Annotated in this window: 47 protein-coding genes (2 of these 47 cut by a window edge); 16 read left to right on the top strand and 31 right to left on the bottom strand. The window is 68.4% G+C overall.

Features of this window, described 5'->3' with window-relative positions; genetic code table 11:
• The 3 genes in view from cydD to AC5RVV_RS00480 are tightly spaced (at most 31 nt apart) and all read right to left on the bottom strand, a layout consistent with a single transcriptional unit that may run on beyond the window.
• Positions 1 to 1888: the 5' portion of a thiol reductant ABC exporter subunit CydD gene (gene cydD / locus AC5RVV_RS00490; RefSeq protein WP_493999507.1), read on the bottom strand. It extends 1532 nt beyond the left edge of the window; 1888 of the gene's 3420 nt are visible here — the first part of the coding sequence; its start codon is at positions 1886 to 1888; its stop codon lies beyond the left edge, outside the window.
• A 5-nt stretch (positions 1889 to 1893) separates the two neighbouring features.
• Complete coding sequence (cydB, locus tag AC5RVV_RS00485) at positions 1894 to 2913, bottom strand: cytochrome d ubiquinol oxidase subunit II (protein ID WP_493999506.1); 1020 nt, start codon at positions 2911 to 2913, stop codon at positions 1894 to 1896.
• Positions 2914 to 2944: 31 nt separating this feature from the next.
• Positions 2945 to 4576: a cytochrome ubiquinol oxidase subunit I gene (locus AC5RVV_RS00480; protein WP_493999505.1), complete on the bottom strand. Its 1632-nt coding sequence runs from the start codon at positions 4574 to 4576 to the stop codon at positions 2945 to 2947.
• 188 nt (positions 4577 to 4764) lie between these two features.
• Between AC5RVV_RS00480 and AC5RVV_RS00475 the strand changes: the two genes are divergently transcribed.
• A complete protein-coding gene (locus tag AC5RVV_RS00475; protein WP_493999504.1) occupies positions 4765 to 5154 on the top strand; it encodes a BlaI/MecI/CopY family transcriptional regulator in 390 nt (129 codons plus the stop codon).
• A gap of 5 nt (positions 5155 to 5159) precedes the next feature.
• Positions 5160 to 6131, top strand: coding sequence for a M56 family metallopeptidase (locus AC5RVV_RS00470; protein ID WP_493999503.1), 972 nt, complete (start codon positions 5160 to 5162; stop codon positions 6129 to 6131).
• On the opposite strand, the gene AC5RVV_RS00465 is transcribed toward AC5RVV_RS00470, so the two are convergent.
• A complete protein-coding gene (locus AC5RVV_RS00465; protein ID WP_493999502.1) occupies positions 6128 to 8239 on the bottom strand; it encodes a DNA gyrase/topoisomerase IV subunit B in 2112 nt (703 codons plus the stop codon). The two genes, AC5RVV_RS00470 and AC5RVV_RS00465, sit on opposite strands and share 4 nt — an antisense overlap.
• A 250-nt stretch (positions 8240 to 8489) precedes the next feature.
• On the opposite strand from AC5RVV_RS00465, the gene AC5RVV_RS00460 reads away from it, so the two are divergent.
• A complete protein-coding gene (locus AC5RVV_RS00460) occupies positions 8490 to 8711 on the top strand; it encodes a DUF7455 domain-containing protein (RefSeq protein ID WP_493999501.1) in 222 nt (73 codons plus the stop codon).
• A 281-nt stretch (positions 8712 to 8992) separates the two neighbouring features.
• Here AC5RVV_RS00460 and AC5RVV_RS00455 read toward each other — a convergent pair whose 3' ends face one another.
• The 4 genes from AC5RVV_RS00455 to AC5RVV_RS00440 form a co-directional block, all read right to left on the bottom strand.
• Positions 8993 to 10267, bottom strand: coding sequence for an RNA polymerase sigma factor (locus AC5RVV_RS00455; protein ID WP_493999500.1), 1275 nt, complete (start codon positions 10265 to 10267; stop codon positions 8993 to 8995).
• 250 nt (positions 10268 to 10517) lie between these two features.
• The gene (locus AC5RVV_RS00450) at positions 10518 to 11801 is read right to left on the bottom strand and encodes a DUF4192 family protein (RefSeq protein WP_493999499.1); all 1284 of its coding nucleotides are present in this window, start codon (positions 11799 to 11801) and stop codon (positions 10518 to 10520) included.
• Positions 11802 to 11917: 116 nt separating this feature from the next.
• Positions 11918 to 13273, bottom strand: coding sequence for an MFS transporter (locus tag AC5RVV_RS00445; RefSeq protein ID WP_493999498.1), 1356 nt, complete (start codon positions 13271 to 13273; stop codon positions 11918 to 11920).
• A gap of 33 nt (positions 13274 to 13306) precedes the next feature.
• The gene (locus AC5RVV_RS00440) at positions 13307 to 14245 is read right to left on the bottom strand and encodes a proteasome assembly chaperone family protein (RefSeq protein WP_494001242.1); all 939 of its coding nucleotides are present in this window, start codon (positions 14243 to 14245) and stop codon (positions 13307 to 13309) included.
• A 312-nt stretch (positions 14246 to 14557) separates the two neighbouring features.
• Here AC5RVV_RS00440 and AC5RVV_RS00435 point away from each other — a divergent pair, with 312 nt between their 5' ends.
• The 5 genes from AC5RVV_RS00435 to AC5RVV_RS00415 all read left to right on the top strand — a co-directional run bounded on the left by AC5RVV_RS00435 (position 14558) and on the right by AC5RVV_RS00415 (position 20635).
• Positions 14558 to 16081: a leucyl aminopeptidase gene (locus tag AC5RVV_RS00435; RefSeq protein WP_493999497.1), complete on the top strand. Its 1524-nt coding sequence runs from the start codon at positions 14558 to 14560 to the stop codon at positions 16079 to 16081.
• 181 nt (positions 16082 to 16262) lie between these two features.
• The gene (gene lpdA / locus AC5RVV_RS00430) at positions 16263 to 17645 is read left to right on the top strand and encodes a dihydrolipoyl dehydrogenase (RefSeq protein WP_493999496.1); all 1383 of its coding nucleotides are present in this window, start codon (positions 16263 to 16265) and stop codon (positions 17643 to 17645) included.
• 111 nt (positions 17646 to 17756) lie between these two features.
• The gene (gene sucB / locus AC5RVV_RS00425) at positions 17757 to 19496 is read left to right on the top strand and encodes a 2-oxoglutarate dehydrogenase, E2 component, dihydrolipoamide succinyltransferase (RefSeq protein WP_493999495.1); all 1740 of its coding nucleotides are present in this window, start codon (positions 17757 to 17759) and stop codon (positions 19494 to 19496) included.
• Positions 19497 to 19671: 175 nt separating this feature from the next.
• Positions 19672 to 20031 (top strand): hypothetical protein, encoded by a 360-nt coding sequence (locus tag AC5RVV_RS00420; protein WP_493999494.1) that lies wholly within the window; start codon positions 19672 to 19674, stop codon positions 20029 to 20031.
• A gap of 172 nt (positions 20032 to 20203) precedes the next feature.
• Positions 20204 to 20635 carry an OsmC family peroxiredoxin gene (locus tag AC5RVV_RS00415; RefSeq protein WP_493999493.1) on the top strand — a complete coding sequence of 144 codons (432 nt, stop codon included), beginning with the start codon at positions 20204 to 20206 and terminating at the stop codon, positions 20633 to 20635.
• A 73-nt stretch (positions 20636 to 20708) separates the two neighbouring features.
• On the opposite strand, the gene AC5RVV_RS00410 is transcribed toward AC5RVV_RS00415, so the two are convergent.
• Positions 20709 to 24209 (bottom strand): S41 family peptidase, encoded by a 3501-nt coding sequence (locus AC5RVV_RS00410; RefSeq protein WP_493999492.1) that lies wholly within the window; start codon positions 24207 to 24209, stop codon positions 20709 to 20711.
• Positions 24210 to 24218: 9 nt separating this feature from the next.
• Positions 24219 to 25970: a protein kinase domain-containing protein gene (locus tag AC5RVV_RS00405; protein ID WP_493999491.1), complete on the bottom strand. Its 1752-nt coding sequence runs from the start codon at positions 25968 to 25970 to the stop codon at positions 24219 to 24221.
• Positions 25971 to 26074: 104 nt separating this feature from the next.
• Here AC5RVV_RS00405 and lipB point away from each other — a divergent pair, with 104 nt between their 5' ends.
• The 3 genes from lipB (at position 26075) to AC5RVV_RS00390 (ending at position 28651) form a co-directional block, all read left to right on the top strand.
• Positions 26075 to 26791, top strand: coding sequence for a lipoyl(octanoyl) transferase LipB (gene lipB / locus AC5RVV_RS00400; RefSeq protein WP_493999490.1), 717 nt, complete (start codon positions 26075 to 26077; stop codon positions 26789 to 26791).
• Positions 26788 to 27792, top strand: coding sequence for a lipoyl synthase (gene lipA / locus AC5RVV_RS00395; protein WP_493999489.1), 1005 nt, complete (start codon positions 26788 to 26790; stop codon positions 27790 to 27792). The genes lipB and lipA overlap by 4 nt, the downstream gene beginning before the upstream one ends.
• A 103-nt stretch (positions 27793 to 27895) precedes the next feature.
• Complete coding sequence (locus tag AC5RVV_RS00390; RefSeq protein ID WP_493999488.1) at positions 27896 to 28651, top strand: DUF4191 domain-containing protein; 756 nt, start codon at positions 27896 to 27898, stop codon at positions 28649 to 28651.
• Between the two features lie 158 nt (positions 28652 to 28809).
• Here AC5RVV_RS00390 and AC5RVV_RS00385 read toward each other — a convergent pair whose 3' ends face one another.
• Positions 28810 to 29247, bottom strand: a complete 438-nt coding sequence (locus tag AC5RVV_RS00385) for an RDD family protein (RefSeq protein WP_493999487.1) — start codon at positions 29245 to 29247, stop codon at positions 28810 to 28812.
• 232 nt (positions 29248 to 29479) lie between these two features.
• On the opposite strand from AC5RVV_RS00385, the gene glnA reads away from it, so the two are divergent.
• Positions 29480 to 30904 carry a type I glutamate--ammonia ligase gene (gene glnA / locus AC5RVV_RS00380; RefSeq protein WP_493967363.1) on the top strand — a complete coding sequence of 475 codons (1425 nt, stop codon included), beginning with the start codon at positions 29480 to 29482 and terminating at the stop codon, positions 30902 to 30904.
• Between the two features lie 1145 nt (positions 30905 to 32049).
• Positions 32050 to 32247: a hypothetical protein gene (locus tag AC5RVV_RS00375; protein ID WP_493999486.1), complete on the top strand. Its 198-nt coding sequence runs from the start codon at positions 32050 to 32052 to the stop codon at positions 32245 to 32247.
• Positions 32248 to 32317: 70 nt separating this feature from the next.
• Here the strand turns inward: AC5RVV_RS00375 and AC5RVV_RS00370 are convergent, their stop codons facing one another.
• From AC5RVV_RS00370 to AC5RVV_RS00350, 5 genes are all read right to left on the bottom strand, one after another.
• Positions 32318 to 32650 (bottom strand): cupin domain-containing protein, encoded by a 333-nt coding sequence (locus tag AC5RVV_RS00370; protein WP_493977940.1) that lies wholly within the window; start codon positions 32648 to 32650, stop codon positions 32318 to 32320.
• Between the two features lie 139 nt (positions 32651 to 32789).
• Positions 32790 to 33518 (bottom strand): amino acid ABC transporter ATP-binding protein, encoded by a 729-nt coding sequence (locus AC5RVV_RS00365; RefSeq protein WP_493999485.1) that lies wholly within the window; start codon positions 33516 to 33518, stop codon positions 32790 to 32792.
• Positions 33515 to 34981 (bottom strand): amino acid ABC transporter substrate-binding protein/permease, encoded by a 1467-nt coding sequence (locus tag AC5RVV_RS00360; protein WP_493999484.1) that lies wholly within the window; start codon positions 34979 to 34981, stop codon positions 33515 to 33517. Before AC5RVV_RS00360 ends, AC5RVV_RS00365 begins: the two co-directional genes overlap by 4 nt.
• A 117-nt stretch (positions 34982 to 35098) precedes the next feature.
• Entirely contained in the window at positions 35099 to 38116 is a 3018-nt protein-coding gene (locus AC5RVV_RS00355; protein ID WP_493999483.1) for a bifunctional [glutamine synthetase] adenylyltransferase/[glutamine synthetase]-adenylyl-L-tyrosine phosphorylase, read from the bottom strand.
• Between the two features lie 9 nt (positions 38117 to 38125).
• The gene (locus AC5RVV_RS00350) at positions 38126 to 39466 is read right to left on the bottom strand and encodes a glutamine synthetase family protein (protein WP_493977944.1); all 1341 of its coding nucleotides are present in this window, start codon (positions 39464 to 39466) and stop codon (positions 38126 to 38128) included.
• 168 nt (positions 39467 to 39634) lie between these two features.
• Between AC5RVV_RS00350 and panB the strand changes: the two genes are divergently transcribed.
• Positions 39635 to 40507 (top strand): 3-methyl-2-oxobutanoate hydroxymethyltransferase, encoded by an 873-nt coding sequence (gene panB / locus AC5RVV_RS00345; RefSeq protein ID WP_493999482.1) that lies wholly within the window; start codon positions 39635 to 39637, stop codon positions 40505 to 40507.
• A gap of 53 nt (positions 40508 to 40560) precedes the next feature.
• On the opposite strand, the gene AC5RVV_RS00340 is transcribed toward panB, so the two are convergent.
• Positions 40561 to 40800 (bottom strand): SPOR domain-containing protein, encoded by a 240-nt coding sequence (locus AC5RVV_RS00340; protein ID WP_493999481.1) that lies wholly within the window; start codon positions 40798 to 40800, stop codon positions 40561 to 40563.
• A gap of 16 nt (positions 40801 to 40816) precedes the next feature.
• Here AC5RVV_RS00340 and map point away from each other — a divergent pair, with 16 nt between their 5' ends.
• Together map and ppgK are read left to right on the top strand one after the other, a co-directional pair.
• Positions 40817 to 41695: a type I methionyl aminopeptidase gene (map, locus tag AC5RVV_RS00335; protein WP_493999480.1), complete on the top strand. Its 879-nt coding sequence runs from the start codon at positions 40817 to 40819 to the stop codon at positions 41693 to 41695.
• Positions 41696 to 41802: 107 nt separating this feature from the next.
• Positions 41803 to 42603, top strand: coding sequence for a polyphosphate--glucose phosphotransferase (gene ppgK / locus AC5RVV_RS00330; protein WP_493978006.1), 801 nt, complete (start codon positions 41803 to 41805; stop codon positions 42601 to 42603).
• A 75-nt stretch (positions 42604 to 42678) separates the two neighbouring features.
• On the opposite strand, the gene nrdR is transcribed toward ppgK, so the two are convergent.
• From nrdR to murG, 14 genes are all read right to left on the bottom strand, one after another.
• A complete protein-coding gene (gene nrdR / locus AC5RVV_RS00325; RefSeq protein ID WP_493999479.1) occupies positions 42679 to 43179 on the bottom strand; it encodes a transcriptional regulator NrdR in 501 nt (166 codons plus the stop codon).
• Between the two features lie 100 nt (positions 43180 to 43279).
• A complete protein-coding gene (hisD, locus tag AC5RVV_RS00320) occupies positions 43280 to 44629 on the bottom strand; it encodes a histidinol dehydrogenase (RefSeq protein WP_493999478.1) in 1350 nt (449 codons plus the stop codon).
• Between the two features lie 34 nt (positions 44630 to 44663).
• Entirely contained in the window at positions 44664 to 48206 is a 3543-nt protein-coding gene (dnaE, locus tag AC5RVV_RS00315) for a DNA polymerase III subunit alpha (RefSeq protein ID WP_494001241.1), read from the bottom strand.
• A 46-nt stretch (positions 48207 to 48252) separates the two neighbouring features.
• Positions 48253 to 49188: an RluA family pseudouridine synthase gene (locus AC5RVV_RS00310; protein ID WP_493999477.1), complete on the bottom strand. Its 936-nt coding sequence runs from the start codon at positions 49186 to 49188 to the stop codon at positions 48253 to 48255.
• Positions 49181 to 49792, bottom strand: coding sequence for a signal peptidase II (gene lspA / locus AC5RVV_RS00305; protein WP_493999476.1), 612 nt, complete (start codon positions 49790 to 49792; stop codon positions 49181 to 49183). The genes AC5RVV_RS00310 and lspA overlap by 8 nt, the downstream gene beginning before the upstream one ends.
• Before the next feature lie 129 nt (positions 49793 to 49921).
• Positions 49922 to 50587: a DivIVA domain-containing protein gene (locus AC5RVV_RS00300; RefSeq protein ID WP_493999475.1), complete on the bottom strand. Its 666-nt coding sequence runs from the start codon at positions 50585 to 50587 to the stop codon at positions 49922 to 49924.
• Positions 50588 to 50736: 149 nt separating this feature from the next.
• A complete protein-coding gene (locus tag AC5RVV_RS00295; RefSeq protein WP_493999474.1) occupies positions 50737 to 51024 on the bottom strand; it encodes a YggT family protein in 288 nt (95 codons plus the stop codon).
• A gap of 69 nt (positions 51025 to 51093) precedes the next feature.
• Entirely contained in the window at positions 51094 to 51609 is a 516-nt protein-coding gene (locus tag AC5RVV_RS00290; protein WP_493999473.1) for a cell division protein SepF, read from the bottom strand.
• Between the two features lie 90 nt (positions 51610 to 51699).
• Positions 51700 to 52449 (bottom strand): YggS family pyridoxal phosphate-dependent enzyme, encoded by a 750-nt coding sequence (locus tag AC5RVV_RS00285; RefSeq protein WP_493999472.1) that lies wholly within the window; start codon positions 52447 to 52449, stop codon positions 51700 to 51702.
• On the bottom strand, positions 52446 to 53165 hold the full coding sequence (locus AC5RVV_RS00280; RefSeq protein ID WP_493999471.1) for a purine nucleoside phosphorylase YfiH/LACC1 family protein: 720 nt from the start codon (positions 53163 to 53165) through the stop codon (positions 52446 to 52448). Before AC5RVV_RS00280 ends, AC5RVV_RS00285 begins: the two co-directional genes overlap by 4 nt.
• Positions 53166 to 53185: 20 nt before the next feature.
• Positions 53186 to 54370, bottom strand: a complete 1185-nt coding sequence (ftsZ, locus tag AC5RVV_RS00275; RefSeq protein WP_493999470.1) for a cell division protein FtsZ — start codon at positions 54368 to 54370, stop codon at positions 53186 to 53188.
• 219 nt (positions 54371 to 54589) lie between these two features.
• Positions 54590 to 55870 carry a cell division protein FtsQ/DivIB gene (locus AC5RVV_RS00270; RefSeq protein ID WP_493999469.1) on the bottom strand — a complete coding sequence of 427 codons (1281 nt, stop codon included), beginning with the start codon at positions 55868 to 55870 and terminating at the stop codon, positions 54590 to 54592.
• Positions 55867 to 57291 carry a UDP-N-acetylmuramate--L-alanine ligase gene (gene murC / locus AC5RVV_RS00265; RefSeq protein ID WP_493999468.1) on the bottom strand — a complete coding sequence of 475 codons (1425 nt, stop codon included), beginning with the start codon at positions 57289 to 57291 and terminating at the stop codon, positions 55867 to 55869. Before murC ends, AC5RVV_RS00270 begins: the two co-directional genes overlap by 4 nt.
• Positions 57278 to 57671: the 3' end of an undecaprenyldiphospho-muramoylpentapeptide beta-N-acetylglucosaminyltransferase gene (murG, locus tag AC5RVV_RS00260; protein ID WP_493999467.1), read on the bottom strand. The gene runs 725 nt beyond the window's last position; only the last 394 of its 1119 coding nucleotides appear in the window; the start codon falls outside the window, past its right edge; the stop codon is at positions 57278 to 57280. The genes murC and murG overlap by 14 nt, the downstream gene beginning before the upstream one ends.

The raw sequence follows: 57671 nt of genomic DNA, 5'->3' as shown, positions 1-57671 counted from the left end.
GCGCGACGGCGAAGAGCGCCGCGCCGAGGCCAAAGCACAGTGCGGCCAGGAACCTGCCGCTCCACGGCCGCAGCAGCGCCGCCTGCCGCCACAGGCCGGGTCCGGCGCCGGCGGCGTCCATCCCCGCCGCTTCGGTGCCGCCGTCCTCCCCCGCCGCTTCCGTGCCGGAGCCCGCCCTTGCTCCGGGCGCCTGCCCGCCGCGTTCGGTGCCCGGTGCCCGGGACCGCACACCATCCGTACCCGACGGGGCGGCAGCAACGGGTTCCCCGGACGCCGGCACCACCGGCACCACGTGGTCGGCGAGCGCCGCGGTGTCCGGGTCGTGGGCCACCAGCACGGTGGTCACCCTGCCGCGGAGACCGTCCAGCGCGGCCTCGATGGCCCGGGCACTGCGCTCATCCACGTGCGCGGTAGGTTCATCGGCCAGCAGCACGTCCACCCCGGGGACATGGTCAATCCGGGCCAAGGCCCGTGCCACGGCCACGCGGCGCAGCTCTCCCGGGCTGAGGTCGCCGGTGTCCGCGTCCGCCAGGCCGGCGGCATTGACCTGCGCCAGCGCTTCCTCCGCCGCTGCACGCCCGGCCGGCCCGGCCAGCCCGGCATACAGCGCCACCTCCTCGGCCGCCGTGGCCTCGGAGGGAACCGGATGCTGCGGGATCCACGCGATCCGGCCGCGGTCGAGGCCGGACACCCGGCCGGCCAGCCGGATGCCGGCCCCGTCCCGGCGCAGGCCCGCCAGGATCTCCAGCACCGTGGTCTTGCCGCCGCCGCTCGGCCCGGACAAGGCGGTGATGCGGCCGGCCGGAGCCGTGAAGTTTAGCCCTTCCAGCACCTGCCCGCGGCCCGGGTAAGCGGCGGTCAGCCCGGCAACCCGCAGCTCCGGCGCTTCCCCGCGGCGCTCCCCGGGCCGGTGCCCGGCGTCCGGAGCGGCGACCAGCGGCCGGCCCGCCGGCGCGTCCAACACGGCCTTGCTGCGCTCGAGGGCTTCCAGTCCGTCTTCGCTCGCGTGGTGCGCCGAGCCGAGGTCGCGCAGCGGTTGGAAACACTCCGGAGCCAGGATCAGGGCCAGCAGCCCGGCTTCCAGTTCCATTCCGCCGTAAACCAGCCGGATGCCCACGAACACCGCCACCACGGCCACGGAAATGGTAGCGATCAGTTCCAGTGCCAGCGAGGACAGGAAGGCGACCCGCAGCGTGGCCAGGGTCCGTTCCCGGTAGGCGCGGGCGACATCGGCCAGGGCCCTGGTCTGCGCGGCGGCCCGCCCCAGGCCGACCAGGACCGGCAGTCCCCGGGCCAGTTCCAGCAGGTGGTCGGACAGGCGGTCCAAGGCGGCGGCCGCCTGTTTCGTCCGGTCTTCGGTGTGCTTGCCGATCAGGATCATGAAGACCGGCACCAGCGGCAGCGTGAGCACCACGATCAGCGCGCTCACCCAGTCCGCGGCCAGGATCCGCAGCCCCACCAGCAGGGGTACGGTGGCGCAGGTCACCAGGGCCGGCAGGTACTTGGCGTAGTAGTCATCCAGGTTGTCCAGTCCCCGGGTGGCCAGCACACTCAGGGCGCCCTCGCCCGGGGCGGAGCCGTTGCGCCCGGCCGGGGAGGCACCGCCGTCGTGCAGGATACGGGCGGCGAGGCGGGCCCGCAGGTCCTCCTTGATGGCGGCCGCAGCCCGTTGTGCGGCCACGTCCTGGCCCCAGGCCGCGGCCGCGCGCAGGACGGCGCCGAGGGCGCCGGGCAGCAGGACCGCATCCCAGCTGAACGTCCCGGCCGCCACGCCCGCCACCCCGGCGGCCACCGCCGAAGCGAGCAAGACCAAGCCGCCCGCCTTGACGGCCGCAGCCAGTCCCAGCAGGTAGAGCGCCCGTTTGCCGGCGGCGCCCACCGGAAGCACCGGCTTCACTGTGCGGTGACGGCGTGTGCTGCGGGGATGGCGGAGGCGCTCACGCGCTTGCGGAACACCCAGTACGTGTAGCCCTGATAGACCAGCACGGCCGGGATGCCGAACAGCGCCACCACGCTCATCACGCCCAGCGTGTAGTCCGACGACGACGCCGAGTCCACCGTCAGGCTGAAGGCCTCGTCGATGGTCGAGGGCAGTACCGTGGGGAACACCGCGGTGAAGATGGTTGCCGACCCGGCGACCACGAAGGTGCCGAGTCCGGCGAAGGAGAGTCCGTCCCGTCCGGCCCTGGCCAGCAGCCAGGCCGCCGCCGCGCCGAGGGCGGCCAGCAACAGCGTCGCCACCGTGACGGCCTTGCCGTGGCGCAGCACCAACACGGCGGCCCACGCGGCCATCGGCAGCAGCGCCACCGGCAGCCAGCGCAGGACCAGCGCCTTGGCCCGCAACCGGACTTCGCCGTCGGTCTTCAGCGCCAGGAACGCCGCCGCGTGGACCAGGCTGAAGCCGACCACCGCCAGCCCGCCGAGCACGGCATAGCCGTTGAACCAGGCGAACGGTCCGCCCACCCGGTCGCCGTTGGCGTTGAGCGGCAGGCCCGTGGTGGTCAGGCCGAGCATGGCCCCGACGCCGAAGGCCGCGACCAACGAGCCCAGCGCGATCGCCCAGTCCCAGCGCGCCCGCCACCGGTCCGTGTCCACCTTGCCGCGGTATTCGATGCCGACGGCGCGGAAGATCAAAGCCAGCAGCACGAGCACCAGCGGGAGGTACAGGCCGGAGAACAGGGCGGCGTACCACTCGGGGAAGGCCGCAAACGTGGCGGCCCCCGCGGTGACCAGCCAGACTTCGTTGCCGTCCCAGACCGGGCCGATGGTGTTGAGCAGCACGCGGCGTTCCGTGTTGTTCCGGGCGAAGCCGCGCATCATCATGCCGACGCCGAGGTCGAATCCTTCCAGGAACAGGTACCCGGTCCAGAAGAAGGCGATGACAATGAACCAGATGGTGGGCAGGGTTTCCATGAGTCGTCCTTATCGATCCGTAGGAGCCGGTTCAGTACGCGAACGCGAGCACGTCATCAGGGTCTTTTCCGTTCCCGTCCGTTCCGTCTCCGTCCTTGCCGCGGCCGCCGGTGCCGCCGTCGTCGTCCTTGCCCGTGCCATCCGCGGACGCCGCGGGCAGCAGCTCGGGCATCGCCGCCGGCACACCGCCGCGGCAGTAGGCGGCGAGCAGCTTCACTTCCACCACCAGCAGCGAGCCGTAGACCAAGGTGAAGGCGCTGAGCGAGAAAATCAGCTCCCCCAGCGAGACGCCCGGCGACACGGCCGCGGCCGTGAACATAAAGACGTTGTCGATGCCGTCGGGATCCGGGTTGGGTGCCACGACGAACGGCTGGCGGCCCATTTCGGTGAAGATCCAGCCCGCCGAGTTGGCGCCGAACGGGGCCAGGATTCCGAACACGGCCAGCCGCATCAGCCACTTCGATTCGGGCACCGTGCCCTTGCGCACCACCCACAGGGCGGCGGCGGCGGCCGCGGCGGCCAGCATGCCGAAGGTGATCATCATCCGAAAGCCCCAGTAAGTGACTTCCATGACCGGCACGTAGTCGATTTCGCTGCCGGCGCGCTCGCCGTAGATCGGGTTGTCGGGCAGGTGCGTTCCGAAGCGCTCCTGGTACTCCGGCAGCAGGCTGTTGATGCCCCGGATCTCGGTGTCGAAGTCGCCGTTGGCCATGAAGGAGAGCAGTCCGGGCAGCTCCACCACGGCGACCATGTCGTCGCAGTCGTTGGAGCCGAGGTCGCCGACCGTCAGGATGGAGAAGCCCGTACCGTCGTGGCAGGCGGCCTCCGCCGCGGCCATCTTCATGGGCTGTTGCTCGAACATCAGTTTGGCCTGCAGGTCCCCGGTGAGGGACACCCCGGCGAAGGAGACGACGGCGACGACGGCGCCGATCCGCAGCGAGCGGAGCCAGACCTTGTGGTCGGCCGCATCCCTGCCGCGCGCCGGGTCGGATCCGACGACCACCGTGCCGTCCGGGCCGACGGTGTCGATCCCGTCGCGGCGGCGCTTCCACAGGTGGTACCAGCTGATGCCCAGCAGGAAACCGCCGGCCACCGAGGTGGCGCCGAAGATGGTGTGCGGGAAGGCCACCAGCAGCGTGTTGTTGGTCAGCACCGCCCAGACGTCCACCATCACCGGCCGCCCGTCGATCATTTCGACGCCGACCGGATGCTGCATCCAGGAGTTCGCGGCCAGGATGAAGTAGGCCGAGCAGACAGTGGCCAGCGAGGCACCCCAGATGCTGAGCAGGTGCACCGCTTTGGGCAGCCGGCCCCAGCCGAAAATCCACAGCCCCAGGAAGATGGACTCGACGAAGAACGCGAGCAGCGCCTCCATGGCCAGCGGCGCGCCGAAGACGTCGCCGACGAAGCGGCTGTACTCGCTCCAGGCCATGCCGAACTGGAATTCCTGGACCAGGCCGGTGGCCACGCCCATGATGAAGTTGATCAGGAACAGCTTGCCCCAGAACTTGGTCATCCGCAGGTACTGGTCCTTGCCGGTCCGGTACCAGGCCGTGTGCATGATTGCGACGAGCAGTCCGAGGCCGATGGTCAGCGGCACCATGAGGAAGTGGTAGACAGTGGTGATACCGAACTGCCACCGCGCGATTTCAAGTGCTTCCATTGCCGCTGCCTCCCGGACTGACCTGGGTTCCGGACTGCGCCGAAACTCATTTCTACAAGCCGTAGAACTTAATCTTCTACGAACTGTAGAACATTTGCACGAAAGACGGTAAATTAGAGACCAAGAGCACGGTCGCGGAAAGGTTTTGCGCGCCGTAGATGCGACGTTAAGAGACGAAAAGGAACCAGATGGCTACTCTCGGAGATTTGGAACGGGCGGTCATGGACGTGCTGTGGTCCCAGAACGCCGCCGATCCAGCAGAAGGCGGACTGACCGCCAATGAGCTGCGCGACACGTTGGCGCAGGTCTCCGCGGACGGGGCGGACGGCAAGGAACTGGCCGTCACGACGGTGCTGACGGTCCTGTCCCGGCTCGAGAAGAAGGGGCTGGTCCAGCGCGGCCGCGACATCCGCCCGCACCGCTACCGGGCGGTGACAAGCCGTGAAGAGCACACCGTGGAGCTGATGCACGAGGTCCTGGGCTCGGCCCCGGACCGCGAGGCCGTCCTGGCCCGCTTTATCGGCACGGTCACCGACGAGGAAGCGGAAACCCTGCGCAAGATCCTCTCCTCCAACTGACCTGAATGTTCCTGGCCTCCTACCTGCTGGCCGCCATGGCGGTCATTTTGGCGTGGCCTGCTCCCATCCTGCTCTCGCGGGCACGTTGGACGGCCCGCAGTCCCGGGACGGCGCTGGTGCTCTGGCAGGCCATCGCCCTGGCCGGCGGCCTGTCCATGATCGGCGCCATGCTCACGTGGGGCTTGGAACCGCTGGGAGACCACCTGCTGGCCGGCCTCCGTGGCCTGACCGGCCTTCTGCTGGACGACAGTCCGGACACCGGCCTGGACCTGGTGCACGTGTTCGCGCTCAGCGCCGCCCTGCTGCTGACCGTGCACCTGGTCTTCACGCTGCTGCTGACCTACTACAAGATCCGCAAACAGCGCGGCCGGCACCGCGACCTGCTAAATCTGCTCAGCTCCCCGTCCGAAGACTCCCCGCGCACTTTGGTGATCAACCATCCGGCGCCGGTGGCCTACTGTCTGCCCGGCGGCGGCGGATCCGTCACGGTGCTCTCGAACGGGCTGCTCGAGTTGCTCTCGCCCGACGAACTGCACGCCGTCATGACGCACGAAAAGGCGCACCTGGAACAGCGCCACGACCTGCTGCTGTGGGCCTTCGCCGCCTGGCGGGCGGCCCTGCCCTGGCTCCCCACCTCCAAGCTGGCCCGGACGGCGGTGAACGAGCTGATCGAGATGCTCGCGGACGACCATGCCCTGAAGACGTCGGCCCGCGAGACGCTGGTGCGGGCGATCGCCGTCGTCGCCGCCGGTGAGCGGCCGGCGACGGCAGGCCCGGCCGCCGGCCTGGGCGACCCGGCGAAGGGTTTGCTCGGCGCCGCCGAGGCGGAGTCCTTTGTCACCGCGCACCGGCTCCGGCGGCTGCTCTCCCCCGTTCCGGCCCTCGGCGGGGCGGCCCGGTCCGCGGTGCTGCTGGCCGCGGCATTGCTGCTGGCAGTGCCGACCGTCCTGCTGGTGGCACCCGGGCTGGCGGCCTAGGCGTCGATCCGTTCCCGGTCCAGCATGGAGGCGCCGGCCACGATGAACTCCTTGCGCGGTGCCACGTCGGAGCCCATCAGCAGGTCGAAGGAACGCTCGGCCGCTTCGGCATCCTCGATCCGCACCCTGCGCAGCGTGCGGTGGCGGGGCTCCATGGTGGTCTCGGCCAGCTGGTCGGCGTCCATCTCGCCCAGGCCCTTGTAGCGCTGGATCGGCTCCTTGTACTTCCGGCCGTCCTTCTCCAGGGTGGCGAGCAGTTTGTGAAGCTCGTTTTCCGAGTAGGTGTACACCACCTCGTTGGCCTTGGAGCCCGGATTGATGATCTCCACCCGGTGCAGCGGGGGCACCGCGGCGTACACGCGGCCGGCGTCGACCAGGGGGCGCATGTAGCGGAAGAAGAGCGTGAGCAGCAGCGTGCGGATGTGCGCGCCGTCGACGTCGGCGTCCGTCATGAGGACGACCTTGCCGTAGCGGGCCGCGTCCAACTGGAAGCTGCGCCCTGACCCGGCCCCCACCACCTGGATGATGGCCGCGCATTCGGCGTTGGAGAGCATGTCGCCCACCGACGCCTTCTGCACGTTGAGGATCTTGCCGCGGATCGGCAGCAGCGCCTGGTGGTCGGATGAGCGGGCCAGCCGTGCCGTGCCCAACGCGCTGTCGCCCTCGACGATGAACAGCTCGGAGCGTTCGACTTCGCTGGTGCGGCAGTCGATCAGCTTTGCCGGCATGGAGGACGTCTCCAGCGCATTCTTGCGCCGCTGCGTCTCCTTGTGGACGCGGGCCGAGATGCGGGACTTCATCTCGCTGACGACCTTTTCCAGCAGCAGCGCGGATTGGGCCTTGTCCCCGCGGTTCGAGGACCCCAGCTTGGCGGCCAGCTCCTTTTCCACCACGCGGGACACGATGGCGCGGACGGCGGAGGTGCCCAGGATCTCCTTGGTCTGGCCTTCGAACTGCGGCTCGGCCAGGCGCACGGTGAGCACCGCGGTGAGTCCCGCGAAGACGTCGTCCTTCTCAATCTTGTCGCTGCCGGCCTTCAGCTTGCGGGCGTTCGCCTCGATCACCTTCCGGAAGGTTTTCAACAGCGCCTGTTCGAAGCCGGCCTGGTGCGTGCCGCCCTTGGGGGTGGCAATGATGTTCACGTAGGAACGGACCGTGGTGTCGTAGCCAATGCCCCAGCGCAGGGCGACGTCCACGTGGCAGTCGCGGTCGACCTCGGCGATCTTGCTGTGCCCGTTTTCGTCGAGTACCGGAACGGTTTCCTTGAACTTGCCGGAGCCGTGGAATCGCCAGACATCCGTGACGGCGCTGTCGTTGGCCAGGTATTCGACGAATTCGGCAATGCCGCCGTCGTGGTGGAACACTTCCTCGATCGGGCCGTTCTCGCCGGCGGTGCCGGCCAACCTGCGCTCGTCGCGCAGCGTGATCTTCAGCCCCGGAACCAGGAACGAGGTCTGCCGCGCCCGGTTCTGCAGCTCTTCGTAGGAAAACTTGGCGTCCGGGGTGAAAATCTGCCGGTCGCCCCAGTACCTGATGCGCGTTCCGGTCACGCCGCGCTTGGCGGTACCGACCACTTCCAGTTTGGAGCCCGTGACGAACGGCTCGAACGCGGACTCCGGGCCCGGCCCCCTGCCCGTGTCGATGAACTTGCCCGGCTCGCCGCGGCGGAAGGACATTTGGTACGTCTTGCCGCCGCGGTCCACCTGGACATCCAGGCGGGACGACAGGGCGTTGACCACGCTGGCGCCGACGCCGTGCAGGCCGCCGGAGGCCGTGTAGGAGCCACCGCCGAACTTGCCGCCGGCGTGCAGCTTGGTGAACACCACTTCGACGCCGCTCAAGCCGGTCTTTGGTTCAATGTCCACCGGGATGCCGCGGCCGTCGTCGTGGATCTCCACCGAGCCGTCCGGGTGCAGCGTGATTTTGATGCTCTGCCCGTACCCGGCCAGCGCCTCGTCGACGGAGTTGTCGATGATTTCCCAGAGGCAGTGCATCAACCCGCGGGAATCCGTGGACCCGATGTACATGCCCGGCCTCTTGCGGACGGCTTCCAGCCCTTCCAGGACGGAAAGATGGCGTGCTGTGTACTCAGACTTCGTTGGCGCCACGTGTACGAGTGCTCCTTGGCAGACAGAACTGCGGTCCTTGGCCGCGGTCCGCCGCGAATAACGGACCGTTACTAGGCTAATCCCCTTTGCGGGCGGGCTTGTGCACCGCGCCGGGGCGCACGCCGGCATGTGACGGAGCTCCCGGCTGTTACCCACACGTGATACGCGGTGAGCGAAAGTGACCCCATCTTGCGAAGATTTCCGCGCTTCGGATGGTTCTATGGATAGACGCACTCGTAAGGAGGTCATCATGACGACAGCAGTAGCCCCCCGTGAACTGACCGCATTGGATCGATGCGACCGGTGTGGTGCCCAAGCCTATGTACGGGTTGTCCTGGCCTCCTCCGGCGGCGAACTCCTCTTCTGCGGGCACCATGCCCGTCAGCATGAGCCGCAGCTTCGCTCCAAGGCCTCGGAATGGCAGGACGAAACCAGCCGGTTGACCGAAAAGGCCGGCGCCGCCGCCGAATAGGTTTCCCCGGGAACGGCTGCAGCGGCAGCCCGTTCCCGGTGCGGTCCGTCAGGTCCGCCCGGTTCCCGGTCAAAGGGCGCCGTTCCCCGCAGGGGGAACGGCGCCCTTTGCGTCTCCGGAACCCTTTCCGTCGGGCACCCGCGTACCTGACGCCGCAACGCGGGACCCCTTCCCCTCCCCTGCTCCCGCCGGCTAACGCAGCAGGGCCGGCCCCTTGCCGGTGGCCGGTTAACGCAGCAGGGCCGGCCCCTTGCGGGTGCCGGCCCTGCTGCGCAGTCGGATTAGTCCAGGTAGTCGCGGAGTACCTGCGACCTCGACGGGTGCCGCAGCTTGGACATGGTCTTGGATTCGATCTGGCGGATGCGTTCCCGCGTGACGCCGTAGACCTTGCCGATTTCGTCTAAAGTCTTCGGCTGGCCGTCGGTGAGTCCGAAGCGCATGGCCACCACGCCGGCTTCGCGCTCGGACAGCGTGTCCAGCACCGAGTGGAGCTGTTCCTGCAGCAGGGTGAAGCTGACCGCGTCGGCGGGAACCACGGCTTCGGAGTCTTCGATCAGGTCGCCGAACTCCGAGTCGCCGTCTTCGCCCAGCGGCGTGTGCAGCGAGATCGGCTCCCGGCCGTACTTCTGGACCTCGACGACCTTTTCCGGCGTCATGTCCAGTTCCTTGGCCAGCTCCTCGGGAGTAGGCTCGCGGCCCAGGTCCTGGAGCATCTGGCGCTGCACGCGGGCCAGCTTGTTAATGACTTCCACCATGTGCACCGGGATGCGGATGGTGCGGGCCTGGTCCGCCATGGCGCGGGTGATGGCCTGCCGGATCCACCAGGTCGCGTAGGTGGAGAACTTGAAGCCCTTGGTGTAGTCGAATTTCTCGACGGCACGGATGAGGCCCAGGTTGCCCTCCTGAATCAGATCCAGGAACAGCATGCCGCGGCCGGTGTAGCGCTTGGCCAGCGAGACCACCAGGCGGAGGTTGGCTTCGAGCAGGTGGTTCTTGGCGCGCTTGCCGTCGTGGACAATCTGCTCCAGGTCGCGCCGCAGGCGCGTCTCCATGGTGCCGTCGTCCTTGGCCAGCTTCTCTTCGGCGAAGAGACCGGCCTCGATCCGCAGCGCGAGGTCGACTTCCTGCTCGGCGTTCAGCAGGGCGACCTTGCCGATCTGCTTCAGGTAGTCCTTGACGGGGTCGGCGGTGGCGCCGGCCGAGACCACCTGCTGGGCGGGGGCGTCGTCGTCGTCGGCGTCGGAGTATACAAACCCGGACCCGGTCTCGCCTTCCTTGCCCTTCTTGGCGCCGGCTTCCTCGGTGGCTTCTACATCTTCCTCCGTCGGCTCCGGCTCAACCTCGGGATCCTCGTCGACTTCTTCTGTAGCCAGCTCGGCGGTGTTCGCCGCATCCTTCTTGGCGGCGGCACCGGGCTTGCGGCCGCGCCGTTTGGGAGCAGCTTCCGCCGCTGCCGCTGACTGGGCGCCCGCGCGCTTGGTCGTCGCGGACTTTTTCGGAGCGGAGGCAGCAGTCTCCTCATCGGGAGCTGCAGCAGTCTTCTTGTCCGGTGACACAGAGAACCTTTCGTACGGCGGTCTGTGACGCTACCTGCGGGTAACACCACTATGACCCTGTCAAGTCCGTGAATGAATTCAAACCAAGCCACGGACGCAGGGTCTGCATGGCATAACCTGATCCGCGGCGGCGATATTCCCGCAGGAACTACCGCTGTTTGAAACACGAACCCAACCGGGTCTCGGTTCCCATTGTCTCACGATTCAGACCGCCGGATGAACTGATTTTCGACCCCCGCGGACGCCGCGGTCAGGCCGTCAGGTGCCTCCGGCCCGGCCAGGCCGTCTCCCGCCGGCGCGCCCACATCGGCAGCATTCCGCTGTCCGCCAGTTCCCGCACCAGTTCCGCCAGCCGGTAGCCGGGCCATTCGCGAAGGCATGCTTCGGCGCGTTGATGCGCATGCGTACCGCGCCCCCGGGCCCATTCGATCCAGGCATGCAGCGTGCCGGCGGCAGCGCGGGAGCGCCCCGTTCCGACCGCGTGCAGGCGGGAGAGCAGGTGTGCCGTGGCGTCCACGCGATCCCAGTCCGGAGCGTGGGGCGACTCGCCGATCAGGATTTTGGACCAGCCCCGGGCTGCCGCAGGATCGCCGGACCCGGGCAACGGAACGGCGGGCGGCACGGCGCCCGCCGCAGGGTCCGTGTCATCGAGGAGACCGGACGCCTCGGCCCAGAGGAACGCCGTCTCGGGACTGCTGCAGGCGAAGATGGCGACACCGTCCCGTACCGCGTTGTCGGTCAGGCTCGCCAGCAGGAAGGCCTGCGCTTCGGCCGTGAGGGTTCCGGCTTGGTGCGCTGCCAGGGAATGCTCCCAGCGGCGGAGGGTGTGGAAGTAGAAGGCCGCATGGGTCCACCCTCCCGCGGTTTCCGCGGCCAGCCGGTCCGCCTCCAGCTGTATCCCGGCCGCCACGTCCGGTGCCACGTCAGCCGCGGACGCTGCCGGCGGCGGTGCGGCGGCAGCCCCCGCCTTCCGGCCGGACGCGGCGGCCGCGTAGGGTGCGCCGGAGGTTGCGGCCCGTGGGACGGCCACGGCCTCCGCTGCGGATGCCGCATAGGTGCTGCCGCTGTAGACAAGTTCGGCGTTCAGGGCACTGTCCCGGATCTGTGACACCGGACGCCCGGGCAGCGGACAGCATTCGGTGTCGCCGCAATACAGCTCGCGCCAATGCCGTGGGCCAACCGTCCAGCCCGCGCGGACCGGCAGCCCGGCGGCGGACAGGGAACGGCCGAGGGCGGCCACGAGCCGGGCATGGGGCGGCCGCTCCGGCGAACGCCAGGGGTGGTCCGTGTACAGGATGAGCAGCGCGGAGTCGGCGTCCTCATCGGAGCGCAGATAGTCCGCCGCTGTTTCGGCAAACAGTTCGAGGTGGCAGCCGTCCCCGCTGGCGGGGAGGTCCAGGCGGAGGGTCGCGCCCAAACGGCCTTGGGACACGGCCAGCAGCACCACGCTGTCGGCGGGAAGGAATCCCAGCGCATGCGGCACGAAACCGAGAATGTCGACGGAGCGGCGGGCGGTGAACTTCTTCTTCTCCATGACAGGAGCCTTCCGCCGCTGCCTGCCCGGCGGCCAGCCGAGGGCGCTCCCCTGTGGACAAGTGCCCTGCAGAAGCCCAGGTGGAGGGAAGGTGCTCAACCCTGGAGGGAGGGTGCTTACCCGCCCCGGGTTCCGCCGTTCCCCCTGCGTTCCCGGATCCGTTGGCGCCGCCGGCGGCGCTCCCGTGCCAGCGCGTCACGCAGCGGCGGCACGGTGATCCCGCCGTGCGACATCCGGGTACGCACGCGCTTGCGCACGGCCAGCATCGCCAGCGTGCCCGCAATCAGGAAGAGGAACTGGAGGCTGAAGGCCAGCTTGAACGAGTCCAGCGCGTACAGGTCGCCCTGCGAGAACCCGCTGGCCAGCAGGGCATCGAGCACCACGCCCATGCCGAGCATCACCAGCAGCGCCGAGATGAAGCCGCCCACGTTGACAATTCCGGTGGCCGTTCCGGCGCGGCTGAGCGGATTAAAGGTCCGGGCGAAGTCGAAGCCGATCATGGAACCCGGGCCGCCGACCGCCACGGCCATGACCAGCAGCAGAAGCAGCCAGAACGGTGCCGGACCCGGGTAAACCAGCACGCACAGCCAGGCGGCCGACATGGCCCCGACGATCAGCAGGACCATCGTGGAGCGCCGCAGGGGATGCCGGCCCACCCAGCGGCCCAGCAACGGGCCGGCGACGAAGGAGGTCATGACCGCTGCCGTCATCAGCACTGAGGCTTCCGTCGGCGTCAGGCCCTGGGCCGACACCAGGAACGGGTAGCCCCACATGAGCATGAACACGTTCGCGGGGAACTGGACCGTGAAATGGGTCCACAGTCCCAGTCGCGTACCCGGTTCCCGCCACGCTTCGGCCAGCGACGCGCCGGTCTGGCGCAGCGTCGGCTGCGGGGCCGTCCGCCGGGGGCCGGGCTCGTTGCGGACCACCGCGAGGGCAAGGACAAAGGCCACCGCGGAGAGCGCGGCAACAGAGAGGAAAGCCGGCGTCCAACCCGCAAGGTTAAGGATGGCCACGAACGGGATGACGCTGATCAGTTGGCCGATCTGGCCCAGCTGGCCGGTCAACTGGGTCAGCAACGGGATGTGCTTGCCGCTGAACCAACTGGGCAGCAGCCGCAGCACGGACACGAAGGTCATCGCGTCGCCGGCACCGACGAGGACGCGTCCGGCCAGCCCTTCGGGGACGGAGGACGCGAAGGCCAGGGCGGTTTGCCCGGCCAGCATCAGCACGGCCCCTCCGGCCACCATCATCCGGGGCCCGTATTTGTCCACCATGAGGCCGACGGGGATCTGCAGCCCCGCGTACACCACCAGTTGAACCACGGTGAACGTCGACAACGCGGCGGCGGTGGCGTCAAAGCGCTCGGTGGCCTGCAGGCCTGCTACGCCGAAGGTCGTCCGCTGGGTGATCGCCACCAAATAGGCGAATATCCCGCTCCCCCACACCCACCAAGCACGCCGCGAATCCATTGCTCCATCTTGCCCACGGCCCGGCGCGCGGGACTAATCGGCGTCGCCGGGCCCCGCGGAGGCTCCTTCGGCGCCGTCGTCGTCGGTGGCGGGCTGGGTGGCCAGGAAGGCCTCCACTGCCGCGCCGATCTCGTCGGCGTCGGGCAGCTCTTCGTTGTCCTTGACCAGCAGCGAGCGGCGCTCTTCGTGCCCCGCGTACTCGTCGTACCGCTCTTCCAGCCGGCCGACCACCCGCTGGACGTCCGCAGAATCCTGTACCTGCCGGTCGATTTGGCTCTCAACCTCGCGTCCGGTCTCGCGCAGCCGGTCTGTGGGCAACGTCAGCGAGGTGGCGGCGCCGATGTACTCCAGCGCCGCGACGGCGGCCGGCGGGTACTGGGCGTCGGACAGGTAGTGGGGCACATGGATGGAATAGCCGACGACGTCACGCCCGGCCTCCGCGAGGCGCATTTCCAGCAGCGGGCCGATGCCGGCCTGCAGCTCCGCCTGGGGTTTCCAACTGGTGATCCCGTCGATCAGGTCCTGCCGCGAGCCGTGGACGGTGACGCCGATCGGGCGGGTGTGGGGCACCGGCATGGGAAGCGACTGGACCCACGCGACCAGCCGCGTCTGGAGCCGGTTCGCCACCCAGACGACCGCCCGGGAGAACCGCTCCCACTGGTAGTCCGGTTCAGGGCCGGTCAACAGCAGGAACGGCGTGCCGAGCCCGTCGACCAGCCGGTACAGCTCGATGGCGGGGGCTTCGTAGTCGGTGAAACGGTCGCCGGCGAAGGTGATGCGGGGCCGCCTGCTGCGGTAGTCCACCAGTTGGTCGGCGTCGAAGGAGACGACCAGCTGTGCGTCGAGCTCGTCGAGCAACTCGTCGCCGATCTGTTCCACCACGTGGCCGGCTTCGGCAGCACCGGTGAATCCCATGACGAGATCAAGCCCGCGCAGCGCAGGCGAGTCGAATAACTCCGCGTTGGTCGACATCAGCGACCGTGGATCCAGCAATGTGCCCTCCGTTCCGGCATCGTCTTTCCCTGCCGTGCATGGCTCTCTCGCAATGTTCAGCGCCCCGGCGGGCGGAAAAATTCCTGCCCGCGGACCGGGACAGCGCGTGCGCGGCACCGCATCCGGAGCCGGAGAGACTACGATCGACAGGTGCAGGCCCTGTTCCGGCCAACCTTTCAAAGGCTCATTCCTGCTGGAACTACTGTAGACACAACGGTAAGCAACCGGTGAACGGCGGCGGGCACTACCCGTCCGGCCGGCCGGCTGTAGGAGAAGTTAGGACAGATCTGCGTGATCCCCACGACCGAGCTCAAGCTCAGCGCCATTGCCAAAGATGTCAAAAAGGCCAAGTCAGCCGCCCTCGTCATTGCGGTCGGGCAGGACGGAGACGGTCCGGTCCTGCTGGAGAATCCGCTGCCGGCCAAGGCGTCGAAAACGCTGCAGGACTCCCTTCCGCTGCTCGGCGTCACCGGCGCGGCCGACGAGGTACACCGGCTGCCGGGGCTGCCCGGGGCCGGGGCGGACGTGGTGGTGCTGGCCGGCGTCGGGAAGCTGCTCCCCGGGCAGGCGTTGACGGAAGAAACCCTGCGCCGCACCGCCGGCTCGGCGGTGCGCCAACTGGCAGGGGTCCGCTCGGTGGCCCTCGGCCTGCCGGCCGGAACAGTCGCCGAAGCGGCGGCCGTCGCCGAAGGCGCCGCCCTGGGCGCCTATGACTTCAGCGATCACCGCACCCGGGCGGCCGGGGCCCGCGGCCCGGTGGCGGAAGCCACCGTCATCACGCCGGTTGCCGGCGACAAGGAACTGGCGAAGGCACTCAAGCGGGCCTCGGTGCTGGGACGGGCGGTCAACGCTACGCGCTCCTTGGTCAACCAGCCGCCGAGCCACCTGTACCCGGAGTCGTTCGCCGAGGCGGCCACCCGGATGGCCCGGAACCTGCCTGTCAAGGTCACCGTCCTGGACGAGGGCCGGCTGGCGAAAGACGGTTACGGGGGCCTGACCGGTGTCGGCAAGGGATCCAGCCGCCCGCCCCGCCTGGTCAAGGTGGAATACGCGCCGGTCCGGGCCAAGGCGAAGCTCGCCTTCGTGGGCAAGGGCATCACCTTCGACTCCGGCGGCCTCTCGCTTAAGCCCGCCACGGGCATGATGACCATGAAGTGCGACATGGCAGGCGCGGCCGTGGTGCTGAACGCCGTCCTGGCGATCGCCGAACTGGGACTGCCGGTGAAGGCCACGGCGTGGCTTTGCCTGGCGGAGAACATGCCGTCCGGCACCGCGTCCCGGCCCTCCGACGTCTTAACCATGTACGGCGGCAAGACGGTGGAAGTGCTGAACACCGACGCGGAAGGCCGGCTGGTCATGGCCGACGGACTGGCCGCCGCCAGCGAGGAACATCCCGACGTCCTGTTGGACGTCGCCACCCTGACGGGTGCGCAGATGGTCGCGCTGGGAAGCCGGGTGGCCGCGGTCATGGGCGAAGAACCCGTGCGTGATGCCGTCAAGGCCGCCGCCGACCGGGCGGGGGAACTGTTCTGGCCGATGCCGCTGCCGGAGGAACTCCGTCCCAGCCTGGACTCGCAGGTGGCAGACCTGTCCAACATGGGCGACAAGTACGGCGGCATGCTGACGGCCGCGATCTTCCTGCGCGAGTTCGTGGGCGAATCCGGCGGCGTGCGCATCCCGTGGGCCCACCTGGACATCGCCGGCCCGGCCTTTAACGAAGGATCCCCGCACGGCTACACCCCGAAGGAGGGCACCGGCGTCGCCGTCCGCACGCTGGTGGCCTACGCCGAGGATGTAGTGGCCCGCAGCTCCTAAAGGCCCGCGCCCCACGGCACGCCCGCGTGAATCCGCACACAATCCGGCCCGTTGGGGCCGTCACCAACTAGATGATGGTATGCGGGAGGGCTAAGGTGAGACCCAACCAACTTCGTTCGTCAACCCCAATCAACTCATCGACGTGTCACCACACGTTGCGAACACGCGAGGGAGCGTTCACGTGGCCGATTCGGCAACAGCGCAAGAATTCGACATCCTGATCCTCGGCGGCGGCAGCGGCGGTTATGCCGCTGCCCTCCGCGCCGTGCAGCTGGGCTTCAGCGTCGGTCTGGTGGAAAAGGGCAAGCTCGGCGGCACCTGCCTGCACAACGGCTGCATCCCCACCAAGGCGCTGTTGCATTCGGCCGAGCTGGCCGACCACGCCAAGGACGCCGCGAAGTACGGCGTGAACGTGAGCCTCGATTCCATCGACATGGCCGCCGTCAATGCCTACAAGGACGGTGTCATCGCCGGGAAGTTCAAGGGCCTGACCGGCCTGGTCAAGTCCAAGGGCATCACCGTCATCGAAGGCGAAGGCAAGCTCGTCGGCAAGGACACCATCGAGGTCGGCGGCACCGCCTACAAGGGCAAGAACATCGTCCTGGCCACCGGCTCCTACTCCAAGACCCTCCCCGGCCTGGAAATCGGCGGCAAGGTCATCACGTCCGACCATGCCCTGAAGATGGACACCCTGCCCAAGAGCGCCGTGGTGCTCGGCGGCGGCGTCATCGGCGTCGAGTTCGCCTCGGTATGGAACTCGTTCGGCGTTGACGTCACCATCGTCGAGGGCCTGCCCTCGCTGGTGCCCAACGAGGACCCGGCCATCATCAAGCAGCTCGAGCGCGCGTTCAAGAAGCGCGGCATCAAGTTCAACACCGGCGTTTTCTTCGACAAGGTGGAACAGAACGACGACGGCGTGGTGGTCACCCTCGCCGACGGCAAGACGTTCCAGGCCGACCTGATGCTTGTTGCCGTCGGGCGCGGACCGAGCACCGCAGGCCTGGGCTTCGAGGAAGCCGGCCTGACGGTTGACCGCGGCTTCGTGATCACCAACGAGCGTCTGCACACCGGCGTCGGCAACATCTACGCCGTCGGCGACATTGTCCCGGGCGTCCAGCTGGCCCACCGTGGATTCCAGCAGGGCATCTTCGTGGCCGAGGAGATTGCCGGCAACAAGCCGGCCCTCATCGAAGACATCAACATTCCGAAGGTCACCTACTGCGATCCGGAGATTGCCTCCGTCGGCCTCAGCCAGCCGCAGGCCGAGGAGAAGTTCGGCAAGGACAACGTGGAGACCGTCGAGTACAACCTGGCCGGCAACGGCAAGAGCTCGATCCTGGGCACCAGCGGCATGATCAAGATGGTCCGCGAAAAGGACGGCCCCATTGTGGGCATGCACATGATCGGCGGCCGCATCGGCGAGCAGATCGGCGAGGCGCAGCTGATCGTCAGCTGGGAAGCCTACCCGGAGGACGTCGCGGCGCTCATCCACGCGCACCCCACGCAGAACGAGGCCCTCGGCGAGGCCGCCATGGCGCTGGCCGGCCGCCCGCTGCACGGCTAACAAGCCCTCCCCTGGTGCACCCGTCCCCGCCGGGCGGGTGCACTAGGCTCAAGACAAGACTCGATGTACCGGCCAGGCCGGAAAATAGACTCAAAGGAGAACGGGCACCACATGTCTGAAACCGTGAACTTGCCCGCCCTCGGTGAAAGCGTCACCGAAGGCACTGTGACCCGCTGGCTGAAACAGGTCGGCGACCGGGTCGAAGTCGACGAACCCCTGCTCGAGGTTTCCACCGACAAGGTCGACACCGAGATCCCCTCTCCGGTAGCCGGTGTGATCGAAGAGATCCTGGTCGCCGAGGACGAAACCGCCGACGTCGGAGCCCCGCTGGTGCGCATTGGCGACGGTTCCGGCTCCGGCGAGGCAGCCGAGGAAGCGCCGGCGGCTCAGGAGGAGGCGGAAGCCCCCGCCCAGGAAGCCCCCGCCGAGGAGGCCCCGAAGCAGGAGGAGCCCCGGCAGGAAGCCCCCGCCGAGGAGGCCCCCGCCGCCGGTTCCGGCGAAGGCACCGAAGTCACCCTCCCGGCCTTGGGCGAAAGCGTGACCGAGGGAACGGTCACCCGCTGGCTGAAGCAGGTGGGCGACACCGTCGAGGTCGACGAGCCGCTGCTCGAGGTCTCCACCGACAAGGTAGACACGGAGATCCCGTCCCCGGTGGCCGGCACGATCCAGGAAATCAAGGTCGCCGAGGACGAGACCGCAGAGGTCGGTTCGGTGCTCGCCATCATCGGCACCGGTGCCGGCCCCGCCAAGGCGGAGCCGAAGGAAGCCGAGCCGGTGGCCGCAGCGCCTGCCGAGGAACGCGAAGCCCCGGTGGCTGAACCGTCCGCCGAACAGCCTGCCGCAGAAGCCCCCAAGGCCGAGGCTCCCAAGGCCGAGGTTCCGGAGGCGGCAGCCCCCCAGGCAGCCCCGGCCGCCGCCGAGCCCGCCGCGGGCCCGGACGCCGGTTATGTCACCCCGCTGGTCCGCAAGCTGGCCAACCAGCACGGCGTGGACCTGTCCAACGTCAAGGGCACCGGCGTGGGCGGACGCATCCGCAAGCAGGATGTGCTGGAGGCGGCCGAAACCGCCAAGCCGGCCGCAGCACCGGCAGCCACCGCGAAGGCTCCGGCGGACGCCGCGGCCTCGGCCAAGCGCGGCACCGTCGAGAAGGCACCGCGGATCCGCCAGGTGATCGCCCGCCGGATGCGCGAATCGCTGGACGCCTCCACCCAGCTCACCCAGGTCCACGAGGTCGACATGACCAAGGTGGCCAAGCTGCGCGAGCGTGCCAAGAAGTCCTTCCAGGAGCAGAACGGCGTCAAGCTGACGTACCTGCCCTTCATCGCCAAGGCCGTCGCGGAGGCGCTGAAGCAGCATCCGAAGCTGAACGCCGAGTACGACGAGGAAAAGCAGGAGATCACCTACCACAACGCAGAGCACCTGGCGATTGCGGTGGATACCGACAAGGGCCTGCTGGTCCCGGTGATCAACGACGCCGGCAGCCTGAACCTGGCCGGCCTGGCGGGCAAGATCGCCGATGTTGCCGCACGTACCCGCAGCAACAAGATCGCTCCCGACGAGCTCTCCGGCGGCACCTTCTCGATCACCAACATCGGCAGCGTCGGCGCCCTGTTCGACACGCCGATCATCAACCAGCCGCAGGTGGGAATCCTCGGTACCGGCGCCATCGTCAAGCGGCCCATGGTTGTCCAGGATGAGAACGGCGACGATTCGATCGCGATCCGCTCGATGATGTACCTGTCCCTGACCTACGACCACCGTTTGGTCGACGGCGCGGATGCCGGCCGTTTCCTGCAGACACTGCGGGCGCGTCTGGAAGCCGGACAGTTCGAGGCGGATCTGGGCCTCTAGCCGGCCTGCCCCGCGCGACGCACGGATGAGCGGCGGGCTGCGTTCCAGTGGACGCAGCCCGCCGCTGTGCTTTGCCCCCTCGGCCCGCCCCGCCGTACTACGCTAGGTAGAAAAACCCCGTGCCGTCGCGGCATGGCGCGGATCTGCGTGCCTCCCCGGCCGATAAGCTGGGCCTATGGACATCCTTTACAGCGTTTTCGTCTTCCTGCACATCGTCGGTGCTGCCATGATCGTCGGCATCTGGATCGGCAACATGAAGAAGCCCACGGTCCACCCGCGCCAGTTCGACGGCGCCGCCTTGCAGGTCATCACCGGCGTCATCATGATGGGCCTGATTCCGGCCATGCCCGAGGACTTTGAAGATCCGAACTATGTGAAGCTGACCATCAAGCTTGTCATCGGCCTCGTCGTGGCCGTCCTCGCTTTCATCGGCCGCCGCAAGTACAAGGCCGGCGAGCCGATTTCCACCGGCCTGGCCCACTCCGTGGGCGGCCTGGCGCTGCTGAACGTCGCCATCGCCACCCTCTGGAACTGACCCTACGATTTTCCGTGCTGCGGCCGGCCCCGACCCGGGGCCGGCCGCAGTGGCTTAAACCCGTGCCGCCGGACAGTCCGGCGCAACTCCCCTAGGATGAGGATGACGGCACCGGCCGCCTTTGGCCGGGACCGGCGGAAAACGCATCCGTACATCGACCAAGGAGGACCATATGGCTTCAACACGTTCTGCCAGCACCGAGTGGAATGGCGACCTGTTTAGCGGCAGCGGCCAGACTACGTTCGAAACGTCCGGGATCGGCACCTACGATGTCACCTGGAAGGCACGTGCGGACCAGTCCGAAGGAAAGACCAGCCCCGAAGAACTGCTGGCTGCCGCCCACGCCACCTGCTACTCGATGCAGTTCAGCAACATGCTCAAGGAGAACGGGACCACCGCCGAGAGCATTAGGACCTCGGCGGCCGTGGATTTCGTGCCGGGCACCGGAATTACCGAGATTCGCCTGACCGTGAACGCGACCGTGCCCGGGATCAGCGAGGACGATTTCCAGCGCCTGGCCTCCGGTGCCAAGGACACCTGTCCTGTTTCCGGCGCCCTGGCCTCCGTCCCGAGCATCACGATTGATGCCACCCTGGCCGGCTAGCGCACAAATCTTCGTCGAAGAACCCCGGGCACCTTTCGATGTGCCCGGGGTTCTTCAATGTTCAGCCCGGCGCTCAGCCGGCCTCTTGCGGACGCGGCGGCAGCGGTCCGGGACGCAGCACGGGATAACCGGCCCGCGCCGGCGGCTGGTCGGTGGGCAGTTCGCCCAGCATCTCCTTGAGGATGCCGACGCTGTGCTCCAGCTGCGGGTCCTCCCCCGCCCCGTACGCGTGCGGCGGGAACGGCACCTCGATGTCCGGATCCACCCCGTAGTTCTCCACGCCCCAGCCCACGCCCTGGGTGAACCAGAACGCGTACCGCGGCTGCGTGACACCGGTGCCGTCGGCCAGCGAGAACTTCGCGTCGATGCCGACCACCCCGCCCCAGGTCCGCGTCCCGACCACGGGGCCGATTCCGCGCAGCTTGCTCACCTGGGTGATGATGTCGCCGTCGGACCCGGCGTATTCATCCGTGAGGACGACGACGGGGCCCCGCGGCGCGTGGGCCGGGTACGTGCCCGGCTGCTCGCCGCGGGCGAGGTTCCAGGCGGTGACCTTCCGGCCGATCAACTCGGCAACCAGCTGGGAGGTATGGCCGCCGCGGTTGCGCCGTACGTCGATGACGAGCGCGTCCTTGGCGGTCTCCACGTCCAGGTCGCGGTGTAGTTGTGCCCAGCCGCGCGCCACCATGTCAGGAATGTGGAGGTAACCGAAGCGTCCGTTCGATGCCTCGCGGACATTGCGGCGGTTCCCGGAGACCCAGTTCTGGTACCGGAGCCGCTCTTCGTCGCGGATGGGGATCACCGCGATCCGCCGCTGCAGGCCGGCTTCCGGGCTGCCCGCCCCGTTGACGATGGTGAGCTCGACCGTCTTGCCGGCCGCGCCGGCCAGCAGCGGCGCCGGGCCTGCCAGCGGGTCCACGGGGATGCCGTCCACCGCCGCGATCACGTCCCCCGGGTCGACGGCTGCGCCCGGAGCTGTCAGCGGAGACATCGCCAGCGGGTCCGACGATTCGCCGGCGAGGATCCTCTGCACGGTCCAGCCCGCCTCGGTCCGCGCCAGGTCGGCGCCGAGCCGTCCCTGTTTCCCGGAGCCGGGCTCGGCGACCGGCGGGGGCGAAACGTAGGCGTGCGAGGTGCCGAGTTCGCCGTGCAGCTCCCAGAGCAGGTCCACCAGGTCGTCGTGCGATCCAAGCCGCTCGACCAGGGGCCGGTAACGGTCGTAGACGCCTTGCCAGTCCAGCCCGGCCAGGTCCTCGGCCCAGTAGAAGTCGCGCTGCAGCCGCCAGGCCTCGTCGAACGCCTGGCCCCAGACCTTGAGCGGTTCGAGCGTGACCCGGATCCGGCCCAGGTCGACCTGCACGCTCTCGGGCGAGTCGTCGTCGACCTTCCCGGCGGCCGGCACGGCCTTCACCTGTGCCTTGTGCACGTACACGATCCGCTTGCGGTCCTGGGACACCTCGTAGGAATCCAGCGCCGGCACCAGCACGGAAACCTCCCGGCGGGAGAGGTCGAACCGCTCCAGCCGCTGGGACTGCTCCGGCTCCTCCGCCGACGCACGGCCTTCTCCGGTGACACCGGCGGGGTCACTGGCCAGCCACAGCAGGGCTCCGTCTACCGCGCTGAGGTCGGTGTAGCGGCCCTGCCGGACCGGGACCGGGATGATCCGCTCGCCCAGCCGTTCGGCGTCCACCACCATGTCGGCGACGGCGGGCGTGGCCTGGTCCTCCCCGTTCGGGGATCCGTCGTGATCCTTCCCGGCCGACGGCGGCGCGTCCGGCAGCGTGCCGTGCACCGACGGACCGAACGGCGAAGACGTGGCTGCGGCCAGGGCCACCAGGAACGGCTTGGTCGATTCGGGAAAACCCAGGTCGAAGCTGTGGGTGGAATAGACCGGATCGAAGCTCCGTTCGGAGAGGAACGCGGCGAACTTGCCGTCCGGGGTGAACGCCGGCCCATGGTCGCGGAAGCGCCCGTCGGTCACGTCGACGATGCCGCCGGTGCCGTCGGCCCGGGCCAGCCGGAGACGCGTGCGGGTGCCCTCCGCGGTCACGGGCTCGGTCCACAGGATCCAGCGGGAATCCGGTGAGAAGACCAGCTCGCTGATCGCCCCGTGATCGGTGCCGGAGAGCCGGCGGAGCTGAGCGCTGGCGGCGTCCAGGACCAGTACTTGGCCGTATTCGGTGGCCACTGCCGCCAGCCTGCCGTCCGGACTGGCGGCAAGCGCGCTCACCCGGTCCGGGCCGGGCAGCTCGACGCGGCGCAATTGCTGCGGCTCGAGCGCCTCGGCGGAACGGGCGTCCGGTTCCCCGCCGCCGCTTCCGCCGCCTTGCCGTCCGCCGGACCGCACCTCCACGATGGGCTGGGACTGGGTCGGATGGACGACGGCGGAGGCCGACACCGGGCGCGGCAAGCCGTCGGGCTCCGGTTCGGCGGGGGCCGGCGCGGCTGCGGCGGGAGCAGGCTGGTCGGCCCGGGACAGCTGTTCGAAGACCTGGCGGATGTAGAGGGCTTCTTCGCCGTCATGGTCGGCGACGTAGACCACCCGCGTGTCGCCGAGGGGCCGCGCGAGCCGGGCGCGGACGCCGGGCGTCGATTCCACCGCGCGCGACGGGCCGTCCCGGTGGGTCAGCCAGTGCACCGTGCCGTGCGTTTCGATGACGGAGGCGGTTCCCTTGGGATTCGGCACGGCGGAGGCCAGGTGCTTTGCCACGTCGAGCGGGCGGCCGCGGCGGCTCGTTGATGCCGAGCCCAGCGTGATCTCAAGCCGGCGCGGCGCGTCCGGGGAGTCGAGGGAGTCCAGGACCCAGAGTTCTCCGGCGGATTCGAAGACCACGCGCGTGCCGTCCGTCGCGGCATGGCGGACGTAGAAACCGTCGTGGTCGGTGTGCCGGCGCAGGCCTTTTCCATCCGGCCGCACCGAATACAGGTTGCCGTAACCTTCGTGGTCGCTCAGGAACGCGATCCGGTTGCCGATCCACATCGGGTCTGCCAGGTTGCCGTCGAGTTCGGCCGCCAGGCGCCCGAACTCGCCGCCGCCGTCCCGGTCGATCCACAGTTTTCCGGCCGTTCCGCCGCGGTAACGCTTCCACCACGCCGGTTCGCGCGAGAGCACGCTGCCGACCACGACCGGACGCTCGTCGCCGAGTTCCGGCCCGAACGCGATCGAGTCCACGGGGCCATAGGGCAGGACCCGGGCGTCCGAGCCGTCCAGCGGCACGGCGTAGGCCCAGGTGTGACGTGATTCTTCCCGTTCGAAGGAACTCGTCACCAGGGCGTGGCCCGCTGTCGTGAATCCTTTTACCTTCGTGCTGGCGTGCCCCCAGTAGGTCAGTTGGCGGAATCCCCCGCCGTCGACCGACGCCGTGACAGCCTCGGGGGCGCTGGCCTGCACCACGCTCCAGGCCAGGTGCTGCCCGTCGGGCGAGAACCTCGGGTTCCGGGCCGGCAGTTGCAGCGACGAAACACGCCACGCCCGGCCGCCGGCAAGGGGTGCGACCCACACATCGTCCTCAGCGACGAACGTGACCAGATCGCCGTGCACGTGCGGGTAGCGGAAGTAGCTCGATGAAGTCATGCCTCGATCTTAGTCACGGCCTGTGCGGGCCCCGGGGTCATCCGAGCGGCGGGGCGCCTCGCGGACTGACTGGATCAGCCAGCCGGCGTCCCGCCTCACCATCTCAAGTTGGACCCGTTGCACGCTGGGTTCGGCGCGTCGTCCCAGCACGCTGCCGTCGGCGGCCACCTGCCGGTACGCCGACGTGCTGACGGTCGCGGCCACCCATTCCTGTGGCCCTCCGCTTGGTGGCGTTGGATCCACGGTTACCGCCTCCACCGTGGTTTCCAGCCCGTCGAGCCAGCTGCCGGAGCCTGCCAGTGCCGCGATGATGCCCCGGTCCGTGTCCATGACGGCCGTGCCGGGCACATTGACCCGGTTGAGCAGCGTTGCGTCGCGGGTCCTGACGGCCTCGGTGCGCAACCAGGCCAGGGCGGGCAGGGCCGCCGCGGCATCGCCGCCCCGCAGCGCCCGTTCCAGTTCCGCCGGCAGTACCCGGGCTTCGGGAGGAGCCGGGGGCTGCCCTTCGCGCTGCGCCGTGGACACCTGTTGCACGGACCGGTCACGGCCGGGCGATGAGACCGCATCCGGAACGCTCGGCGGAGCAGGCGTTACGTTGCCGGCCAGGGCGAACAGGATGCCCGCTGCCGCCGCAGCCGCGGCGACCGCCAGCCCGGCCCTGGCCCGCCGGCCGGGGGTGGGCCGGGCACCGCCTCCGCGGCCGGCCCCAACCTGCGGCCGCGGAAACGGTGGCAGCAGTCCCCTGTTCCGGCAGCCGGCGGCCTTACCCGCCGCCTGCCGCCGGGTCAGCAACTGGCTGGCAACGGAAGGATGCGCCGACGCCGTCAAATCCAGGGCCTCCGGCTTTGCGGCCCGAATCGCCCGGCGGGCGAACTCCGCCGCCGAGGGGCGCTCCCCTGCACGCTCGGCCAGTCCGTCTTCCAGGAGGGCCACCAGGTCATCGGGCACCTCGGGCACCAATGCCGCCAGTGGCGGCCGCTGCGCGGTGGCACCGGGCACCCGGCCGGTGAGCGCGAACCAGCCGATGGCTGCCAGCGCATAAATGTCCGCTTCGGGATCCAGCCGGCCGCCGCCGGACCCGCTGCGCGGTGCCCCGAACCCCGGCGTGCCCGCCGCCGGCGGGCGGTTACTGCCCAGCGCGCGGGCGACCCCCAGGTCGGCCAGCATCGGCTTGCCCACCGCGGTGAACAACACGTTGCCGGGCGATACGTCCCCGTGCACGGTCCCGGTCCCGTGCAGGTAATCCAGGGCCTGTGCTACCGGAGTCAGAATCGTCACGGCCTCGCCCACGGCCAGCGGGCCGCGGGCGGCGACGAGTGCCGCGAGCGAGCCGCCGGCAGCATATTCCAGCAGCAGCCCGGGCCCGCGGTCGGTCGCCACGTGACCGTGAGCGGGCAGCAGGTGCTCATGCCGCGCCCCCGCCAACAGGGCAAGTTCATGGTCGGCGGCAGCGGCGGCCGCGGCCCCCGGTTGCCCCTCCGCGGCAACCGCCCAGGGAGCGGGCTCGCCCTCATCGGCGGCGGATACGTGCCGGGCAGGGCGCCGCCCCGGCGGCGGGCCTCCGCCGTCGTCGGAGGAGGAAGCAGGCGGCGCAGACAGCACCTTCAGGGCATACTCCGTTCCGGTCAGCGCCTCGCGGACCAGCCATACCGAGGCCGAGGCGCCGCTGCCCAGCCACCGCTGCACGTGCAGCCCCGGCGCCGCCGGGCGCGGCGGTTCCTGCTCCACGGAGGCCGCCCCGGGTGTCTGCCCATCTTCCATGGACCACTTGTACTCCGTTTGGCCGCGGGGTGCAGGAGTTATCCACAGCAATTGCGGCGTTACACAAATAGCAGTGCCCGGCCCCCGGAGCGTAGTCTTGCTGAATGGCTCTTGAGTTTTCTCGGCTGGGCTTCGCCCCTGACTACGTCGATTATGAAGAAGGCTGGGCGCTGCAGCGCAAGCTGCACGCCGAAGTCGTGGCGGGCACGGCGCCCAGCACCGTGCTGTTGCTGGAGCACAGCGCCGTCTACACCGCCGGCAAGCGGACCGAAGACCATGAGCGGCCGCTGGACGGCACCCCCGTGGTCAGCGTGGATCGTGGCGGCAAACTGACCTGGCACGGCCCCGGCCAGCTGGTGGGTTACCCCATCGTGGCTCTCCCGGATCCCACCCGGGTGGCCGACTACGTTGACATCCTCGAGCAGGTCCTGATTAACGTGCTCGCCGGTTACGGCGTGGCCGGCACCAGGATGGAGGGCCGCTCCGGCGTCTGGATCGAGGCCGACGAGCGCGGTCCGGCCCGCAAGATCGCCGCCATCGGCATCCGCGTGAACCGCCGGGTAACCATGCACGGCTTCGCGCTCAATTGCCGGAACGACCTGGCACCCTACAGCCAGATCATTGCCTGCGGCATTACCGACGCCGGCACCACCACCATCCAGGCCGAGACCGGGCTGGACGTGGCTCCGGCCGACATCGCAGACCGGGTGGAGGAAGAACTCCGCTCGTTCGAGACATCCCTGGTCAAGGCCGGCACTCCCGGCCCCGCGGCCACCGACACCGACACTGGCCACCGCCAGACCGAAGGAGCCCTGTTGTGACGCTCGCCCCTGAAGGACGCCGCCTGCTGCGCGTCGAGGCCCGCAATGCAGCCACCCCCGTGGAGCGCAAGCCGGACTGGATCAAAGCCAAGGTCAACATGGGCCCCGAGTACGTGGGCATGAAGAACCTGGTCAAGAAGGAGGGGCTGCACACCGTCTGCGAAGAGGCAGGCTGCCCCAATATTTTCGAATGCTGGGAAGACCGCGAGGCGACGTTCCTGATCGGCGGCTCCGAGTGCACGCGCCGCTGCGACTTTTGCCAGATCCACACGGGAAAGCCCTCGCCCGTTGACATCCTGGAACCCACCAAGGTGGCCCAGTCGGTCCAGCAGATGAACCTGCGCTATGCCACCGTCACCGGCGTGGCCCGCGACGACCTGGCCGACGAGGGCGTGTGGCTCTACGCCGAGACCATCCGGAAGATCCACGAACTCAACCCCGGCACCGGCGTCGAAATCCTGATTCCGGACTTCTCCGGAAAGCCCGAACACATCACGGCCATCTGCGACGCCAAACCGGAGGTGTTCGCGCACAACGTGGAAACCGTGCCCCGGATCTTCAAGCGCATCCGGCCGGCCTTCCGCTATGAGCGTTCGCTCGATGTCATCACGCAGGGCCGCGACCAGGGCATGGTGACCAAGTCCAACCTGATCCTGGGCATGGGCGAAACGCGCGAAGAAATCTCCGAGGCGCTGCGCGATCTGCACGCCGCCGGCTGCGACCTGGTGACCATCACCCAGTACCTGCGCCCGACCGAACGCCACCACCCGGTGGAGCGCTGGGTGAAGCCGGAGGAATTCGTGGAACTGAGCCAGGAGGCCGAGGAGATCGGCTTCCTGGGCGTGATGAGCGGGCCGCTGGTGCGCTCGTCCTACCGCGCCAGCCGCCTCTGGGCCACCGCGATGCGCAAGAAGGGCCTGGAGCTTCCGCCCCAGCTCGCCCATATCGGCGAGTCCGGCAGCACCCGCCAGGAAGCCGCCACGCTGATTGCAGCCCGGTAGCTGAACCGCCGGAACCGCGGTCCGGGAGCCTGCCGGCTGCCGGGCCGCTGCCGTGTCCGCGTCCGGCACGAGTGCCTCCTCCGTCACGATAGAATTGGACATTATGGCCCATAGCACCGATTCCGACGCCCCGAAGCGGGGTCTCTTCTCACGCAAGCCCAAGGCTGGGAAACCGTCCAAAGCCAACAAGCAGCCCGGCCGGCTGAAGCAGATCGGCCAGGTCTTCCGGATGACCCGGCGCAACGACCCGAACGTTGTCTGGTTCATGCTGCTGGCCTTCCTCGGCATCGTCGCCGTCGGCCTGATCATCGGCCTGCTGATCAACAACTGGGTCACGCTGCTGATCATCTCCATCCCGCTGGGCCTGCTGGCCGCCACCTTCATCCTGTCGCGGCGCGCCGAACGTGCGGCGTTCTCGCAGATCGAGGGCCAGCCCGGTGCTTCCGGCGCGGCCCTCAGCGTGCTGCGCCGCGGCTGGATCCTGCAGGACCAGCCGGTGGCCGTGAACCCGCGCACCCAGGACGCCGTCTTCCGCGCCGTGGGCCGCCCCGGCATTGTGCTGGTCACCGAGGGCCCCTCGCACCGCGTGCGGCAGCTGGTCGAGTCGGAGCGGCGCAGGCTTCGCCGCATTCTGCCCAATGTCACGATCCATGTGATCGAGACCGGCCGCGGCGAAGGCCAGGTGGAGCTGAGCAAGGTTGCCAAGACCGTGCAGAAGCTCAAGAAGGAACTGACCAAACAGGAAGTCAGCGCCGTGGACAAGCGCCTGTCGGCCCTGGGCAGCAACAAGCTCCCCATCCCCAAGGGCGTGGATCCGTTCAAGGCCCGCCCGGACCGCAAGGCCATGCGCGGCCGCTGAGCGTCCCGCCCGTTAAACCCGAAAGGCTGCCGGTTTCACCGGCAGCCTTTCGGGTTTAACGCATCGCGCCAGACAGCAGGCTTGAGGCCTGCAGTGAGGCGCCGGCTCAGCGGGGCGCCAGGACGGTGGTGCTCACGGCACGATCGAGGAACGCCGTCTCAGCGGCGCACCAGGACGGTGCCCATGGCACGATCGTGGAACCCGCGCTGGTCGGGGTCGAAAATAACCGCCGGAATCACCAGGCACAGGAGGACGGTGCGCACGACGGCGGCCAGCAGGCCTGGGGCGGAGCCGTCGAGTTTGCGCACGTGGATGCCGAGCAGTCGGTGGCCGAAACTGTAGCCGAGCGTGCCCACCAGCAGCAGCTGCTCGACGGCGAACACACCCAGGATGGCCAGCTGGCTGCCGCCCAGGAAGGCGTTCGCGATCGCGTAGCACAGGAGCCAGTCAATGAGCAGCGCCACGAACCGGCGCCCCGGACGCGCGATCGAGCCGGGCCCGGATTGCGGGAGCCCGAGCCGCTGCCCGGGCCATTTCTGGATGTTGGACTGCGGGGGGCCTTCAAGCCAGGAACCAAGATCGCGTCTGCTTACCACCCCTCAAGTTTACCGGTCCCGCCTGTAACGGGGTTTCCCCGGGGGCGGCCGGAGTTCCCGCCGGTAAAGCGTGAAGGCCACTGACGGTAAACTTGCAGTGCACATCGATTTCGTAACCTGCCCGAAACACTTGCGACACTGTCGGGAAATTCCCTGCTCCTATTGTTGTAACTGTTGCCGGCCCCGTACAGCGGAGGCAGGTTCCCCCAGAATGCGTAAGGAGCATGACCCGATGTTCAAGAATGCGGACGAGGTCCTCAAGTACATCGCCGACGAAGACGTTAAGTTCGTCGATATCCGTTTCACCGATCTGCCCGGCGTCCAGCAGCACTTCAACGTGCCGGCCAAGACCGTTGACGCGGACTTCTTCGTGAACGGCCAACTCTTCGACGGCTCCTCGATCCGCGGCTTCCAAGGCATCGCCGAGTCCGACATGCAGCTGATCCCGGATGTTTCGACCGCCTTCATCGATCCGTTCCGCGTCGAGAAGACGCTGGCGCTGAACTTCTCCATCGTGAACCCGCGCACCGGTGACCCCTACCACCGCGACCCCCGCGGCGTGGCCGAGCGCGCCGAGGCGTACCTGGCCTCCACCGGCATCGCCGACACCGCGTTCTTCGCCCCGGAAGCCGAATTCTTTATTTTCGACGACGTCCGCTACCAGTCCAGCCCCGAGCATTCCTTCTACAGGGTGGACTCGGTCGAGGCGTACTGGAACTCCGGGAAGCGGGAAGAAGGCGGGAACCAGGGGTACAAGACCCCGGTCAAGGGCGGCTACTTCCCGGTGGCCCCCACCGACAAGCAGGCGGACCTGCGCGACGCGATCTGCGTGGAGCTGGACGCCGTCGGCCTCGAGGTCGAGCGCTCCCACCACGAGGTCGGCGCCGCCGGCCAGGCCGAGATCAACTACAAGTTCAGCACGCTGACGCACGCGGCCGACGATTTGCTGAAGTTCAAGTACATCGTCAAAAACGTCGCCGACGCCTGGGGCAAGTCCGCCACGTTCATGCCCAAGCCCGTGTTCGGCGACAACGGCTCCGGCATGCACTGCCACCAGTCGCTCTGGACCGGCGGGCAGCCGCTGTTCTACGACGAGAAGGGCTACGCCGGCCTCTCCGACACCGCCCGCTGGTACATCGGCGGCCTGCTCAAGCATGCTTCCGCTGTGCTGGCGTTCACCAACCCGACGGTCAACTCCTACCGCCGACTGGTCAAGGGCTTCGAGGCCCCGGTGAACATGGTTTACTCGCAGGGCAACCGGTCGGCCGGCATCCGCATCCCGATCACCGGCTCCAACCCGAAGGCCAAGCGCATCGAGTTCCGCGCTCCGGACCCCAGCTCCAACCCCTACCTGGCCTTCGCCGCGCAGCTGATGGCGGGCCTGGACGGCATCAAGAACCGAATCGAGCCGGCCGACCCGATCGACAAGGACCTGTACGAGCTGCCCGCCGAGGAAGCCAAGGACATTCAGAAGGCTCCGGGTTCGCTGGAGGAAGCGCTCGAGGCACTGGAGGCGGACAACGAGTTCCTGCAGGCCGGCGGTGTCTTCACCCAGGACCTGATCGACACCTGGATCGCCTACAAGCGCGAAGAGGAAATTGCGCCGCTGGCCGCCCGCCCGAACCCGTACGAATTCGAGCTCTACTACGGCTGCTAGCTAGATTCCGCGGTTAAACGCGGGCTAGTCCGCACAGAGTCCGCACGAGCTGCCAACACTTCGGTGACAGCAGCACGTGCGGACTCTTCTTTGTCCGGAAACATCTGCGCATAGGCGTGTCGCGCGTCGTCTTGGCTTTGCACCGCTGATGACCTTTACGCCGACCCCGGAGGCGATCAACAGTGAGGCGTAGTCGTGCCGCAGGCCTGGTTAATGCTGCCGTTTTCTGCGAAATTGCGTATGCGTCAATCTCGGTTGCGATGAAGCGCCAAACATGACCAAGCTTCCATGCTCAGGGGATCCACCAGCACGTGCCCGCATGGTCGCTCGGGTCATCAATTTTTCGGTCGGATCTCGTCCCGCAATTGCCTGAGACTCCGCTCGTTGTGTCGGGCTACAAAGCCAAGCAAGCCACCCGGATTTAAAAACGCCGCGATCGGCGTGGTCCGGATCTTCCCATCTGCCCCTTCCCACACGAGCAGAGAGCTCATGGTGATGTCCCGGACTGCGGACCGCGGGACCGTCCGATCCCGAAAGACTCCGAACACCGTTAGATCTGCGGCGGATACTTGCACACCCAACCGCCAGTTTCGCCAACCAGCGAACAGCAGGGCGCACATAAGCAGCACAAACAACATGACATCTGGTACCGACCCGAAGGGGTGATCCCCCACGCGTCCAGATGATGAGTCAGGACCGGCTTTGGTCTCGAAGAAGAGCACTATCAGAAACAGCAACGTACCCGCGAAAAGGGCTATCCGCGAGATCAATAGGGGACGCAGCATTAGTGTGGGTCCCAACATGTGCCCGCTTACCTCGTGCCCTCGCTGATTTCCTTCGATACCTCAGCAGGATACATGGCGTCTTTAGGGCGGCCGACACTAACACGAGGCGCTCGGCACGAAACTGCGGTCCAGTGCAGTCGCCTTTTATCTCGGTGGCGCCGGACCGTACTCGCTGACGCCGAGTGCAACCGTAATGCTCAGGGCGCTCGATTGCACTGTTCAGCAGATCATTGAGCCGCGCCATCTCGGCCCGCGCTTCTAAAAGTGTCGACCACAGGTCGATAGCCTCTTCGCCCCACTACTTTCTGATGGCAGCTGAGAGCCTCGGCTGTGACCGCGAGGCGTGGCAAAATGAAGCCCATGGGCGAAAGCGGGGAGCCCGCACCTCAGGGCCGCACGCCGCGACCGGTCAGGGCCGCGCTCATCGGCGCTGCCGTAACCTTCCTGGTGTTCCTGGTCATCCTGCGCGTCGGAGTCGCCTATTCGCTGGTGCTGACGGCCACCGCGCTGCTGTTCGCGGGAGTGGTGGCAATCATCCGCAGCGCGCTGCGCAGGTAACGCGCGACGCGCTGTGCGGGCAAGGCCCGAGGCGCCGCTCAACTGTCCCGGTGGGTCCCGGCGGCGCCGTTCAGCTGTCCCGGCGTGTCTCGGTGACGGCTGTCAGCAGGAACACCGAGTCCTCGGACGCCTCCACCGAGTGCCGCTCCTGCGGGATCACGGCGAGCTGGTTCTGGTTGACGGCCATGCGGCCGGACGCGGACACCACGGTGACCGCCCCTTCCAGGACCAGCAGCGTGCCGGCCAGCGGGGCGTTGTGCTCCCCCAGCTCCGCCCCGGCCTTCAAGGCCAACACCGTCTGGCGCAGCGGACCGTCCTGGGCCACCAAGGCGGCACTGCGGCCGTGCGGCGCTCCGACGGCCACGGCCAGGTGTTCGCGTCCAAGCACATCGATGTCGGTCATGTCCGGCGCCTCCTTCGGTTGGGTTCCGGCCTCAGCCTAGCCCGGCGCCCTGTTCCCGGCCACACACCTACAGGGCGGGGCCCGACGGCGGCGCGCCCCCGCGGATCGGAGGGCACCGCCGTCGGCCGGTCAGAGGACCTCAGAGGACCTTGGCCAGGAAGTCCTGGGTACGTGCCTGCTGCGGGGCGCCGAAGAGTGCCTCCGGGCTGCCTTCCTCCACGATGTTGCCGTCGGCCATGAAGATGACGCGGTCCGAGACTTCGCGGGCGAAGCCCATCTCGTGGGTGACCACCACCATGGTCATGCCTTCCGCCGCCAGATCCTTGATGACCTGCAGCACCTCCCCCACCATCTCCGGGTCCAGGGCGCTGGTGGCCTCGTCGAAGAGCATGATGTCGGGGTTCATGGCCAGTGCCCGCGCGATGGCCACGCGCTGCTTCTGTCCGCCGGAGAGCTGGGCCGGGCGGGCGTCGGCCTTCTCGGACAGCCCGACCCTCTCCAGCAGCTCCAAAGCCTTGCTGCGTGCTTCGGCCTTGCCGAGCTTCTTGAGCTCCACCGGGGCCAGCATGATGTTCTCCAACACGGACTTGTGCGGGAACAGGTTGAAGTGCTGGAAGACCATGCCGATGTGCTGGCGTACCTTGTCCAGGTCGACCTTCGGGTCGGTCAGGTCGAAACCGTCGACCACCACGGTTCCCCCGCTGATGTCCTCCAGCTTGTTCAGGCAGCGCAGGAAGGTCGACTTGCCGGAGCCGGACGGCCCGATCACGCAGACGACTTCGCCTTCGGCCACCTCGACGTCGAGGCCCTTGAGGACCTCGTTGCTGCCAAAGCTTTTTCTGAGTCCGGCGACGTGAATCTTGCTCACTTGTTAAACCTCTTATCCAGGATGTTGGAAAGCTTGATCAGCGCGGTGATCACCACGAAGTACAGCGCCGCCACGATCAGCAGGGTTTCGCCGGTGCGGAAGTTGGACGCGTAGATCTGCTGGCCCTGGTAGGTCAGTTCGGCGAAACCGATGACCGCGAGCAGGGAGCTGTCCTTGAGCGTGATGACGAACTGGTTGATGAAGCTGGGAGTCATGATCTTGACCGCCTGCGGGATCACGACCTTCTGCATGGACTTGACGTAGCCCAGGCCCAGGCTGCGGCTGGCTTCCATCTGGCCGGGATCCACGGACTGGATGCCGCCGCGGACGATCTCCGTCATGTAGGCGCCGGCGTTCAGGCTCAGCGTCAGCACGCCGGCGGTGAGGACGTCGATCGGCGCCCCGGTCAGCTGCGGCAGGCCGAAGTAGAAGAAGAACGCCTGGACCAGCAACGGCGTGCCGCGGAAGATGCCCACGTAGGTGGTCGCGATCCCGCGCAGCACGATCCGGTGGGATACCTTCAGGAATCCGAAGGCGACGCCCAGGACCAGGGCGATGAGGATGGACAGCGCCGTGGCGAACAGCGTGAGTCCCAGGCCCTTCATCAGGGCGGGGAGGCTGTCGGTCAGCAGCTGCCAGAAGCTGCTCTTCCCGGCGGTCTCCGGCGAGGCGAGGTACTTGTCCAGGATCTGCTGGTATTCGCCGCTGGCCTTGAGCTCGGCCAGGCCGGCGTTGAAGGCCGCGATCAGTTCGGGGTTCTGGTCCTTGTTGACCGCGAAGCCGTAGGAACTTCCGCGTTCCTTCTCCGTGACGGCCTTCAGCCCGTTGTTTTGGGCGATGCCGTAGGCCAGCACCGGGTAGTCGTCGAAGACTGCCACGGAGTTGCCCGCCTTGACGTCGTCGTACATGGTGGCCGACTGGTCCAGCGGCTTGACCGTGAAACCGTACTCTTCGGCAATGGAGTCGGCGAAGGCTTCACCCTCGCTGCCGCGCTTGACCGCGACCGTCTCGCCCGCGAGGTCCTCGTAAGAGGTGATCTCGTTGTTGCTCTGCGCCACGGCCATCTGCACACCCGAGTCGAAGTACGGGTCGGAGAAGTCGAAGACCTGCCGGCGCTCGTCCGTGATGGACATGCCGGCGATGACTCCATCCACCTGGTTGGACTGCAGCGCCTGCAGCGCGGCGTCGAACCCGAGCGACCGGATTTCCACCTCGAAACCCTGGTTCTCGGCGATCGCCCGCAGCAGGTCCATGTCGATGCCGACCAGTTCGCCGCCCTGGCGGAACTCGAAGGGGGCGAACGTCGTGTCGGTACCGATGACGTAGCTCTTGCCGCTGGCGCTCTGCGGCGCCTGGGCCGCGGCCGCGGCCGCGTTGCCGCCGAAGACCAGCGAGAGCACCGCCAGCAGTCCGGTCAGGGCCAGCAGGCGCCGTCCCAGCCCGGTGCGTTGGAGGGTGTGCAAACTAAACAGCTCCTAGATTTGTTCTCAGGGCACGCCTGTACAGCCTGTGCAAGGCGCAAAAGATCCTCATTGAGGGTACAGACCGGTGACCGGCAGCACCACTTGGCGTCGGGGAGGCTAGGTGCCGTAACCGTAGAAGTAGCGCTCGAAGATGGCCCGGGCGCGGCGGGTCAGGCGCAGGTAGTCTTCCTCGATCGCCGCAGCGTTCCCGGGCTCGTAACCGCACCAACGTGCCACCGCTTCGAGGTCCCGGCGCGAGGCCGGCAGCACGTCCGAGTTCTTGCCCGCCCAGATCACATTGGCCGACCGGATCCGGGTGGCAAGGCTCCAGCTTCGCCCGAGGGCGGCGGCGTCCTCGCCGGGCAGCAGCCCGGCGGCTGCGATGGCGGAGAGCGCTTCGAGCGTGTTGGTGGTGCGCAGCTCCGGGAGCTTCCGGGCGTGCCCCAGCTGCAGCAGCTGGACCAGCCACTCCACGTCGCTGAGTCCCCCGCGGCCCAGCTTCAGATGGCGGGCCGGATCGGCGCCGCGCGGGAGCCGCTCCGATTCCACCCGCGCCTTGATCCGGCGGATTTCGCGCACCTGATCGCTTCCCAGCCCCTCCGGGTAGCGGATCGGATCCACGAGCGCGATGAACTCGTCCGCCAGGTTGTCGTCGCCGGCCATCGGGCGGGCGCGCAGCAAGGCCTGCGCCTCCCAGACCAGGGACCAGCGTTGGTAATACTCGCGGTAGGAGTCCAGCGAGCGCACCATGGGCCCGTTCTTGCCTTCCGGCCGCAGCGCCGCATCCACTTCGAGCACCCGTTCGGCCAGCACCGGGGGTGTGCAGGGCTGCTTCAGGAGGGAAGAGATCCGCGTGACGATGCGCTCCGCCTGTTGCTGGGCCAGGCCGGGGTCGGCCCCCGGCAAGGGCCGGTGCACGTACATGACGTCGGCATCCGAGCCGTAGCTGATCTCCCGTCCGCCCTGCCGGCCCATGGCCACCACCAGCAGGGCCGTCAGCCGTTCCTCGGACTCCAGCACGGAGGTTTCCGCGACGTGGAGCGCGCCGAGCACGGCGGCACGGTCGGCGTCCGCCAGTGCGGCGCCGACCTGGGACTGCTCCAGCAGCCCGGAGGAGTCGGCGAGCGCGATGCGCAGCGTTTCCCGGCGCCGGATCAGCCGGATCAGCCGGATGGCCTCCTCGGGCACCGGGTGGCGGGACATCTTGGACCGGATTTCCTGCCACTGGGCGTCGAAGCTGAGCGGTACGAGGTCCTTGTCGGTGCCCAGCCAGGCCGTGGACTCCGGCGAGACCTCCAGCAGGTCCGTGATGAAGCGGCTGCTGGAAAGAATGTGGCACAGGCGTTCGGCGGCCGAGCTCGAGTCCCGCAGCATGCCCAGGTACCAGTGCGAGTCTCCCAGCCGTTCGCTCAGCCGGCGGAAGCCCAGCAGGCCCGCGTCCGGGTCCACGCCGGAAGCGATCCATTCCAGCAAGACCGGGAGCAGCTGGCGCTGCAGCGACGCCTTCCTGCTGACTCCGCCGGTCAGGGCCTCGATATGACGCATCGCACCCCGCGGATCCTGGTAGCCCAGCGCGGCCAGCCGGCCCTGCGCCGCCTCCGGGGTCAGCCGCACCTCGTCCAGGCTCAGGTTGGAGGCTGCGGCCAGCAGCGGCCGGTAGAAGATGCGTTCGTGCAGCGCCCGCACCCTGCGCTTGGTCTGCTGCCATTTCTCCAGCAGCTCGGCCGGCGCCGGCCGCCTCTCGAGCAGCGCTCCCTGCGCGGCTTTGGCCAGCACGCGCTGTGCCTGCTCGTCGTCGGGCATCAAGTGGGTCCGGCGCAGGTGCACCAACTGGATCCGGTGTTCCAGGACGCGCAGGTACCGGTAGGCCTCATCGAATTCCTGCGCGTCGGCGCGCGAGATGTAGCCCGCGGTGCTCAGCGCCGCGATGGCCGACGTCGTGTCGCGCTGGCGGATGGATTCGTCTACCCGGGCATGCACCAGCTGCAGCAGTTGGACCGTGAATTCGACGTCGCGAAGCCCGCCGCGGCCCAGCTTGATCTGGCGGCCGCGCTCATGGGCCGGGATGTTTTCGGTGACCCGGCGGCGCATCGACTGCACCGACTCGACGAACCCTTCCCGTTCCGACGAGGACCACACCAGCGGCGACACCGCTTCCTCGTACCGGCGGCCCAGCTCGGCGTCCCCGGCCACGGCCCGGGCCTTCAGGAGTGCCTGGAACTCCCAGCTCTGCGCCCAGCGCCGGTAATACGTCAGGTGCGAGTCCAGCGTCCGGACCAGCGGCCCGTCCTTGCCCTCCGGGCGCAGGTTGGCGTCTACTTCCCAGAGCCCGGGTTCCGGGCCGGGTGAGGAGATGGCCCGGGCCGTTCCGCTGGCCAGCGCCGCGCCGATCACCCCGGCCTCGGTGTCGGCGAGCCCGTCGGCCTCGACGACGTACACCACGTCGACGTCGGAAATATAGTTCAGCTCCCCGGCCCCGCACTTGCCCATGCCGATGATGGCCAGCCGCACCGCCGCGACGTCGCCGGCGCCGTAACGTTCCGCTGCTTCGGCCCGGGCCACCGCAAGCCCGGCGTCCAGCGCGGCCGCGGCCAGGTCCGCCAGTTCCCGGGCGGCGTCCGGCAGGAAGTCGACCGGCGAGGCCGCGGAGAGGTCCCGGATCGCCAGTTCGGACAGGTGCCGGCGGTACGTGCTCCGCAGCGCGACGTAGGCGTCCTTGCCCGAAAACGAGGCGACCGGCTGTCCCGACAAGGGGTCCGCCCCGACGGAGCGCAGCAGCGAGCTGCGCAGCCGGGAGGCCGGCACCCGGCCGGGTTCCGGTCCGATGTCCGTGTCGAGGACGTCCAGATGCTCCGGCCGGCGGAGCAGGAAGTCCGCCAGGGCCTCGGAAGCCCCGAGCAGCCGGAACAGGGCTTCGCTGCCGTCGCCGCCCATGTTGATGACGTCCGCCAGGGACGGGTTTTTCTCCAGCAGTCGCACCAGCGACACCAGCGCCTGGTCCGGGTCGGCGCTCACCGCGAACCCGGCCTCCAGCCGCTCCTGGCTGATGCCGGACAATTCCCTGGCCTGCAGGAACCGGGTGCTGCGCTCCAGATCGTGGAATCCTCGGGCGATCAAGCGCCGGTTCGTCAGCACGTGCCCGCCCTAGAGGATTCCGATGTTGCGCTTCAGCTCGTGCGGGGTGACCTGCAGGCGGTAGTCGTGCCACTCGGCCCGCTTGTTGCGCAGGAAAATCTCGTACACCTGTTCGCCCAGGATCCCGGCCACCAACTCCGACTCCTCCATGGTGCGGATGGCGTCATGCAGGCTGGACGGCAACGGGTCAAGGCCCATGGCCCGCCGCTCGGCGGTGCTCAGGCTCCACACGTCGTCCTCGGCGGCCGGCGGCAACTCGTAGCCCTCCTCGATGCCCTTGAGCCCGGCGCCCAGGAGCACCGCGTAGGACAGGTAGGGATTGGCCGCCGAGTCGATGCCCCGGTATTCCACCCGGGCGGACTGGCCCTTGCTCGGCTTGTACAGCGGCACCCGCAGCAGCGCCGACCGGTTGTTGTGGCCCCAGGACACGTAACTGGGGGCCTCTCCCCCGCCCCACAGGCGCTTGTAGGAGTTAACGAACTGGTTGGTGACGGCGGTGAATTCGGGCGCATGGCGCAGGATCCCGGCCATGAACTGGCGCGCCGTCTTGGAGAGCTGGAATTCGGCGCCGGCTTCGAAGAAGGCGTTCGAGTCTCCCTCGAACAGCGAAAAGTGCGTGTGCATGCCGGAACCCGGGTGGTCGGAGAACGGCTTGGGCATGAAGGTTGCGTAGATGCCCTCCATCAACGCCACTTCCTTGACCACCGTGCGGAAGGTCATGATGTTGTCCGCCGTCTGCAGGGCATCGGCGTACCGGAGGTCGATTTCGTTTTGGCCGGGGCCGTCCTCGTGGTGGCTGAACTCCACCGAGATGCCCACGTTTTCCAGCATGGTCACCGCGGTGCGGCGGAAGTCCTGGGCAACACCGCCGGGCACGTGGTCAAAATACCCGGCGTGGTCCACGGGTACCGGGACGCCGTCCGGACCCAGCTGGTCGGACTTGAGCAGGTAGAACTCGATTTCGGGGTGCGTGTAGCAAGTGAAGCCCATCTCCGCGGCCTTGCCCAGCGTCCGCTTGAGGACATTGCGCGGGTCGGCGGTGGACGGTTCGCCGTCGGGGGTGAGCACGTCGCAGAACATCCGCGACGTTTGCTCCGCTTCGCCCCGCCACGGCAAAATCTGGAACGTGGTGGGATCCGGCTGGACCAGCATGTCGGACTCGAAGACCCGGGCCAGTCCTTCAATAGAGGAGCCGTCGAAGCCGAGCCCCTCCTCGAAGGCGCCTTCGACCTCCGCAGGGGCCAGCGCCACGGATTTCAGCGACCCGACGATGTCGGTGAACCAGAGCCGGACAAAGCGCACGTCGCGTTCCTCGATGGTACGGAGGACGAATTCCTGCTGACGGTCCATGTGCTGCCTTTCGCTGTGTCCGGGCCACGGCATCCAAAAACTGCATGCCAAAGCCTGCGGTGGTCTGCTTCCCTTTAGCCTACTGGCAGCACACCCGAAGTTGGCGCCCCGGTAACGCGTCCGCGCCAGAGTGGAGGAAGCGGACGCCTGAGGATTAGGCTCTACCACATGCCCACTTCACAGTCTTCCGGCGCCGAGCAGCCGGCTCCTTACGGCACGCCGGCGGCGGCATCGGCTTCCCGCCCGGCCCGCCGCACCCGCATCCACCACCTGCAGCAGGCCAAGGACGAGGGCCGGCGCTTCGCGATGTTGACGGCGTATGACCAGTACACCGCGGAGATTTTCGACGCCGCCGGCATCGAGGTGCTGCTGATCGGGGACTCGGCGTCCAACAACGTCCTGGGCAACGAGACCTCCCTGCCGATCACCGTGGACGAGATGCTGCCGCTCTGCCGGGCGGTCGCCCGCTCGGCCCGCAGCGCGTTCGTCGTTGCCGACCTGCCCTTCGGCAGCTACGAGGTGTCGCCGGCGCAGGCGGTGGAAACGGCCGTGCGCTTCCTGAAGGAGACCGGCGTCCACGCGGTGAAAATGGAGGGCGGCGCCTACTATGCGGACACCGTCCGGGCCATGGTGCAGGCCGGAGTTCCGGTACTGGCGCATATCGGCTTCACTCCGCAGAGCGAACATGCGCTGGGCGGCTACCGGGTGCAGGGCCGCGGCGACGACGCCGAACGGCTCATCGACGACGCCCTGGCCCTGGAAGCGGCCGGAGCCTTCGCCGTGCTCATGGAGATGGTTCCGGCCGAGGCGGCCGCCAAGGTGGACCAGGCCCTGCGTGTCCCCACGATCGGGATCGGGGCGGGGCCGTCGACCACCGGCCAGGTCCTGGTCTGGCAGGACATGGTCGGCCTGCGCGGCGGCAAGATGGCGAAGTTCGTCAAACAGTATGCGGACGTGCGCACCATCATTTCCGACGCCGCCGCCGCCTTCCGCTCGGACGTCCAGGACGGCGTGTTCCCCGGCCCGGAGCACTCCTTCTAGGCACCCCGTCCTTTGGGTCCGTAAACCCCGCGCCCGGAGCAGGCGCCGGCGGGTCAGTCGTCCTCCGCGTCCCACTCCTCGTTGCGCCGCTGCACCTTTTCCAGTGCGTGCTCGGCCTCTTCGCGGGTCTCGTAGGGGCCGATCAGCTGCGTCCAGTCGGACTGGGCGCCCACTTCCACCTGATGGGTGACCACGTTGTACCAGAAATCCGCCATGCCGGCCTCCTTACGTTGACGGCGCCCGGCAGCGTGCGAAGGCTGTTGCCCCTCCGCTGTCGGGCACCTCTGCAGCACCTATATGATCGATACTATGCCCCACAACGCAGCAACAGCACCCGTCGGAACCCTCGTTCAAGGCACCGTCAGCCCCCCGTTGCCCGTTCCCCCTTCGATCGTCCGGCCCGAGTACGCGTGGAAGCCGGCGCCGGCCAAATTCACCGGCTCGGAGGTCAAGACGCCGGAGACCATCGAGAAAATCCGCGTCGCCGGACGGATCGCCGCACAGGCCATCGTGGAGGTGGGCAAGCACATCGAGCCGGGCGTGACCACCGACGAGTTGGACCGCATCGGGCATGAATTCCTGCTGGACCACGGCGCGTATCCCTCCTGCCTGGGCTATCGCGGCTTCCCCAAATCGATCTGTTCCTCGGTGAATGAAGTGATCTGCCACGGCATTCCGGATACCACCGTGCTGCAGGACGGGGACATCGTCAACATCGATATCACCGCGTACCTGGACGGCGTCCACGGGGACACGAACTACACCTTTTTGGTCGGCGACGTCGATGAAGAGTCCCGCCTGCTGGTCGAGCGCACCCAGGAGTCGCTGCGCCGCGGCATCAAGGCCGTGGCCCCGGGACGGGAGATCAACGTGATCGGCCGGAGCATCGAGTCCTATGCCAGGCGTTTCGGCTACGGCGTGGTCCGCGATTTCACCGGCCACGGCGTCGGCGAGGCCTTCCACACCGGCCTGATCATCCCGCACTACGATGCCGCCCCGGCCTACAGCCGGGCGATCGAGCCGGGCATGGTTTTCACCATCGAGCCCATGCTGACCCTGGGCACGATCGAGTGGGAGATGTGGGATGACAACTGGACGGTCGTCACGAAGGACCGCAGGCGGACCGCCCAGTTCGAGCACACGCTGGTGGTCACCGAGACCGGGGCGGAAATCCTTACCCTCCCCTAGCTTTTCGCAGCCTGACACCGCCGGACACAGCGGGTAGGCTTCCGGTAGTCCGGCGAGGCACGCCGGGTCTCAACGCGCACGGAGGTGGCATGGCGACCGAGGACATCGTGGCCAAGAAGGCAGCCAAGCGGGCGGCCCGGTCGGCGATCGGCATCGATATCGGCGGAACCGGCATCAAGGGCGGCATCGTCGACCTCAAAAAGGGCATCCTGGTCGGCGACCGCATCCGCTATGACACGCCCCGTCCGTCCAGTCCGGAGGCCGTGGCCGACGTCGTCGCGCGCATCGTCAAAGAACTCAGCGCCCGCCCGGAGGGACCGGAATCCGACCGGCCGGTGGGCGTGACATTCCCCGCCATCATCCGCCACGGCATTGCACGGTCGGCGGCCAACGTGGACGAGCGCTGGATCGGGACCGACGTGGACGCGCTGCTCACGCACCGGATGTCCCGCCCCGTCCAGGTGATGAACGACGCCGACGCGGCCGGCCTGGCGGAGGTCCGCTACGGGGCGGGTGCGGGGGTGAAGGGAACCGTGCTGGTCATCACCCTGGGCACGGGCATCGGCTCCGCGTTCATCTTCGACGGCAAGCTGGTCCCGAACGCCGAGCTGGGCCACCTGGAGCTGGACGGGCACGACGCGGAGTCGAAGGCTTCCGCCGTGGCCCGCGAACGCGACGGCTTGGACTGGGCGGAGTACTCGCAGCGCCTGCAGCGGTACTTTTCGCACGTCGAGTTCCTGTTCTCGCCGGAGCTGTTCATCATCGGCGGCGGCATCTCGAAACGCAGCGAGGACTTCCTGCCCCGGCTTCAGCTGGCCACGCCGATCATCCCGGCCCAGCTGCGCAACAACGCCGGCATCGTGGGGGCGGCCCTGCAGGCGGCCCTGCACTTCGGCTTCGCCAAATAGGCCGGCGACCGGGAGGTTGGTGCCGGTGGCGGCCTCGGCTTCCCCTCCGCAGCCGCCACCGGAGTCTTGGTCGCGCTACTGCGCTGTCAACGGCCGTTGCCGGCCTTCGGGCCCCTGCTGGCCGTTCCTCTGCGCATCGTGGCGCAGCTGGTCGATCGCGGATTCAAAATCCTCCAGCGATTCGTAGCCCTGGTAGACGCTGGCGAACCGCAGGTAGGCGATCAGGTCCAGCTTCTTCAGCGGCCCCAGGATGGCCAGGCCCACCTCATGCGCGTCGATTTCCGCGGCACCGCTGGCGCGGACCGACTCTTCGACTTCCTGGGCCAGCATGGCCAGGTCGTCTTCCGTCACGGGACGGCCCTGGCAGGCCTTGCGCACGCCGTTGACGACCTTGGTCCGGCTGAACGGCTCGCTGACCCCGGAGCGCTTGATCACGCTGAGGCTGGTGGTCTCCACTGTGGTGAAGCGCCGCCCGCAGGCCGGACACTGGCGGCGCCGCCGGATCGCGGAACCGTCATCGGTCAGCCGGCTGTCCACCACCCGGGAATCGGAGTTACGGCAGAACGGACAGTACACGCCACACTCCTTCCCTCGGGACAGCCAACTTATTCATCCTAGAACCATATCTAGGTGAATTACAAGACTGTGATTACTACATGTTGGGGTTTGGGCCCGTTCAGGCGAACCGGATGGCGACGGCGTCGCCGTGGGCCGGGAGGTCCTCGGCGCGGGCCAGCGCGGCGATGTGCCCGCTGACTTCCCGCAGCGCCGCGTCGCCGTAATTGACCACCTGGACGGCGCGCAGGAAGGTCGTCACGTTCAGGCCGCTGGCGAAGGTGGCGGTGCCGCTGGTGGGCAGCACGTGGTTGGAGCCGGCGCAGTAGTCGCCCAGGCTCACCGGGCTGTAGTCGCCCACGAAGATCGCTCCGGCGTTGCGGATGCGGGCGGCTACCCCGGCCGCGTCGGCGGTCTGGATCTCCAGGTGTTCGGCGGCGTAGGCGTCGCAGACGGCGATGCCCTGTTCCAGCCCGTCCACCAAGATGGTCCCCGACTGCGGGCCGGACAGCGCCTCGCGGACGCGGGCGGCGTGTTTGGTTCGGGCGACCTGCTCGCCGAGTTCCCGGCGCACTGCCGCCGCCAGTTCCTCAGAAGCCGTGATCAGGACGGAGGCGGCGTGCGGGTCGTGCTCGGCCTGGCTGATGAGGTCGGCGGCCACGAACGCCGGATTGGCAGTCTCGTCGGCCAGGATGGCGATCTCGGTGGTGCCGGCCTCGGCGTCGATCCCCACCACGCTCTTGACCAGCCTCTTGGCCGTGGCCACATAGACGTTGCCGGGGCCGGTCACGACGTCCACCGGCTCCAGCGCCGGGCCGTGCCCGTTCGCGGGCGCGCCGTAGGCGAACGCCGCCACCGCCTGCGCGCCGCCGATGGCGTACACCTCGTCGATTCCCAGCAGCCTGGCGGCGGCCAGGATTGTCGGGTGCGGGAGCGAGCCGAAGTCCTTCTGCGGCGGCGACGCAAGGGCGATGGACGCCACGCCGGCGGCCTGGGCGGGCACCACGTTCATGACGACGGATGACGGGTACACCGCCAGCCCGCCCGGGACGTAGAGGCCCACCCGGTTCACCGGGATCCACTTGTGCGTCACCACCGCTCCGTCACCGATCTCGACGTCGGTGTCCCCCGGCTTTTGCGCCGCGGCGAACCGCCGGGCCCGCGCGATCGATTCCTCCAGACCGGCGCGGACCTGCGGATCGAGCTGTTCCAGGGCTTCCTCCAGCGCGGCCGCCGGCACCCGGGGATGCAGTTGCTCCACCCCGTCGAACCGGCGGGCAAGCTCCGCCAACGCGGCGAACCCGCCCGCCCGGACCTTGCCGATGATTTCCTCTACGGCGCCGGTGGCGGCGTCGAAGGTGGTCTCCGCCCGCGGCATGGCCGCCTTGAGTTCGGCGGTGCCCAGCCGGCGGCCGCGCAGGTCAAGGGTGGGGAAATCGGTGAAGGTGTTGGCCGAGGCTGCAGAAGTCACCCACCCATTCTACTGACCCGGCGCCGCCGCCCGGTCAGGCATCGAGGCAGGCCGGCCCGAGCAGGACCTTGAGGTCGCCGAACAGCGAGGGGTTCGGGTTGACCCGCAGGTCCACCCCGAGCTTCATCACCTCGACCTTGCGCGAGCCGTTCAGCCGCACCTGCACCTCGGTGGTGCCCGGGTGGGTGCGCAGCACGTCGCCCAGCGCGGTGACCACCGACTCGGTGGCCTTGAAGCTGGCCATCGAGATCACGACGGGCCCGGAGTGCCCGTCGCTCAGGTCCGGAACGGTGAGTTCCTGGGCATTCAGGGTGACGGCACCGTCGTCGCGGCGCTGCAGCCGGCCGCGGACCACCACGATCAGGTCTTCCGCGAGCACGGTGGCGATCGGCGCGTAGGCCTGCCCGAAGAACATCACTTCCATGGAACCGCCCAGGTCCTCGACCTCGGCACGGGCGTAGGCGTTGCCGCTGTTCTTGGCGATCCGGCGCTGCAGCGACGTGATCATGCCCGCGATGGTGATGATCTGCCCGTCCGGCGGGCCGTCCTCGCCGATCACGGACGTGATGGACAGGTCCGCGTGCTGGCTCAGGATCCCGTCCAGCCCCTGCAGCGGGTGGTCCGAGACATACAGGCCGAGCATGTCCCGCTCGAACGCGAGCTTGTCCTTCTTGTCCCACTCGGGCAGGTCCGGCACGTCGACCGACAGACCCCCGGCGGTTTCGCCGCCGTCGTCGAACGCGCTGAAGAGGTCGAACTGGTTGGCCGCCTCGTTGCGCTTGAGCACGATGACCGAGTCCACCGCTTCTTCGTGGATCATGGCGAGGGCGCGGCGCGGATGGCCCAGCGAGTCGAACGCGCCGGCCTTGACCAGCGACTCGATGGTGCGCTTGTTGCACACCACGGCCGGGACCTTCTGCAGGAAGTCGCTGAAGCTGGCGAAGTTGCCCTTCTCGTCGCGTGCGGCCACCATGGCGTGCACCACGTTGGCGCCGACGTTGCGGATGGCGCCCATGCCGAAACGGATGTCCGTGCCGACCGGGGTGAAGTTCAGCGCCGACTCGTTCACATCCGGTGGCAGCACGGTGATGCCCATGTGCCGGCATTCATTCAGGTACAGCGCCAGCTTGTCCTTGTCGTCGCCCACCGAGGTGAGCAGGGCGGCCATGTATTCGGCCGGATAGTGCGCCTTCAGGTAGGCCGTCCAGTAGGACACCAGGCCGTAGGCCGCCGAGTGCGCCTTGTTGAACGCGTAGTCGGAGAAGGGCAGCAGGATGTCCCACAGCGCCTTGACCGCCGCCTCGGAGTAGCCGCGGTCCACCATGCCCTGGTGGAAGCCCGCATACTGCTTGTCCAGTTCGGACTTCTTCTTCTTGCCCATGGCGCGGCGCAGGATGTCCGCCTGGCCCAGCGAGAAGCCGGCCACCTTCTGCGCGATCGCCATCACCTGCTCCTGGTACACGATCAGGCCGTAGGTGGTATCCAGGATTTCCCGCAGCGGCTCTTCCAGCTCCGGATGGATCGGGGTGATCTCCTGGACGCCGGTCTTGCGCAGGGCGTAGTTGGTGTGGGAGTTCGCGCCCATCGGGCCCGGCCGGTACAAGGCGATGACGGCGGAGATGTCTTCGAAGTTGTCCGGGCGCATCATCTTCAGCAGGGACCGCATGGGGCCGCCGTCGAGCTGGAACACGCCGAGGGTATCGCCGCGGGCCAGCAGTTCGTAGGACGGCCGGTCGTCCAGGTCGAGCGTTTCAAGGTCCAGGTCGATGTCCTGGTTCATCTTGATGTTCTCGATGGCGTCCGTGATGATCGTCAGGTTGCGCAGGCCGAGGAAGTCCATCTTGATCAGGCCGAGGCCTTCGCAGGTGGGGTAGTCGAACTGCGTAATGACCTGGCCGTCCTGCTCCCGGCGCATGATCGGGATGATGTCGATCAGCGGTTCCGAGGACATGATCACGCCGGCCGCGTGCACGCCCCATTGGCGCTTCAGCCCCTCCAGGCCCAGCGCGGTTTCGAAGACCTTCGCGGACTCCTGGTCGGACTTGAGCAGCTCGCGCATCTCCTCGGCCTCGCCGTAGCGCTTGGCGTTGGGATCGTGGACTTCCTTCAGCGTCAGGCCCTTGCCCATGACGTCCGGCGGCATCGCCTTGGACAGCCGCTCGCCGGTGGAGAACGGATAGCCCATGACGCGGGACGAGTCCTTCAGCGCCTGCTTGGCCTTGATGGTGCCGTAGGTGACGATCATGGCGACGCGGTCGTCGCCGTACTTCTCGGTGACGTACTTGATCACCTCGGGGCGGCGCCGGTCGTCGAAGTCGACGTCGAAGTCGGGCATCGAGACGCGGTCCGGGTTCAGGAAGCGCTCGAAGATCAGCCCGTGCTTGAGCGGGTTCAGGTCGGTGATGCGCATCGCGTACGCGACCATGGAGCCGGCGCCGGAACCACGGCCGGGCCCCACGCGGATGCCGTGGTCCTTCGACCAGTTGATGAAGTCGGCGACCACCAGGAAGTAGCCGGGGAAGCCCATCTGGAGGATGATGCCGATCTCATATTCGGCCTGCTTCCGCACGTCGTCGGGAATGCCGTGGGGGAACCGGTAGTGCAGGCCCTTCTCGACTTCCTTGACGAACCAGGACTCCTCGTTCTCCCCGTCCGGCACCGGGAAGCGCGGCATGTAGGAGGCCTTGGTATTGAACTCCACGTTGCACCGCTCGGCGATCAGGAGCGTGTTGTCGCAGGCCTCCGGGACGTCGCGGAAGATGGCCCGCATTTCCGCCGGGGACTTCAGGTAGAACTCGTCCGCATCGAACTTGAAGCGCTTCGGGTCGGCCAGCGTCGAGCCGGACTGCACGCACAGCAGCGCCGCGTGGGACTTGGCGTCTTCGGCATGGGTGTAGTGGAGGTCGTTGGTGGCGACGAACGGCAGCCCGAGTTCGCGGGCCAGTTTCCGCAGGTCGGCCTGCACGTTGCGTTCGATGTCCAGGCCGTGGTCCATCAACTCGCAGTAAAAGTTTTCTTTGCCGAAGATGTCCCGGAGATCGGAGGCGGCCTGCTTGGCCTCGTCGTAGAGTCCCAGCCGCAGCTTGGTCTGGACCTCGCCGGACGGGCAGCCGGTGGTGGCGATCAGCCCCTTGCCGTAGGTCTGCAGCAGGTCGCGGTCCATCCGGGGCTTGTAGAGGTAGCCCTCCAGCGAGGCCAGCGACGAGGCGCGGAACAGGTTGTGCATGCCTTCGGTGGTCTCGGCCCACATGGTCATGTGGGTGTAGGCGCCAGCGCCGGAGACGTCGTTGCGTCCGCCGTCTCCCCAGCGCACGCGGGTCTTGTCCGCCCGGGCGGTGCCCGGGGTCAGATACGCCTCCACCCCGACGATCGGCTTGATGCCGGCGTTGCGGGCCTTGTTCCAGAAATCGAAGGCGCCGAAAACGAACCCGTGGTCGGTCGTCGCCACCGCGTTCATGCCCAGTTCATCGGCGTGGCTGAACAAGTCGGTCAGCCGCGCGGCACCGTCGAGCATCGAGTACTCGGTGTGGTTGTGAAGGTGGACGAAGGAATCGTTGCCGATCTTGGATGAAGTCACTGCTGCCACCGTTTCATTCTAGGTGCCGGAGTCGGCCGGTACCGGCTTACACGCGGTGTTCGGCCAGCGCCTGCAGCGCGTAGGCCAGGTCCCGCGGGTACTCGCTCTCGTATTCGACCCACTCCCCGCTGCCGGGGTGGTGGAAACCAAGTTTCTTGGCGTGCAGCCACTGCCGGGTCAGTCCCAGTGCGGCGGCGAGTTTGGGGTCCGCGCCATATGTCAGGTCGCCGGCACACGGATGCCGCAGCGCGGAAAAGTGCACGCGGATCTGGTGCGTGCGGCCGGTCTCCAAGTGCACCTCGACCAGCGAAGCCCTGCCGAAGGCCTCGAGTACCTCGTAGTGGGTGATCGAGTTGCGGCCGTCTTCGACCACGGCGAACCGCCAGTCGTAGCCGGGATGCCGGCCGATCGGCGCATCGATGGTGCCCTCCAGCGGGTCCGGCAGTCCCTGGACCAGCGCGTGGTAGACCTTGTCCACCGTGCGTTCCTTGAACGCGCGCTTCAGCAGGGTGTAGCCGTGTTCGGTCTTGGCGACCACCATGACGCCGGAGGTTCCCACGTCGAGGCGGTGGACGATGCCGGCCCGCTCGGCGGCGCCTGACGTCGAAATCCGGTAGCCCCGGGCGGCCAGGGCGCCGACGACGGTCGGGCCGACCCAGCCCGGCGACGGGTGGGCGGCAACGCCCACCGGCTTGTCGATGACGACGAAATCGTCCTCGTCTCCGAGAATCTTCAAATCCTCTACCTCTTCCACCACTACGGCGAGTGGATCCCGCTGTTCGGGTACGGCAATGCGCAGGCTTCCCTGCTGCGGGAGCTTCTCCGACTTGGCGATAACCCGGCCGTCCAATTCCACGCGTCCGTCGCCGAGGAGTGCTGCGGCCGCCGAGCGGGATACTCCCAGCAGCGCGGCCACCGCGGTATCGGCCCGCGCGCCGGCTGTCCGGGCGTCCAGCTCCACGACCCTGACGTCGTCAGTCACCGCTCTCCCCCGCCGCCTTGCCGTCGCCGGCCGGCTTGTCCACGGCCTTGGGGGCCTCCCGGGTACCGTCCATTCCGATGCCCATGAAGGTCAACACGCACCACAGGATGACCGCTCCCACCACGGCGGAGTCGGCAATGTTGAAGATGGCGAAGTTGGGGAAGGCGATGAAGTCCACCACGTGGCCCACCCCGAAGCCGGGTTCGCGGAACAGTCGGTCGGTCAGGTTGCCCAGCGCGCCGCCGAGCAGGAAGCCGAGCGCCACGGACCACCACAGGGACCGGACCTTGCGCGCGTAGACCACGATCGCCGCGGAAACGGCCGTCATGACGATGGTGAACACCCACGTGTAGTCCTCGCCGATCGAGAACGCGGCCCCGGAATTGCGGATGAAGTGCCAGTGCAGCAGCGGCGGCAGCACCGGGGTGATCTGGCCCTCGGTCATGGTGGACACCACCCACCACTTGGTCAGCTGGTCGAAGGCATAGGCGAACGCCGCGCAGCCGGCCAGCAGCAGGATGAACCGGCCGGCGCCCTTCCGCTGTTCCGGTGCGGCCGCGGCCCCATCGTCGGGTCGATCGGCTGCCGGTGAAGTTTCTGACATGTCTCTCTCGTCTTCAGTGCCGGTCGGGCGCCGGGGCGGGGCGCCCAAAGCCAATGGCCGGCGGCAGGGTAATCCCGGCGCCGGCCATTGGGAGCCCCGTGGCACGGGGCTGGCGGTTATCTTCCGCGCTTACGCGTCCGCGCTGTCCTTGACCTCGGGGGCAGCGAAGGATCCGCGGGCTTCCAAATCCCGCAGCTGGCCTTCGATGTACGCCTTCAGGCGGGCCCGGTAGTCGCGTTCGAATCCACGCAGCTGCTCCAGTTTGCGCTCCAGCACGGCCTTCTGCTGCTCGAGGTTGCCCAGGGTCTTGCGGCTCTTCTCTTCGGCGTCGTTGACCAGGCTGCTGGCTTCCAGCTGTGCCTCGGCAATGATCTTGTCCCGCTGCTCCACACCGGCGGTGACGTACTCGTCGTGGAGCTTCTGGGCCATGGCCAGCACGCCTGCGGCGGACTCGGCGGCCGCGGTGTGCCCGGTCCCGGATGCCGGAACGGCCGCGGGGGCCGGCTTCGGCTCTTCCTTCGGCTTGGGCTCTTCCTTGGGCTCTTCCTTGACCGGTTCCCGGACCTGCTCGGTCTTCGGGGCGGCGGAGACCGGAGCCGGCACGGAGGCCTCCGGACCCTGGTTCGACGTGGCTTCGGCCAGCTTCTTGCGAAGTTCGTCGTTCTCCTGGTTCAGCCGGCGGAGTTCGACGACGATCTCATCTAGGAAATCGTCGACCTCGTCCTGGTCATAGCCTTCGCGAAACTTGGTCGGCTGGAACCGCTTGTTGACAACGTCTTCTGGCGTCAAAGCCATCTGGTCACCTCATACTGGTTCGTGGGTCATGAATGCTACGTGCTGGATTCATAACAACGGTAGCGAATATCCGCCGTGCAACGGGCATCCGCCAGCTATATCTGAATCAGAATATATCGTTTCGGAGACGAACACTAACGCGCCTCGGGTCAGGCCAGACCGGCCACGATCGCCATGGCGATCGTGACGGCAAGGAACAGGACCAGGAACGCAAGATCGAGCGCGAATCCTCCGATTCGCAGCGGCGGAATGAGCCGCCGGAGGGCCTTCATGGGAGGGTCGGTCACGGAGTAGACCGCCGACGCCGCGACGAGCGCGATGCCGCGCGGCCGCCAGCGCCGGGCGAAGGCCTGCACGATTTCAAAGACGATCCGCACGATCAGGGACAGCTGGAACAGCATCAAGATCAGGTAGAGCAGGACGAAAATGAGGGACACGCCGGTTCCACGATTCCTAGCGCTAGAAGGAGTAAGGCTGGCGGCACGCCTGCCGGACGTAGCTGCGGGCTAGCTCTGGTTAAAGAAGCTGGCCTGCTGGTCGCTGGACTTCCGGTCCTCGCCCAGCACTTCAACGCTCGACGGCGAGAGCAGGAAGACCTTGTTCGTGACCCGCTCGATGCTGCCGTGCAGTCCGAAGACCAAGCCGGCGGAAAAGTCGACCAAACGCTTGGCTTCCGCTTCGCCCATGTCCGTGACGTTCATGATCACCGGAATGCCGTCGCGGAAACTTTCGCCAATGATCTTGGCATCATTGTACGACCGCGGATGCACGGTGGTGATCTGGTGCAGCACGGTAGCGTCCTCGCGGGCCGACGGAGCGCGCTTGATCGGCGTCACCGGCGCCCGGTATTCCTCGGCAACCTGCTTCACCGGCGGGGCGGGCTCGGGGCGGCGCTCCTGACGGGGCTGGTCCACAGGCTGCTCCTCATCTCGAGCGGGCGTGTCTGCCTGCTCGGCTTCGTAGTGCTCGTCACCATCGGCGAGCCCAAGATAAATCATTGTCTTGCGCAGTGTGCCTGCCATGGTCGCTCCCATCCTGTCTTCAGCGCTGCTGTCGCGCCTTGCCAGGTCCCGGATCGGCCGGCCCGGCAAGGAGTCTGCCTAGCCAAAACGCTACCCCACGGCTGGTCGCGGGCCGAGGACATCGGAACCGACGCGGAGGTGTGTCGCGCCCGCGGCGACCGCCGCTTCGAGGTCCTGGCTCATGCCCGCCGACACCAGGCCGGCGCCGGGATGCTGTTCCCGAAGCCGCTGCGACAGTTCGACCAGCCGGCCGAATGCGCGGGCAGGGTCTGCGCCCAGCGGTGCGACGGCCATCAGCCCGGCGGGGTTCAGTCCCTCGGTGTCGCCGAGGGCATCGGCCAGCGCCGGGATGTCCTCGGGCCGGGCACCGCCGCGGGCCGCCGTGCCCGCGCCCTGCCCGGCGCCGCTCTCGTCAAGGTTCACCTGGATCAGGCAGTCCAGGTGCGCCCGTGGTCCGAGCCCGGCCGCCTCCCGCCGTTCCCGCTCGGCCACCACGGCCTTGCCGAGGGCGGTGACGAGTTGCCGCCGGTCCACCGAATGGACCACATCCGCGTACCGCACCACGGACTTTGCCTTGTTCGTCTGCAGTTGCCCGATGAAGTGCCAGCGGAGCCCGGCACCGGCAAGCTCGGCGGCCTTCGCGGCCGCTTCCTGGTCCCGGTTTTCGCCGACGTCGGTGACGCCCAGGTCATGCAGCAGCGCGACGTCGGAGGCCGGGAAGAACTTCGTCACGACGATCAGTTCCGGCTCCGTGGATCGCCCCGCGGCGGCCCGGGCAATCCGTGCCCGGACACGTTCCAGGTTCGCTGCGAGTTCGGACTTGCGGGCGTCGGTACTCATGCGTCCTTCCAGACAAGGCCGGCGAACCGGCCGGTTTGTTGATCGCGCCGGTAGGAGTAGAGCCTTTCGTCCTCCCGGGTGCAGCCGGCCACCTGGTGCACGTCCACATCGAGCCCGGCCAGCTCTGCCCTGGCTCCGGCGGCAAGGTCCAAAGCCGGCGTCCCCCAGGCTGTCCTCGCCGCCAGTTGGGGAATCCGGGCAACCGCCTCGGCCTGCATATGCTCGGGAACCTCATAGCAGGCCCCGCAGATGGAGGGACCGATCCAGGCCCGCAGTTCGCCCGAACCGGCCTCGCGGAGCCGGGCGACGGTGTTGGCCAGCACCCCGTCGAGCAGTCCGCGGCGGCCGGCATGGGCCACGGCGGTGGCGGGCCCGCCGTCGGCCCGTGTTCCCACCAGCACGACCGGCAGGCAGTCCGCGACCATCACCGCCAGCGGCGCCGCGCCGTCGGCGCTGACCAGCGCGTCGGCCGGCGCGGCTCTTTCAGTGGCGTCGGCCTCCCCGCAGCCGGCGGGGATGACCGCGGCGACGGACGAATGCACCTGGTTCATGAACCGCAGCGAACCGGCCGGTACAGCCATGGCGTCTTCCAGCGCCGCGCGCCGCCGGAGCACCGTGTCGGGGTCGTCCCCGACATGCAGGCCAAGGTTCCCGGCCGAGCGGTCGGTAAAAGCGGCCCACACGCCGGTGTGGACCCGCTGCTTCCACCAAAACACTGCCGGACCTGCCTGAGGGTTTACTTCAGGAAGTCCGGAACGTCCAGGTCGTCGACGCGGCCTGCGCTCAGGTCCGGCTCGACGATGGCCGGCAGGTCCATGTCGAAGCCCGCGTCGGCGGGAACGTGGTGCTGCGGCATGGCACCGCTGAAGCTGTGCTCCATGGGCTCCGAGACCGGCACGGACGGCTGGGCGGCCGGAACGGCGGGCGTCCCGGCGGGGGCGGCGGCCGGCTTCTGGGTCGGAGCGGAGGTGACGTCCACCTGGTCAAAGCCGGCGGCGATGACGGTCACCCGGGCTTCGTCGCCGAGTGCATCGTCGATGACGGCGCCGAAGATGATGTTCGCCTCGGGGTGTGCGACCTCCTGCACCAGCCGGGCGGCCTCGTTGATCTCGAACAGGCCCAGGTCCGATCCGCCCTGGATCGACAGCAGCACGCCGTGCGCACCGTCGATCGAAGCTTCCAGCAGCGGAGACGCGATGGCCAGCTCGGCGGCCTTGACGGCCCGGTCCTCGCCGCGGGCGGAGCCGATGCCCATCAGCGCCGAGCCGGCGCCCTGCATGACGGACTTCACGTCGGCGAAGTCGAGGTTGATCAGGCCCGGGGTGGTGATCAGGTCGGTGATGCCCTGCACGCCGGAGAGCAGCACCTGGTCGGCGGACCGGAAGGCATCGAGCATGGAGACGTTGCGGTCGCTGATGGACAGCAGGCGGTCGTTGGGGATCACGATGAGGGTGTCGACTTCGTCGCGCAGCGTCTCGATGCCGCTTTCGGCCTGGTTCGAGCGGCGGCGGCCCTCGAACGTGAACGGGCGGGTGACAACGCCGATGGTCAGGGCGCCGAGCGAGCGCGCGATCCGGGCCACCACGGGTGCGCCGCCGGTGCCGGTGCCGCCGCCTTCGCCGGCGGTCACGAAGACCATGTCCGCCCCGCGCAGCACTTCCTCGATCTCTTCGGCATGGTCCTCGGCGGCCTTCCGGCCCACCTCCGGGTCGGCGCCGGCGCCAAGACCCCGGGTGAGTTCGCGCCCGACGTCGAGCTTGACGTCGGCGTCACTCATAAGCAGTGCCTGAGCGTCGGTATTGATGGCGATGAACTCCACGCCACGGAGTCCCACCTCGATCATCCGGTTGACGGCATTCACGCCACCGCCGCCGATGCCGACGACCTTGATGACGGCCAAGTAATTCTGCGGTGCTGCCACGTCCTGTGTCCCTTGCTCGAGTCTGTGCACTGATCAGTTCTGCCGGAGCGGGCGGGTACCCTGTCCGGTAGTTTCACCTAACCTTAACCTTCAGCTTGAAGGTTAGAGTTATGTCAAGTAGTTTCTATTCGAGACGCTAGACGCAAGCCCCGGCCCACACAACGACCTTGCTCCGCGTGTCGCGCGTTCCCCGGATGTTGCGCATTTCCCGTCTCCTGCTCAACGGGTCACCGGGCGTGTGGGCGTGCTCACATCGATGACGCTCGCCTTGTCTTTCACGTCTTTTGCCCGCAGCATCGCCTGCAGGACGGTGGCCTTGAGTTCCTGCTCCTGCGCGTTGCCCCACAGCACTTTTTGGCCGCCGGCCAGCTGGAGTTCCACCGAGTCCACCGACTGCGCTGAGGCGTGCTTGAGCTGCCTCAGGACGTCCGGCGGCAGCGCGGCGAGCACCCCGGTGATGGACGCGAAGACATCCGGGTTTTCGGCGGCCTTCGCTCCGTCGATCAAGGGCAGTTTTGCCTCGCTGCGCTTGGCGACCGACGCAAGCTCCGTCCCCGACTCGTCGATCAGCACGAATTTCTTGCCGTCCTTCAGCACGGCGACGGGCGTGTGCTCGATGATCCGAACGTGCAGTTCCGACGGCGGCCTGGCGATCACTTCCACCGACTCCACCGCCGGCAGGTGGTCCACCCGGGCATGGACGTCGCGTTCTCCGATGCGGGCCAGCGGTGTTCCCATGAGCGGTCGCAGCGCCTCGGTGAGCGTTGCTTTTTCGGTGAGTTCGCCGCCCTCGACGGTGATTGTCTTCACGGCCAGCGCCGGCGACAGGAAGATGACCGACATCAAGACGGCGAAGAGCACGGCCACAATGCCGGCGGCGATCAACAGCCGGCGCCGCGTCTTGCGCGCCGCCGGTTCGGGGAAACTGACAACGGTGGATTCGGAGGTGTCCGCCCCGTCCGCGCGGTCCGGTCCCTTGTGGCCCCGCCACCGCGACAGCAGCGCTGCCGCCCCGGCCCGCTTGGCGCCGGACGCGCGCGCGGCCTTGCCTGCCGCCTTGCCGGGCGCGCCGGATGCTGCCGGGACGGACGGGGGGCCGGCGCCGGGCCTGGGCGCACGCGTGGGCCGTGCCGCTCCCCCGGCTTTGGGGGTGCGGGAGGGCGCGGCCGTCCCGGCCGTCCTCCCGGCGGGGGCACCGCCCCGACCGGAAGGCTTGCCCGATCCGCGCTGAGGGGCGCGCGGGGCGGGCCGGGCAGCGGGGGCGGGCCGGGCAGCGGCGGCGGGCCGGGCAGCGGCGGCGGGCCCGGCAGCCGCGGTGGACTCCGCGGCGGGCATGGCCGACACCCTGCCGGTGTTGATCCGCACGCCGGTGTCCCGGGGCGCCTCCGTCGCGGCTCCGGGGTTTGGCTGCTGCCCGGCGGCTTCCGGCGGCCGCGGGGCCTCCGGCTGCCGGGCGGCGGCGGGACGCGCGGCGGGAGTGCGGGGCTTGCGCGGACTCATCGCGCCGCCGCTGCGGCCTGCCCCAGGGCCTCGACCAGCACGGGCCCGTATTGGGTCACGTCACCGGCGCCGACGGTCAGCACGATGTCCCCGGGCCGGGAACGGGCAACAATGTCCCTCACCGCCCGCCCCGGATCCGGTGCGTAGCTGCCGGGAGCGAGCCGGTTGGTGATCAGTTCGCTGGTGACGCCCGGGATGGGGTCTTCGCGGGAGGCGTAGATGTCGAGAACGGCCGCCGAATCGGCCAGTTGCAGGGCCCGGGCGAACTCGGCGGCGAATTCCCGGGTGCGGGAAAACAGGTGCGGCTGGAACAGGACGTGCACCGCATGCCCGCCGGCCACCTCGCGGGCGGCCGTGAGGGCCGCGTGGACCTCGGTGGGGTGGTGTGCGTAGTCGTCGAACACGCGTACCCCTGCCGCCGTGCCCTTGGCCTCGAACCGCCTGGCTGCTCCGGTGAACCCGGCCAGTCCCTCGGCCGCGGAGGCCGGATCGATGCCCTGGGTGATGGCCACGGCGAGGGCGGCGGCGGCGTTGCGGATGTTGTGCTCGCCGGGCACCTGCAGCCGCAGCGTGCAGCTGCCGCCGGGGTATTCGATCCTGCTGGTGCTCCCCGAGCCGGCGAAGACGGTGTCTTCGACGCGCACCTGGGCGTCGGCCGCGTAGCCGTAGCCCAGCACGCGGCCTGCTGTGCCGGACGCCGTCGTCCGTTCCGCCAAGGCGCGGGCGCCGTCGTCGTCGAGGCAGGCCACCAGGGTGCCGTCGGCCGGAAGCAGTGCGGTGAACCGGTCGAAGGAGGCGTACACGGCTTCGGCCGACCCGTAGTGGTCCAGGTGGTCGGCCTCCACGTTGGTCACCACGATGACCTGCGGATTGTAGTTGAGGAACGACCCGTCGGATTCGTCGGCTTCGGCGACGAACAGTTCGCCCTGCCCGTGGGCGGCGTTGACGCCGAGCGCCGCCACGTCGCCGCCGATGGCGAACGAGGGTTCGCAGCCGGCCGCCTGCAGCATCACGGTCGCCATGGCCGTGGTGGTGGTCTTGCCGTGGGTGCCGCCGACGGCGATCAGCCGCTTCCCCTCCATCGCGGCGGCAAGGGCCACCGAGCGGTGCACGATGTTCAGGCCGGCGGCGGCAGCGGCCTGCAGTTCGGAGTTCTCCGGCCGGATGGCGGTGGAGACAACCACCGTGTCCGCGCCGGCGACATGGGCGGCCTTGTGGCCCACGAAGACGGTCGCACCGAGGGCCTCCAGCTGGCGCAGGACCGCCGAGTCGCGCGCGTCCGAACCGGAGACCGGCACGCCGCGGGCCAGCAGGATCCGGGCGATGGCGGACATTCCGGCGCCGCCCAATCCGATGAAGTGCACGGCGCCGAGGTCGCCGAACGGCAGCCGGGCGGTGGTGTGGAAATCAACGGCTTTCATCTGTGTTCCTCCCTGCTGCCTCGAGCACCAATTGTGCCATTCGGGTGTCTGCGTCGCGGATTCCCAGGGTGTGTGCCGCGGCGGACATCTGCTGCAGCCGCTCCGCGTTTCGCAGCAACGGGATTAGTTCGTCCGTGACCCAGCGGGGTGTGAACCCGCCGTCGCGGACCAGCACGGCCCCGCCGGCGGCCACGAGGGAGGCCGCGTTCAGGGCCTGTTCGCCGTTGCCGTGCGGCAGCGGCACCAGCACGGACGGCAGGCCCACGGCGGCTATCTCGCACACCGTGGCCGCGCCGGCGCGGGCCAGCAGCAGGTCGGCCGCCGCGTAGACATCCTGCATGCCGTCCACAAATTCCACCTGGTGGTAGCCGGGAGCGGCG

It is taken from the genome of Arthrobacter sp. MDT2-34-1 (assembly GCF_059091365.1).
The sequence above is the reverse complement of the archived record's forward strand: the minus strand, read 5'-3'. Positions and strand labels throughout refer to the sequence as shown.

Bases quoted from the DNA above. Each gene is read 5' to 3' on its own strand.
- cydB (WP_493999506.1), bottom strand. From the start codon at position 2,913: ATGGAAACCCTGCCCACCATCTGGTTCATTGTCATCGCCTTCTTCTGG.
- lipB (WP_493999490.1), top strand. From the start codon at position 26,075: ATGGCTCTTGAGTTTTCTCGGCTGGGCTTCGCCCCTGACTACGTCGAT.
- AC5RVV_RS00375 (WP_493999486.1), top strand. From the start codon at position 32,050: ATGGGCGAAAGCGGGGAGCCCGCACCTCAGGGCCGCACGCCGCGACCG.
- AC5RVV_RS00370 (WP_493977940.1), bottom strand. From the start codon at position 32,650: ATGACCGACATCGATGTGCTTGGACGCGAACACCTGGCCGTGGCCGTC.
- AC5RVV_RS00290 (WP_493999473.1), bottom strand. From the start codon at position 51,609: ATGGCAGGCACACTGCGCAAGACAATGATTTATCTTGGGCTCGCCGAT.
- AC5RVV_RS00350 (WP_493977944.1), bottom strand. From the start codon at position 39,466: ATGGACCGTCAGCAGGAATTCGTCCTCCGTACCATCGAGGAACGCGAC.
- AC5RVV_RS00440 (WP_494001242.1), bottom strand. From the start codon at position 14,245: ATGTCGACCAACGCGGAGTTATTCGACTCGCCTGCGCTGCGCGGGCTT.
- lspA (WP_493999476.1), bottom strand. From the start codon at position 49,792: ATGTCAGAAACTTCACCGGCAGCCGATCGACCCGACGATGGGGCCGCG.
- AC5RVV_RS00480 (WP_493999505.1), bottom strand. From the start codon at position 4,576: ATGGAAGCACTTGAAATCGCGCGGTGGCAGTTCGGTATCACCACTGTC.
- glnA (WP_493967363.1), top strand. From the start codon at position 29,480: ATGTTCAAGAATGCGGACGAGGTCCTCAAGTACATCGCCGACGAAGAC.
- AC5RVV_RS00460 (WP_493999501.1), top strand. From the start codon at position 8,490: ATGACGACAGCAGTAGCCCCCCGTGAACTGACCGCATTGGATCGATGC.
- AC5RVV_RS00285 (WP_493999472.1), bottom strand. From the start codon at position 52,449: ATGAGTACCGACGCCCGCAAGTCCGAACTCGCAGCGAACCTGGAACGT.
- AC5RVV_RS00270 (WP_493999469.1), bottom strand. From the start codon at position 55,870: ATGAGTCCGCGCAAGCCCCGCACTCCCGCCGCGCGTCCCGCCGCCGCC.
- AC5RVV_RS00420 (WP_493999494.1), top strand. From the start codon at position 19,672: ATGGACATCCTTTACAGCGTTTTCGTCTTCCTGCACATCGTCGGTGCT.
- sucB (WP_493999495.1), top strand. From the start codon at position 17,757: ATGTCTGAAACCGTGAACTTGCCCGCCCTCGGTGAAAGCGTCACCGAA.
- AC5RVV_RS00415 (WP_493999493.1), top strand. From the start codon at position 20,204: ATGGCTTCAACACGTTCTGCCAGCACCGAGTGGAATGGCGACCTGTTT.
- AC5RVV_RS00475 (WP_493999504.1), top strand. From the start codon at position 4,765: ATGGCTACTCTCGGAGATTTGGAACGGGCGGTCATGGACGTGCTGTGG.
- AC5RVV_RS00410 (WP_493999492.1), bottom strand. From the start codon at position 24,209: ATGACTTCATCGAGCTACTTCCGCTACCCGCACGTGCACGGCGATCTG.
- map (WP_493999480.1), top strand. From the start codon at position 40,817: ATGCCCCACAACGCAGCAACAGCACCCGTCGGAACCCTCGTTCAAGGC.
- AC5RVV_RS00445 (WP_493999498.1), bottom strand. From the start codon at position 13,273: ATGGATTCGCGGCGTGCTTGGTGGGTGTGGGGGAGCGGGATATTCGCC.
- AC5RVV_RS00450 (WP_493999499.1), bottom strand. From the start codon at position 11,801: ATGGAGAAGAAGAAGTTCACCGCCCGCCGCTCCGTCGACATTCTCGGT.
- panB (WP_493999482.1), top strand. From the start codon at position 39,635: ATGCCCACTTCACAGTCTTCCGGCGCCGAGCAGCCGGCTCCTTACGGC.
- AC5RVV_RS00470 (WP_493999503.1), top strand. From the start codon at position 5,160: ATGTTCCTGGCCTCCTACCTGCTGGCCGCCATGGCGGTCATTTTGGCG.
- AC5RVV_RS00300 (WP_493999475.1), bottom strand. From the start codon at position 50,587: ATGGCTTTGACGCCAGAAGACGTTGTCAACAAGCGGTTCCAGCCGACC.
- murC (WP_493999468.1), bottom strand. From the start codon at position 57,291: ATGAAAGCCGTTGATTTCCACACCACCGCCCGGCTGCCGTTCGGCGAC.
- AC5RVV_RS00405 (WP_493999491.1), bottom strand. From the start codon at position 25,970: ATGGAAGATGGGCAGACACCCGGGGCGGCCTCCGTGGAGCAGGAACCG.
- AC5RVV_RS00390 (WP_493999488.1), top strand. From the start codon at position 27,896: ATGGCCCATAGCACCGATTCCGACGCCCCGAAGCGGGGTCTCTTCTCA.